Below are 56,879 nucleotides of genomic sequence, written 5' to 3' on the forward strand. Positions count from 1 at the left end.
CCYCCCCCCCCCTAGATATACCTTCTTTAACAAACGAAAAGCCCCCTATCCAAGGATAGAGGGCTCACAGCTTATGCCTGTTTCATTTTCTCTTTATACTGATCGTACTCATCCTGCACGGATTGAGGCGGCTCTTTGCCGATCAGACTGACAATAATAATAGACAGGAAGGAGAACACAAACCCAGGGGCAAGCTCGTAAAGGTCGAAGATTCCACCTTCCAGGCTGCTCCAGACGATGACCGTGACGGCACCGACGAGAATCCCCGCTACCGCACCGTTACGCGTCATCCGCTTCCAGAACAAGGCAAGCAGAATCAACGGACCGAATGCAGCACCGAAACCTGCCCATGCATAACTGACCAGCTCAAGCACTTTACTATCGCGGTCATATCCAAGCAGGACAGCGATGAACGCAATTCCGATAACGGAAATGCGGCCGACGATCATCTCTTCTTTCTGGCTCGCTTCTTTACGGAAGATCGCTTTATAGAAGTCCTGTGCCAGGGCACTGGAAGATACAAGCAGCTGGGAATCGACCGTACTCATAATGGCAGACAGAATCGCTGCCAGCAGGAACCCGGCGACCCATGGGTTAAACAATACCTGCGAGAACATGATGAAGACCGTTTCCGAATTGGCAAGCGGTGCATCAGCGAAATAAGCGATACCGGCAAAACCGACAAATATCGCGCCGAACAGGGAAATGATCATCCAACCCATACCAATCATCCGCGCTTTCGGGATGTCTTTCGTTGAACGGATTCCCATGAATCGTACGACGATATGTGGCTGTCCAAAGTAACCGAGTCCCCAGGCAAGCAGCGACACGACACTGATGACCGTCACGCCGGAATAGACGTCAAGATAAGACGTATCCATATTTCCAATTGCCTGGACGGTTTCATTCCAGCCGCCGAGTTCTTGAATGGCAACAATCGGTATGATAATCAACGCAAGGAACATCAAGATTCCCTGGATAAAGTCGGTCCAGCTCGCGGCAAGGAACCCGCCGAACAGCGTATAGGAAAGAATAACAGCGGCACCTACCCATAAAGCAAGTCGGTAGTTCATACCGAAGGAGTTCTCAAGCAGCACCGCACCTCCTACGAGACTGGAAGATGTATAGAAAGTAAAGAAGATCAAGATGATGATCGCAGATAATACACGAAGCACTTTCGTATGATCGTGGAAACGGTTCTCAAAGAAATCCGGAACCGTGATGGAATCCTTCGCGACTTCGGTGTAGACACGGAACGGCTTGGCAACGAACTGCCAGTTCATGAACGCTCCGGTAGCAAGACCGATCGCAAGCCAGATCGAGTTCATTCCGGTGAGGTACATCGCACCAGGAAGTCCGAGCATCAGCCATCCACTCATGTCCGAGGATCCGGCACTCAGGGCGGCGACACCAGGGGTCAGTCTTCTTCCCCCAAGCACGTAGTCAGACAGATCGCTCGTCAACCGGGCGGCGACGTAACCGACGATCTGCATCCCTACGAGGTATACAATAATTGCGATTAAGGTTTGAATGTTTATGTCCATTGGTGATTCACTTCTCTCCCTTTTCTGTAAAGAATGTAATGATGCATATGATAATTAACAACGGCATTGGAATAAGCAGCCAACACCATGTGGCAAGAGTTAAATCAAACTCCACAAATTACCCTCCTCGATGTTTACAACCTTATTTCAAAAACACATGTGGAGTAGTATAACATAAACGCGTATTCTGACAAAAACCGCACCATTTCGACGAAAAGAGGATGAAAGCGACACGATTCCCATCCGCCCCTTCCCCATCCGTCTCCATCCCATACCGCACCTTTGATAAAGCCCTTTCATGGGAAAAGTTCCGTCATTCACCCATTTTCTTTTAAACTGGTTAATTAGAACGCAATTCACATACACAAAAAAGATTAAAAAGACTTATATAAAAGTATATTTCTTACATAAATCAATAATTGAACAGAACAAAATGGATGATAATGATAATATAAAGATTCTAAAGAACTAATAAAAATCCTTAAAAAGGAAAAGAACACCCGTAAAAAAGCGTGCTTCCCTTATCGGAAGCACGCTTTTTTCAATTATAACGACAGTTTCACTTTTCTGATCTGCCCGTTTTCTTTGCTCGCCACTTCGAAGCTGTGCGGACCGTGCTGAAGAATCGTACCTTCTCCGGCATCGACATCGTTTTTCAGAATCCATCCCGAAATCGTGTCGACATCTCCGTTCTCTAGCTCCAGTTCAAAGTAGTGGTTCACGTCTACGATCGACACTTTCCCATCGATCAGAAAGCTCCCGTCTTCTTCCTTGACGATCTCTTCCTCTTCTTCATCGAATTCATCCCGGATGTCTCCTACGATTTCTTCAATGATATCTTCGACCGTAACGATTCCCGACGTGCCACCATACTCATCTGTAAGCAGGACGAGCTGCGTCTTTTCCTGCTGCATCCGCACAAGCAGTTCACGAATCGGTATATTCTCAAACACGCTCGTCACCGGACGGATGAACCCCTCCAGCGAATCGACAGCGTCTTGACGAAAGAGCTCTTTAATATGAAGCACACCGATCACATGGTCTTTATCCCCCTGAATGACGGGGTACCTCGTGTATCTCTCTTCTTTGATGAAGGAGAGGGATTCCTCTAAAGGATCTTCCACATCCACAACGGCGACGTCCGTCCGGGGGACCATGATTTCTTTGGCCAGGCGGTCATCGAAGTCGAATATGCGCTCGACATATTGGAATTCCGACTGGTTGATTTCCCCTTTTTCATAGCTTTCAGACAGGATGTGGCGCAGTTCTTCTTCCGAATGCACGTCATCCGACTCTTTCGCAGTCTTATATCCGAACAGACGGATCAGCATATTAGCTGATCCATTCAAAAGCCAGATCAGCGGGTACATAATTTTACTGTAAATAATCAATGGAGGCGAAAGCATCAGTGTAATGGATTCTGCCTTTTGGATCGCCATCGTTTTCGGCGCTAATTCTCCTAATACCACATGTAAGAACGTGATAATGAAAAACGCGATAGCAAAGCTGATCGTATGAGATAAACCAGATGGTAAGTCAAGGCCGCTGAACAGCGGATGAAGCAGGACTTCCAGCGTCGGTTCGCCGAGCCACCCCAGTCCAAGTGCCGTGATCGTGATTCCCAATTGACACGCAGACAAGTAATAGTCGAGGTTCCCTGCCACTTTCAGAGCCGCTTTCGCCCGCTTGTTCCCTTCGTCTGCCCGTGCTTCCAACCTACTCTTCCTTACCTTTACAATCGCAAATTCGCTTGCAACAAAGAACGCTGTCAATAGAATCAACAGAGCCACTGCTGCAAGCTTCATCGACGTTTCCATAACCTATCCCCTTTATTCATAATATGTGTATCCTTCCTTGATCCATTTGTCCACAAGACGCTGTTCTCCATCCTCGATAGGCTTTCTCCTCCCTGATACAGATCCGCCGGGGAACGGCTTTATTGGAATACAAAAAAGACCTTTACCGTTTATAACCAGGGTAAAGGTCTCTACATGTATGAGATTCCGACCTTTACCTTAAATGGCAAAGGTCTCGCAAACAACGGTACGTTGCCAGTTTAGCCGGCGATCATTTCCATGACCACGTATTGTCGACATCACTGTAAGCTACTCCCCTTTGGAGGATGACACGATCCTGTTCCCACAGGTATGACCTGTGGTAAGTGAGACTATCATACCCTATTCACTGCGGAACGTCAATCGGGTCTTTTCCCCGCTATAGTCTATGCTGCGGCGACAGGCGTGATGCACCTTTTTCTTCCGGATTCATACGTTACTACAACAACGATAATGAGGTGAGAGGTATGACAGGAAACGCGGATCCCACTTCTTCTGAAGCCGACTATTTCTTTGATGTCAATACAAGTCCTCTGTTTACAAAAGACGCTCATAACAAAATCAACATCTTAGGTCAGAAGCAGCTGAATACGCTGGAAGGTTCGTCCCTGCTGGATATATTCCTGACAAAAGGGAACGTCGTAGAGCCGCATTACCATCAAAATGCAGCAGAGCTGGTCTACTGCATTTCCGGGGCAGCCACTGTTTCTCTTCTTCAACCGTTTACGAAAGAACTGCTGCATTTCCCTATTACCCCGGGGCAGGTCGCAAACGTCCCTCAGGATGGTGGCATTATGAAGTCGCAACGGCCGATGACACCCACCTGCTCGCCATATTCGATGCACCGAATCCGGAAGTGATTCTCGGCTCTGATATCTTGAAATTTACCCCGTCGGAGGTCATGGCGCACACGTACTGCATGGACGAACAGAAATGGAAGGAAGTAACGGCACCGATCCAGCCGAGCACCTATATCGGTCCTTATTCCAACTGCATCCGGAGAACCGGTGCACAATGGAGGTACCCGCAGCAGGCCGCTTATATCCACCCCGTCTACTATTATCCTCCCTATATGTACTAAAAACACCTACCTCCGCCGGTAATAGAAGAAGGTAATCAGAATATAAATAAACACGGCGATGAAAATAAACACCACGCCGGAGACGATTTTTTCTATTTCATAGAAATCAAGGTTTCCAGCGAAATGAAGCAGCCAGGATCCAAGGGCGGCACCGCCGATCCAATAATGAAACGATTCATCCTTCATTCGGTCCACCTCCTTCTCTATCTACGAAGGAGGGGACGTGTTTGTTTCACGAAAACGCAGCCGTCTGCCTGCCTTTCTCCTCAGTTTGTGGACATTCTAATTTGTTTCAGTTTTTTATTATGTTCCTCCAAGCGCTCATTGTGAGAAGAAACCATCGCACGCGGATCGGCATCGGGGGCAACATGCTGTTTCGCCTGATTGACCGCGTTCGCTGCATCCTGGAATGCACCGGCAATCAAGTGCAGCTTGCCTTCATGGTGAAGGATGTCCCCTGCTGCATACAAACCCGGTATGGAAGAAGAGCTTTGAGCGTTTCCCTTCACATAGAAATTGTCCACACGTGCGAGCGGTAGCGGGCTGCTGTCAAGCAGAGAGGCATCCCGGTTAAAACCGTGACTTACGACCACTTCATCCACAGGAATAGAAGTGATACCGGCATCCACATGCTCCAGGACGACCGATTCGATCCGGTCTCCGCTCTCGTTAGCCGCAAGCGCATGGATGGACGACTGTTCATGAAGGTGCACGCCCTGTTCTACGAGTAAATCGATGCTTGCTTCATGGCCTTTCAGTTCTTCCTTCCGATAAACAAGGTGTACGTCCGCATGCAGCCCGGCCATTTCATTCGCCCAGTCAATGGACGAGTGGCTGCCGCCGGATATAAGAACCCGCTTCTCCTTGAAGCGCTGTAACGACGGAACGGTATAGTGAAGATTGCTGACTTCGAACGCTTCCGCCCCCTCCATCTCCAACTTCTTCGGCTCTATAATTCCGCCGCCGACCGCAAGAATGACCGTCTTCGACCAATGCTCTGAACCATCCTCCGTCTCAACAAGGAACACCTCATCCACCTTCTTCACGGATGTCACCTTCACCCCGAGAACAAGGTCCGGGTCGAACGTCGTGCCCTGTGCAATCAGCTGGTCGATCAGCTGCTGACCGGGGAGCGGCGGAAGACCGCCCACGTCCCACACCATTTTCTCCGGATACACGTGAACCTTCCCTCCAAGGTAAGGGTGGCTTTCGATGATCTTCGTCTTCATATTCCTCAATCCGCTGTAGAAGGCAGAAAAAAGCCCCGCCGGCCCTCCGCCGATTATCGTTACATCATGCATATGTCCCGCTCCCTTATCTTTTGTTTCTTTAATCATAACTGAAAATGATTATCATTTTCAAGAGTAGATCTACTATCCCGTCAATCCATTCTCTAAAAATACGGACATTCGCACGGACCTTTATCGGTATAGAAGGATAAACGGAGTCCCATACATTTTTATCGAATTTCCCTATTCTGTTCTTCCACACCTCACCGAGACCAAGAGGATCGACCCTCTGCTCCTGCATCTCCTTTATCAACCGCTCCCCGTTTGCTTCGAAAAAGGATGTAAAAGCTTCCTCAAGATTCTTCGTTGGAAAATTTCCCTCTTGTAACGAAGTGTTTTCTCCTATGATTCCTCTTATATCAATAGAAATTGTATATTCCGGCTGATCAAACGTACCACCGATATCATAATCGACCTTCGACCCGATGTTCTCCATGACCACGCGGGCACCTTGGTACTCCATTGCCTGCAGACCGTCATTAAAGCTCTGACTGAGCATCTTCAAGATAAATGCATCTTGGAATGGAATCGAGTACACCATCTTATCGCCTCTAAAAAGAGCATAACCACTCAGTTCCATCTTCCCGTCGAGCCTGCGGAACAGGGGGAGGGAAGGATCCATTCCTTCGGAGTAGTAAGCATACAGGAACTTCTGGAGGTTTTGGGTCGGGATATACTTCGTCGTATTCTGCCGAATAAGGCTTTTGATATATTCCCCTGTCGTTTGTGTCTCACTGTAGGTGCCTTTGATGAGCTCTTCTGCTGTTCCATCGACGATACCGACGTAAACATCCCTCCCTATGTTGGGATCGCGTTGCAGAACATCCACAAAGGAATTCAACCCTTCTTCAGCCAGCCTATTTCCATAGAATATCATGGACACTTTTCCCATCCGCAAAGGAAATGGAGATTTATTTTCAATATTCCTTTGGACTTCTTTCACACTTTTACCGGTTGCACCTAAAAGCAGTTCTTCTTCCCCGCCTGCTTCATCCTGCTTGAATTGAGGAATGATGGTCGTTCCACTGATTACGCCTTCCTCGACGAAATCGTAGGCGACGACATTCACAAGCGCAGTGTCCTCGATACTCGTATGAGGGACACATCCACAAAGAAGCAGGAGCACAAAGTATAAGACGCTTTTAGCTTTCATGCTCATTACCACCTTTCCTCCTGCACATGGTCCAGATAAAAAGAACAGGAACATAAACAAAAAAACAGAAGCCGATTTCTCCTGTAAATGTGTTGAGCCGATTGATGGAGGCGCGGTCATCCACCAGGATGGCAGCTGTTAAGAGGATGGTACAGTAAAGCCATAGAACATGCCTTTCTCTGACAGAAAATACCCGCTTTGGTATGCTGCTTGCAGCCCAAAGCGCGAGGCAGATATTTGGGATGACGACAAACACCCAGAGCGCGATGCCGATATATTCAAACCTGGCCACGAAACCGACATCAATGATTTTCCACAACGTAACCGTCCCCCAGGTAGTGTGTTTCAACTGTTCTTCATTAAAATAGCTGAAAGCGACGATTGCTGTAACTAAATAAATCAAGGTCGTGTAGAACACTCCGAAATGCGCCCATTTCTTGGATTCCGACTTCTTTTTAATAAAGGGATAATAGACAAAGAGCAGGCCGATACCGAGGAAACTGAGCAGAGTAAACTTTGTGGAAGCTAACAGTTCCACCCACGTATGATCGATGGAGGGATACACATTCTCGACGTTTCCGTACCGGATAGGGATGATTTTAAAAAGGAGCAGAGGAAGACCGATCCACACCCCCATAAATGCCGCTCCGGTAATGACCCGTAATCCACCTTCGATGTAATAATAGATAATCAGGAGAAAGACCGCTGCAAACAGCCATACAGGAAGTTTCGGAAACACCCACGTCTGAACAACTTCGATAAAGGTCCGAAGTACCGTGAAGCTCAGCAGCAGACAGTAGAGGCTGAACAGAATACTTAAGAAGCCGCCGACATATTTTCCGAAAGCCTCCGAGTGGACGGTGACAATGTCCCCGCCTGTTTTATGCAATATACGATAAATCATCCAAAGGAGAAGATGAAGACCGGCCCCGCCGATAATGATCGAGATCCAGGCGTCATATCCTGCTTCTGAAGCAATATATTTCTCAAAACCAAGGATTCCAACACCCACCTGCATTGAATGAATTAAGAAGAAAACCATTGACGAACTGATCAACAGGTTTTCAGGAATCGATGATACCTGTTTACTCATCAATATCCTTCCTTTCCGCCGCCCTTGTCTGATTAAATCTTTTAGAATCCTCAGCCCTTGTTTGAACCGGCCGTTTTGATTGTTTATAAAACGGCAGTCGAATAAAAGCATCCTTTAAATCACGGAACCTTAATGGATAGATTGGGGCAAGAAATGGACGCCCAATGGACGTCAAGCGAATCAAATGACCGACGAAGAACACCATCACCAGAGAAATACCGATTAATCCCCACATTTGTGCCCCTATCAAAAATGGAAAACGGATCAGGCGAATCGTATTGCTGATTTGATAGATAGGGGTGGTGAAGGAAGCGAGCGCAGATAGGGCGACTACAATAAGGAGAACATTGCTCGTCAACCCTGCATCAACGGCTGCTGTCCCAATGACAATACCTCCAACAATACCGATGGTCTGCCCCACTTTCGTAGGCAGTCTGGCCCCCGCCTCCCTGAGAAGTTCAATGGCCAGTTCCAAAATGACGACTTCCAATATCGGTGGAAAAGGAATATCTGCCCGGGAGGAGATGATGGTCGGGATCAGGTCGTCCGGGATCATTTCATGATGATAGGTCAGCACAGCTACATAAACAGGACTGCTCAAAATAGAGAACAACACAGCGAAAAGCCGGATTAGCCGCAGTGCAGACGCTACCGGCCATGGAGAAAGATAATCATCACTTGCCGAGAAAAATTCAACTACAGTTGTCGGACACGTCAACGCGTGAGGAGCCCCGTCTACCAGAATTGCTATTTTACCTTCAGCAAGAGATCCGGTGACACGATCTGGTCGTTCTGTGTCCAATATTTGCGGAAAGGGAGAGTTGGAATTGTCCGATAACATTTGACTGATATAGGAGCTGTCGTTAATTTCGTCAAACTCAATATCCTCCAACCGCTGTAAAACTGTATGGACATTTTCTTTACTTGCTATACCATCAATGTACAGGACGGCAACCCTTGTCTTTGTCAGTTTTCCGACCTTCTTTTCCTCCATCCTTAATTGCGGAAGCGGCAGCCGCTTTCTAACAAGGTGCAGATTCGTATCCAGTGATTCCACAAAAGCTTCTTTGGGACCTACCACACTAAATTCCACTTCCGGAACACCGACCGGCCTCGCTTGAGTGGAAGGAGCAGGAATAAGAAGACAGCTCTTCCATCCCCCTTTCCAAACGACTAGAACATGACCTGTCATCACTTTTTCTTTAATAACCTTTACTTCCCCTGTCAATGTGAGATCTTCGACAGGGACTGCTTCCTTTAAATCTTCCAGAGATCTGTAAGAACGTTTCTTTATTGACGGCAAAATAGATTCTTGGAGCTTTTTTTCGTCGATCAGTGTTTTTAAAAAGTACAGAACCGCTTTATTCTTCCCGTTGATTTCATATGTTTGAAAGTCCTTGGATTGATCCAATTCTCTCAGGAAATCATCAACGGAAGTCGTCGTCCCTTCTCGGTTACGTTTATTTTCCATGTGTATCTCCTTAAATTGAGAGGCTTCCAATTATTGTTCGGGGAAAAGCATGAATTTATTCCCCGCTGGGGAAAGTAAGGAAAGAAACAAGAAGGGAGTGTCTAAAATGTTGTTTGCTTATATGGTGCCGATCATCCTCATCATTTGTTTCTTCAGTGCTGTTTTTATAGGGTTCCATATAATTGCCGTTGCTTTGCTTTACTTATTCATATCTATTACTTTCCTCCTGCCTTTTCTTCTTCTGTACACATACGCGGACGAATAAAAAAGAGAGGGGAATTCTATCTCCCCCCTCTTCGGATCTTTAAAGTTTTTTCTTATACCAGCTGTCCATCGCCCCGTGTCCGGAACCGGCCAGCGCCTCTTCCAATAAGGAAAAGCCGAACTTCCGGTACAGACGGTTGGCAGCCTCCAGTTTCTCTACTGTCTCTAAATAACAGTACTCGTAATGGCGGGCCGCATAATCCAGAGCCGTCTCCATCAGTGCTTTAGCCGTCCCCCGCCCCTGCGCCTCCGGCTTCACATACAGCTTCTGCAGTTCACAGACTCCTTCTTCCTCAGCAAACGGTGCGATTCCGACACCGCCCAACACTTCCCCTGAATCACCCAGCGCCACCCAATACTCAGCAAACGGTGTCCTCTCGTAAAAATGGGACAGGTGAGGAAGCTCAGGGTCATAATAAGCAGTGCCGGGGATATCCAACCCAAACGATTCCAGGGACTGCTTAATAATCCGCTCCATCTCCCGGTCGTGCTTTTCCTTCATTCTAACAATCTGCATCGCTTTTCCCTTTCCTTCATTTCTATTTATATGAGAGGTATCTCCCTCCAGAAGCACCTCACACTGCCCGTCTTCCAGTCGGACGACGGTTACGCTCGTCCCATGGATGAACGGCGGATCCCATAAAGAAGCGAGCGGTTTCCCGTTCAGTATCAGCATCATGCATTTAATGACGACTGCATGTGCGACGATCAGCACGTTTTGATTCGAATGATATGCCAGCGAATCCAGGAAGGCGGCAATTCGTGATCGGAATGCCTCAAACGTTTCTCCACCGTGAGGAAGATAACGATGTGGTGCGTTCCAGAACATGTCGAAGCTTTCCGGAAAGTCCGTTTTGATTTCTTCCTGCGTCCGTCCTTCCCATTCTCCAAGGTGAATTTCCTTCAGCTTTTCCTCCAGATAGACGGGGATTTCCCGCTCTCCCCGGATCAACTCGGTCGTCTGCTGCGCCCGTCCACTCGGACTGGAATATACGGCGGCAAATTCGGTACTCCGGAGCCTGTCTCCAAGCGATGCGGCATCCTTTTCCCCTTGTTCCGTCAGGGGTGAATTCTGCCATCCCTGCATTCGTTTTTCCCTGTTCCACACGGTCTCCCCGTGCCTGGTTATGTATATCGTGACCACTGTAAATCCTCCCTTTTTTCAAACATACATCTTAGATATTATTCGATGCTGCACCGTCCTTTTCCTTTTCCAAGCCACTTCCCACTCTCCAACAATAAAAAAACGATTACCCGGGCTCGGATAATCGTTTCTTCCTCTAGTTACCGATATAAACACTGTCACACGTGTTCGGCTGCGGCTCATAGTAGCAGTGGTTCTTGAACTGGCCCGCGAACGGCTGGTCGTACCACGTCGGTGGACACGGCGCATACGGATTGAAATACCAAAGAGCATACTTCGCCGGATGTTCCCGCCAGTAATCCAGGTTTCTTTTCGCTAACCTTTTTTCGATGGAACGGGCACGGTTGTAGAACAGATTCCCTTTTTGGACCGCTTCGAAAGAGTAGTTGTTGCCCTGCACTTGGAATATCACCTGACGGATCGTCCGCACATCCCGGAAGTCAAGGCAGTCCGCCTTGGCCCGGTTGACAATGACGTTTCCGACGTACAGCATGCCCTGCTTCCCTTCCCCTTCCGCCTCGGCCCGCATCATCCTCGCCATCAAAGCGACATCTGCATCTGTATATTTCACTCTCGGCATATTCTCACCCCACGAATATTCTATGACAGAAGCAGGCATTCATGCCACGTTTTTCCCGAAGATCAGGCACGGGCGGCAAGCGTCTCTGTGAAGCGTTGGATTTCCGCCTTGAATTTCTCCTGCTCCTCAAGGAATGGATAATGATTGCTTTGTTCGAAAACGATCAGAGAGGCATCCGGAATGAGCTGCTCCATTTCTACGGAGTATTCAAGCGGACACTGCACGTCAAACTTCCCACAAAGAATTAAAACGGGCGTCGTGATCCAGGGGAGCTTCCTCGTCACATCAAATAAAGGGAATTCACGGTTGAAGAAATTCAGCCGTTCTGAAGCGATCCGCTTATGTATCGGTTTATCGAAGAGAGCCGGATACGCATCCGGATCGACGAGGGAGAGCTTCGTCCGTTCCATTGTCCTTTCCTTCCGTTCCGCTTCCGACAGCGTATCGAGCTTCAACGTTTCGATCAGCTGCTGCATCTTCTCAAACTGCGGGTGGGAGGGGTTGTAAATACACGCCGGAGAAAGCGTAGCGTAGTCTCTGGCTGCAGAGCCTGTAATAACAGCCCCGTTCAATTTTTCCGAGAAGAAAATACCATAAAGGACACCAAGCATCCCGCCGATGGAATGGCCGGCAAATGCCCACTTCTCATAGTCCAGCGCTTCCCGGACCGCTTCCAAATCAAACACCGTCTCAAGCATGCCGAGTTGATAAGGCTCTTCCGCTTCAACCGAACCCCCTGCCCCGCGCAGGTTAATAAGATGAACGGTATGGGTTTCCGTGAACGTATCCGCGAAATAATCTCCCGTTTCATTGAATTCGGAATAATGATGGGTCACACATAAAGGCGCTCCTTTTCCTTTCGTAAACACTTCGAAAGCTCCTCTTTTCGTAGCCACTACCTCTCTCTTCCACATTTCCTTTCAGCCCCCTTCTATAATTCTGCCTCTCATCTTCCCCGTATCGATATCCGTCCCCCGCACCCATTCCTCCCATTGTACATCCAGCACTTCGTGTGACCGGGCAATCGTCGTCAGGATTCTTTTTGTCTCGTAATGGTAAGAAAAGGTATGCAGCGTTCCGAGCATTTCTCTATAATGATGGAAGAATTGGGGAGAATCCGGATTCCGAAAATGATCGAACGCTGCCTTCTGATCCGGCAGGACAAGCTGTTCCATGTCCTGCTTTCTTTTCTGTGAAACGTGGACATTCTTTCGGTTTCTATCCATTAAAGGAGTACTATCGAAATGATTCGAACAGCCAAGGACATCATCCGAGCGATGAACGACTACCCTGCCAGGAGATGCTTCCACAATCACGCGGGCTCCCGTGGCGTCCCCGACCGAAAAGTTGTAACAGGCAGCATGTGGAACCTCTTTCAATACATCGACCGCTTCCTCTGCGTTCCGGCACTGATCCAGCACCATTCGAACGGCAAGCCATGGGGCAACGCCCTTCCTGTAGCTGTGATGACTGACGAAATGCAGTCCGATGACCACCCCGGCTTCATTGACGCCGTCATGCCTTCCCAACTGCTGCAGCGTATAGCCGGCAGATGCAAGGACATCTTTCGTCTGCTGAAGGAGAAAAACACCTTCGTATTGAGCGGGAGTAAAATCATAATTCCGCACATAATAGCCAGGTGTCAACAAAGAAGAACAGCCCATGCCCTCCGCTTTCGGGACGTCATATCCGCTGAACAAGGCGGCCGCTTCCGCATAAGAAATACCCACGCCGGCTGCCATGCCCTCAAGCTCTTCAAGGAGGACCGGATCGAAATGACGGAAGATGGCTCGACATTCCTCCATGTCAATCGATTCCTTTGTCATCGCTTTTATATTGTCGAGCATCGGATGGTCCCGCCAGTATCTCCCCAGCTCTTCCCCGGCTAGAAATGCGTCTTTCCGCACCTGTAAAACATCTACATAAAATTCAGTCATGCCTTTCCTCCTCTAAGGAAACCACTGGTTCCTCCCTTCTAGTGTAATCCTTTCGACCTCCCTCCGTCCTGTCCCTTCGTGCGTGATGAGGACAGGTCGGAAGAAACGTCCGCCATCAGAAAAAAGCCCCCCGTTCCCGAGACGCTTTTTCCACCCTCTATTTCTTCAAGAGTCCGTGTGGATCAAGGACGAATTTCTTCGCCGCACCGTCATCGAACGCTTCATATCCTTGAGGTGCTTCGTCCAGACCGATCACGGTCGCATTCACCGCCTTGGCAATCTGCGCCTTCCCTTTCAAAATCGACATCATCAATCCTCTGTGATAGCGCATGACAGGCGTCTGACCAGTAACGAAGGTCTGTGCTTTCGCCCAACCGAGGCCGAAATCAAGCTTCAGCGTCCCACGGCGGGCATCCTCATCAGAGGAGCCCGGGTCTTCCGTGACGTAGAGTCCGGGAATACCGAGGCCACCGCCGGCCTTCGCTGCCTTCATCGCCGAATTCAGCACCGCGGCAGGAGCTTCCTCATGATTATGCCCGTGCGCTTCGAAGCCGACACAGTCGACAGCGGCATCCACCTCCGGAGCACCGAGGATCTGATCAATCTGTTCGGATAGATCATCATGCTTGGCAACATTAATCGTTTCGCAGCCGAAACTTCTCGCCTGCTCCAGTCTTTCTTCTATTAAATCCCCGACAATGACGGTCGATGCCCCGAGAAGCTGGGCAGAATGGGCTGCGGCCAGACCGACCGGGCCGGCACCTGCAATATAAACCGTCGAACCCATCTGTACCCCGGCCGTATAAGCACCATGAAAACCGGTCGGGAAAATATCAGAGAGCATCGTCAAATCCAGCATCTTCTCCATCGCTTCGTCTTTATCCGGGAACTTCAATACTTGGAAATCTGCATAGGGGACCATGACATATTCCGCCTGACCGCCGACCCATCCGCCCATATCGACATACCCGTAGGCCGACCCCGGCCGATCGGGGTTCACATTCAGACAAATATGCGTTTTCCCTTCGATACAGTTGCGGCAGCGCCCGCAGGCTATATTAAATGGAACGGAGACGAGATCCCCTTTCTTCACAAATTCGACGTCCCTTCCCGTTTCCATCACTTCTCCGGTTATTTCATGGCCGAGCACCAGTCCTTCCGGGGCCGTCGTCCGTCCACGGACCATATGCTGATCGCTCCCGCAAATATTTGTCGAGACCACTTTTAATATAACGCCGTGCTCACACTTCCTGCCGACATTCTTTGGATTCACTCCCGGACCATCCCGCAATACCAATTCTGGAAAATCAATTTCCTTTACCGTCACGCCACCGTTTCCTGTATAGGCGACCGCACGATTTCCACCCATTAGGATTCCTCCCTTATTTGTTAAATGACACCCTTGACTTCTCCGCCAAGCTCCACCTACCAAAAAAAGACAGCATGCTGGTACTTTCCCCGATCCGCAATAATGTAAACGATTTCCTTTTATGTAAGTATAAACAAAAGGCATTTCAGCTGCTGGGCGCTGGGAGTGGATAAAGGGAACAGCAGAGCCCGCGGAAAGCCGGAGCCCGCTCCTCAACAGAAAAACCACTTTTCCATCAAAGAAAAAACGCCTCCTGAAAAATCAGGAGGCGTTCCAATCAGGCACCTGCCCAGACGTCCTTGGCAAAGCGGCCTTCTTTCTCAAGTTGATTCAGCCATTCGACGGCTGTCTGCTCATCCGTATCATGGATATGTTGATAACTTCTTTGAAGCATTGCGGTCACATCCGGTGCCATCCTGCTTCCGTCTCCACAGATGTAGAGATGCGCACCATTGTCAAGCAGGTCTACCAGCTTCGCTGCATCCTCTTCCATTATATGCTGGACGTAGCATTTCTCTGCACCGACTCTCGAGAAGACGGTGTGAAGAGTGACGATTCCTTCCGCTTCCGCTGCCTGCAATTCCTCTTCATAAAGATAATCCTCTTCCGGATGACGACACCCGAAGTACAGGTGCGCTTCTCCAAGCGTTTCACCTGCCTGTTTCTGAAGGCTGCGTTTCTGCAGAAAACCGCGGAAAGGAGCGACCCCAGTCCCCGGACCGACCATAATGATCGGCGTCTCCAGACTCTCCGGCAGGTGGAAAGCCGTTTCCGGTGTACGGATGAAACAGGCGATCCGGTCTCCCGGCTTCCGGTCGGCAAGGTAATTGGAGCTTACTCCTTTGTAAATTCCTGTCCCGCTCCACGCTTCATCTTCGACGACGGACACGGTAATACTCGTTTCCCTGTCGTTTTTAGCCGGGGAGCTGGAAATGGAATAGTAACGGACTTTTAGTGCCGGCAAAAGCGCAAGGAACTGGTCAAATTCCATCATACTGGAAGGATAAATCTCCAACAGCTCCAGCATCGTCCGGCGTTTTTTCAGCACTTCGCTCTTATACGTTTCGTCTTCCAACAGTTCCTCAAGCTCCACTTTATGCGGTGGACAAGGGTTGCAGGCAGCAAGGGCACGAATCTGAGCTCTCGTTGCCGGTTCCTGCAGTTCGACGTGGGAAGCAAGCAGGTCCCCAAGCTTGATCGGCTGTCCGGATGGAAGGTGCTTCGCCTTCCCGGAACCCTCTTCAAGCAGGACGTAATCCTCCGCTTTCACATCAAAGCGGGTGCAGACACGAGCGAGGAGCTCTTCCCCATTTTCCGGAAGCACACCAAGGTGATCACCTTCCTGGTAAGTCACTCCATCAGGAAGCTTGATATCAAGATGACGGGTGCTCCGGCTGCCTGATTTCTGCAGTTCGCGGTTCGCTGCTACTTCACTTGTAAAGGCATCGTAGGCACGGGCTACCGGTGTGTAGGACGTTCCACTGACGAACTTCAGAGCAATCGAGCTTGTGGAATCCTCTCCTGCTTCCACTTCCAATTCGAAATGAGCAGCCAAACCGTCCCACAGCTTCTCCTGCCATTTCTCGAGGTCACCGTCAAAATCATCGCCGGCATCCCCTTCCCCGCGTGGAACGATCCGTTCTGCACCTTTCGCTTCCATATAACGATCGATTTCCTGTGGAACCTTCTGGTAAGTCGTCGCCCAGTTGCGGTCTCCACATCCAAACACCGTGTAGGAAACGCCGTTCAACGCGCCTTCTTCTGCGGTTGAAATCCATTCCATGAACTGAACAGCATTGTCCGGAGGGTGACCGTTATAAGAAGCAGAAACGAAAATAACCGCTCCTTCTTCGGGCAGGTCCCCGGTGCGGCTGTCGAGCGGGGCCGCATCCGTTGCAAACCCCAGGGAAGATGCTTTTTCAGCAAGCTCACGGGCGACTCCTTCCGCCGTCCCCATATTGGATGCATATAAGAACAGAAGCGGCGTCCCGTGTCCGTCATTCGTAATGGCAGGTGTATCATGTGCTTTTGTTTCCTGCCCTTTCGCCTCCGGGTTATAGAAGGCCGTTTTCTCCACACGCGGGCGTACCTTCATCGTCAGCCCTTCCGGCTTCAGTGTCAGCGTTTCTTTCACATCCAGCTCGTAGTTCGTATGGTCAATCAGCTCGAACTGCTGAAGGACCATACCGAGGACGATCGTCGCCTCATGCATGGCAAACTGCTGTCCGATACACGCACGCTGACCGTTACCGAACGGTTTGAATGCATGGTGAGGAATTTTGGAAGGATCCTCAAACCGCTCCGGACAGAACGCTTCGACATCCTCTCCCCACACGGCTGTATCTCTGTGCAATTCCGGAGTCAAAAGCGTGAACACTTCTCCTTTTTGAGCGGAATATTTACCTGCCAGTGTCGTATCTTCCTTCGCATAGACGGTGAACGCCGGCGCAGTCGGCCATAGTCTCAGTGTTTCATTGAGGATCATGCGGGCATATTTCAACTGTTTCACCTGCTTATAATCCGGAACGTCATCGCCGAGCACGGCATCCACTTCTTCATAGGCTTTCTGAAGCTTATCGGGATTCTTCATAAGGAAGTAAAGCGCAAAGGAAAGCAGACCGCTCGTCGTTTCGTGTCCGGCAATGAGGAAGGTGAGCATTTGATAACGGATATTCTCATCACTCAGTCCTTCGCACGTCTCAGGATCTTCCCCTTCCAGCATATGGGATAGCAAATCGTTTTCCCCGTTATCTCCATTCCGTTTCCGCTCCGCTATCAGCTCATCGGCAAGCTTGAACATATCATCGATATCCGCCTCGAACTGTTTCTTCGTCTTAAGCATCAGTTTATCCTGGATTGGGAGCCGCTGTGTCTGGCTCATGGATTCATCAAGAGCACGCACCATTTTCTCGACGAACGGGTGCATATCCTCTCTGTAAAAACTGTTGAAACGGAAATTAAATCCGCACAGACCGATCGTATCCAGGGTCAGGCGCGTCATATCTTCCGGGACATCAATTTCTTCGCTCGCATTCAATCGTTCCCACTTCTGAACGAGCTGGGTAGCGAGGTCGAGCATCTTGTCATGGTACCCTTTCATCGCCTGCTGACTGAAGCTCGGCAGAAGAATCTGATGGGCTTTCTTCCAGTTCGGCTCGCTTGTTTCACTCGTAAACAGTCCGTCTCCTCCGAAGGCCCGTACTTTCTGGAGTGCAGGACCAACACTTTTATCGAAGCGTTTCTCATCGCAGATCTCCGCTGCGAGTTCCGCACTGGATACGAATGTACTCGTCCGTCCAGGGAACTCAAATTGATAGATCGGACCGAGTTCCTTCGCCATCTTCATAAACGTCTGGACAGGCTTTTCTTTATCCAGGGCCGGTAAGTTTCCTAATGGTCCATATGTTTTCGGTCTTGGCAGTTGATTGTATTGAGTCATGAACCGTCACCTCTTTCAATAATTGCGGAATGAACGTTCATTCCGTTTGTGGGTTAAGGAAGCTCCGCCCCATCAGGAATGATGGCGCACAGCGTCCCAACAGCTGTCTTCTACTCCACAGAGAAGCGCTTCATCCACTTTCAGATCACCAGAGCGGATCAGCTGCTGCAATTCGAGAAAACTGCCGAAAATAATGGCAATCAAGGCCATTGTCGGCAAATCGCGTATTTCTTTCGCTTTCTTCCCTTCCTCCACGAAGTCGCGGAGGATGCTCCACAATTCCGTAAACGCTTCTTCACTTCGTTCATCCAAAAAATAAGCAGCATTATGTGTTTTCAGGAAGTATAAAGCATGGTCATGCTCGTTCGTAAACCGGACCATCCGCTGGAACAGATGATGGAACTGTTCCCGGATACTTTTGTCAGCCGGATACCCTTCTTTAAGCATCGTAATGAACACATGCACATACTGTTGAAACAGCGTATTAACGAGGACTTCCTTATTATCAAAATACCGATAGATCGTCCCTGCCCCTACGTTCGCATCCTTCGCAATCATCGGAATCGTCGTGGCATCATAGCCGCGCTCGGCGAACAGGGTCAAGGCGCTGTCCAGAATGTCGTCTCGTTTCGTAGTTGCTGTCTTCATGGTGATTCTCTCCTCCAAAAAGCGGAATGATCATTCATTCCTAAATAAATTTTAGTACATTTTACCACTTGCTTCAATAAATCAAAGGACTTATGAAAAAGGACCTGAACAGCTGTTCAGAAATCTTTACAATCAAAACAGTTCAATTTTCAGATGGTCTGTTATATAATATTAACATTATCCACTTACAAGGAGGGGCGAGGATGAATAAACAGCTTAAGATATTGACAGCCATGTTGATCCTGGTCGCGTCGATGGTCATGGTCCATCATGTGCACAGCCCGAGTATGCAGGTGGATATCCAGAAGAATGTCGTCTTGGATAACGGAGAGTCCTCCGGGGACCTATCCCTGAACAAAGACGCCATTGCGGTCACATCTATTACCATTCTGGCCGCCACACTTCTTCTTGTTTACACTGCGGCGTATCAGTCGCAGACACGAAGACGGGTGTTCCTTACCCCGATATTCTATCAATCTAATTATGTGAGCGAAACTCCTTTGACCCATTGAACGATAATGATCAAAGGAGGAGAAAAACGATGCTATGGTTTCGTATGATTATGATTGGAATGTTCTCACTTACTGCAGGTTCTCTATTTATCTACCAAAGTGCGGAGATCTTCCACGCATTCACTGACTTTTTCCATAAAGAGAAGTAACCAAAAACCTTCCGGCCTCTTGGCCGGAAGGTTTTTTTATTTGTTTTTTAAAGTAATTCTCAGATCTTCTTTCGTTGTTCCTTACTTATTACAGCAATCCAAACAGGCAGCGGCTAGAGATCGAACCTATATTGTTTACAGAGCGTACTCTTCCACCTTCAGATCTGTGATGGTGCCTTGATGGAAGAACAAGCGCCAGCGCCCCTCCATCAGCTTCCATATGGAACTACGAAGGGTATTGCGTTCCCTTGTCTTCTCCTTAAGGTAGTAGGTGGTCAGCACCGTATCATCGGCGAGCGATTGGATTTCAAAATGATAGAGCTCCATCTCCCCCTGGACCACGCCTTTCAGACATGCTTCTCTATCGTATTTCTTTCCTGAGCTTCCGATTTCCCAAAAATCTTCCGCAAGGATCTCCCCTAACTTTTCCGGCGATTCTCTTACATCTGTTCTTAAATGACTCTCTTCCAACTGCTTAAAGTGTGATTTCGTATCGATGACCATGCTTCTCTGCCTCCCAAACTATCTTTTATATATCTTTACCTTATTCCACTAATTTACATTTCATTCTATCATTTCTTGTGTCCTTACGAGGTTTCCTGCTATACTTTTCCTATATTTTTCATACTTTTCTTTCCTCTTCAAGCCGAGATTTCAACCATCATATACATAAGAAGGGAATGTCCGCAATGACTACAATCGGATTCATCGGAACAGGCGTCATGGGTAAAAGCATGGCCCGTCATTTGAAAAAAGCAGGCTATGATATCCATCTTTACACAAGAACAAAAGCGAAGGCAGAAGAACTCTTGAAGGAAGGGATGGTCTGGGAGGATAGTGTTGCAGAGCTTGCCCGCCGCTCGGACATCATCCTCACGATTGTCGGCTATCCGACAGATGTTGAGGAAGTCTATTTCGGAAAAAACGGCATCTTAGAGCATGCAACAGAAGGTACCTACGTCATCGATATGACCACTTCTTCTCCTGCCCTTGCTTCAAAAATCGCGGATAAGGCGAAGGCTGCAGGCATCCACGCTCTCGATGCTCCCGTATCCGGAGGGGATATCGGCGCGAGAAACGGGACGCTTACCATCATGGTTGGTGGAGAACAAGCCGATTATGACGCCGTCCGTCCAGTGTTGGAAGTGATGGGAGCAAATATCGTCCTCCAAGGTCCGGCCGGTGCCGGTCAGCACACGAAAATGGCTAATCAGATCGCTATTGCAGCAGGCATGCTGGGCGTTACAGAGGCCATTCTATATGCCGAAGAAGCGGGGCTTGACCCGAAGCGTGTCCTGAAGAGCATCGAAGCAGGAGCGGCGGGGAGCTGGTCCTTGTCCAATCTTGCACCGCGTATGATCAATGAGGACTTCGCACCGGGCTTTTATGTGAAGCATTTTATCAAAGACATGGCGATCGCTATCGAATCCGCCGAGGCCATGGACATTCCTGTTCCAGGTTTGAAACTCGCCAAGGAACTGTACGACCGCTTCCAGGAGGCCGGGGGCGAAGACAAAGGAACCCAGGCCATCTACGACTATTACCGAATGATGCAGTCCTGACCTTTATCATGAAAAAAAGCCTTCATCCACTGGGGATGAAGGCTTTTTTCAAACTGTTGCAAAACTCAAACAGAAATCCATATTTATAACGTAAGTACACCGGTTCCCTTTTAAACTCCATTTCATCTTACTTATAACGAAACGAATGAGAGAAGGAAAATTTCCGCAAAGGGCGGAAGGGAATGGGCAGACGCCAACGGGATTAGCGGAACAGGTGAGACACCGGAAGAGCAACGCGATGAGGAGGCTCACCGGCCGCCCCGTGGAAAGCGTCCCATTCCCCGTAGCCCTACTCTCCTCCAAGAATCAATTCTCTCATTTTATATCTTCAATCGGTTCGTCAAAGAGGTCGGTGAACTTGGCCACATTCTCATAGCTGAATTCGAAGGCCATCTTCACTTCGCCGAATCCCGGCTGGTAGAAATACCCCTGGACCTCGTAGCTGTTCTTGTTTTCCCTTACTTTGATCAGATGGAAGTAACGCTGGATGTATTGTGCCATCTCTTCCAGCTTTCTATTACGCACTTTAATCCATTGTTCTTTCAATTCATCTGTAGGAAAATCCGATTCTTTTAACATAGCTACACTCCTCTGAGAAAAATCCCATACTCGTATTCTCTTTATAGTCAATATGATATAAGAGCTCCGGTTTATTTTCAACTGGAATCCCGTCTATTTATCTAATTATTTCGAAAAAAACTTATTCAGGATACGTCTTCTGAAGAAAAGCGACGGACTGCCTGATCAGCTTCTTCAAAACAAGGGTGTCCACATCGGCGAGTTTATTAATATACACACATGCTTTTCCGGTCTTATGTTTCCCTAAGTCCGCAAGCCGTGCAGAGCGATCCGGATCTCCGGTCGCAAAATACAGGCTGATGTTCGCTTTGCGCGGGGAGAAGCCAACAAGGGGTGCATCGCCTTCATGTCCCGTTGGATATTTATAATGATAGGTCCCAAAACCGATGATGCTCGCCCCCCACATACGGGCTTCATAACCCGTCGTCTCCTCAAAGATCTTTACAAGCTCCCTGGCGTCTTCGCGCTTCCTCGGCTGCTCGACGGAATCAATGAAACTGTCGACATCCATCTCTGTCGGCTTTGTTTTTTGTTCATAAGCCATCGACCATCCCCTCCTTTTAAAAACATTTCTCCTTTGGAGAGGCATTCTCCTGCTTTTCTTTCCCAAATGGACTTGCCCCCAACCTAATGGAATATTATGCTTGTAAGTAGAGAATCAGTAGTTTTATAAGAAAGGTTGAGCTTTTTTTGAGTATCCGTTGGACAAGAAGCCGTGTTTTCGCTATGTTCACCGCTGTTACTGTTATTGGGATCGGCGGTTTGATCGGGTGGGACATCCGGGCCTCTCATATGGAAGTGGAAGGGCTCGTTAATGCCTGCTACGATGCCGGTGGTCTTCCTCGTATAGAGAAGTCCGGTCTAAGCGTGACATTTTTTGAATGTGAATAAGAACACGAAAAAACCCGGGACGGTTCCATTCCCGGGTTTCACTGTATCTTCCTTACAGGTATTTGAATTTCCGAGAGATACTCCTCCGGGTTTTTCGTCACATAATCATCGATGATCACCCGTTCGATCGCCTCCCCGTTCACTTCATAGCCTTCCTCATTTAAATAATGGAAGATTGTCTCATAATGGTCCTTGACCGTCACACGTTTCTCTTTGCAGTAAAGACAGACATACTCTTGGTCTGGAAGGACGGCGGCATGAGGTCCATCTGCCATTTCTTCCGAGAGAAGAAGAAGCGATTGGTGGGCATAGGTGTCCTCTGCCTTGATTTCTTCGACGTCCGCAGTCAGAGCGACACCACCGATGAAGATGGATGCACGCTTCCCACACTTGTTCTCAAGCGATCGCAGCGCAAGTTCCAACTCTTCCTTTGTACGTATGCACTCCCGCCACTCCAGAATGTGGCGCTCGGGAATTCTTTTAATAATCGGTACATTCCATGTCTGCAGCTGCTTTGCCCACTGCAGTTCCTCCTTACGGTTACGCGCCCGGCGCCTCACTTTCTGAAGAGCCTTGATCTGTCGGTCCGCTTCCTCTTCCTGCCGTTTCAACAGATGATAAAAGAAGTCGACATCTCTCCTATCAAATACATCCTTGATTTCTTTCAACGGGATGCCAAGCTCTCTTAAATAATGAATCGTATTTAAATGCTCGAATTGATCTATGGAATAATAGCGGTACCCTGTCCGCTTATCCACTTCATGCGGTTTAAAAAGGTCGATCTCATCATAATAACGGAGAGTCTTGACGGGAAGGTTATGCAGCTTCGACATTTGACCAATGGTGAATTTCCGTTTCATCCCTTCCCTCCTTATCTCATTTTTTATATTTATTATAATAGAAGGAAAGAAGCAGAGGAATGATCCCCCGCTTCCGAATCCCCCTTATTTCGAGACGGCACTGTCGATCTCATCCACCATCATCTGAACGGAAGTCAATCCACCGCCGGATAAATACCAAATGTCAGGGTCCAAATAAACGATTTGATCTTCCTTGAATGCCGTTGTTTCTTTGACAAGGTCATTCTCGATCGTCTGTTTGGCTGCAGCTTCGCCGTTCACTACAGCATCTCTGTCGACGACGAACAAATAGTCAGGATTGTTCTCGGCAATATATTCATAGGAAACATTCTGCCCATGTGTCGAAACATCCAGGTCTTCATCCACCGCAGGGACGCCGAATACATCATGGATGATCCCAAATCGGGAGCCCGGTCCATACGCACTTACTTTTCCGCCGTTGGATAGTGTGATTAATCCTTTCCCATCTATATCGGCTGTCTTCTCTTGGAGGGCCTTCATATTCTCCTCGACATCTAGCAACTGTTTTTCTGCTTCTTTTTCTTTATCGAAGATCTTACCAATCATTTCTACATTTCCTTTGAATGATTCCATGTAATTCTCCGCGTCCAGCTGCACATAGATGGTCGGAGCAATATCTTTAAAGTCTTCATATAGATCAGCCTGACGTCCGGATATGATGATCAAATCAGGGTCCATATCATAAATCGCTTCAAAGTCAGGTTCTTTTAATCCCCCGGCATTCTTATAGTCGGACGATTCGAATTTGGATAAGTAAGAAGGGATGTTCATCTGAGGAAGCCCTGTCACTTCCACACCCAGAGAGTCCAGCGTGTCTAATGTACCGAAGTCAAAAACGACGACATGTTCAGGATTCTTTTCGAGCGTCGTTTCTCCAAGCTCGTGTTCAATCGTAACCTCTTCCTTCTTCCCCTCTTCATCTGCGGAAGCTTTCTCTTCCGCTTCTCCACTGTTTCCGCATGCAGCCAACAATAAAACAAGGGTAAGCATAGACAACAAACTTATTAATGATTTTTTCATATTCTCCACCTCTTCTTATGCGAAATAGACGCATATTTTATTTTGATTGATGTTTTGTACAGGAATGTCCATGTCATAGACATCACTCAGACACTCTCGGCAGATCATATCTTCGGCAGGTCCCTGGTTCCGTACTTTACCGTCCTTCAGTGCGACGATGTAGTCGGAGTAGACGCTTGCGAAGTTGATATCGTGGATGACGACAATGACGGTCTTGCCAAGCTCGTCGACAAGCCGGCGGAGTACCTTCATAATCTGGACTGAGTGTTTCATATCCAGATTATTCAACGGTTCATCAAGCAGAATATACTCCGTATCCTGCGCAATGACCATTGCAATGAAAGCCCGCTGTTTCTGACCGCCACTAAGCTGGTCAATGAACTGATCCTGAATATCCTCGAGTTCCATATAGTCGATGGCTTGGTCTACTTTCTGCCAATCCTTCTTCTTCAATCGTCCTTTCGAATAAGGGAACCTGCCGAAAGAAACAAGCTCCCTGACTGTGAGTCTGACAGTGAGGTGGTTGGACTGACGAAGGATGGCGAGCTTTTTGGAAAGCTCCTGTGAATCCCACGCCTCTACTTCCCTGCCTTCGATCATAATCGAACCGGTATCACTTGAGAGAAGCCGGCTCATCATGGAAAGGACGGTGCTTTTTCCGGCTCCGTTCGGCCCGATCAACGAGGTGATTTTACCTTTTGGAATATCAATTGAGACATCGTCCACCACTTTTTTGTTTTCGTATGTTTTCGACACAGATAATACATTCATCGTAATCGATTCTCCTTTAACAAAAGTCGGATGAAGTATAAGCCTCCGACGAAGTTGATGATGACACTGATCGTCGTCGAAAATGTGAAGACGTGCTCCACCATCCATTGACCGGCGACGAGGGCGATGATCGAGATCAGTACAGAAGCCGCCATTAAATCCCTGTGCCGGTAAGTCGGAATGAAATGATAGGCGATATTGACAACAAGCAGGCCGAGGAACGTAATTGGACCGACAAGAGCAGTCGCGACAGCAATGAATACGGCAATGATTCCGAGAAGCTGCTTGATTACTGCATCATAAGGCACCCCAAGGTTGACGGCATGATCCCTTCCAAGGGACAGAACGTCTAAATATTTCATGAATCTCCATAAATAAAGGAACGCAAGGACCAGCAGGATCACACTGATTACCAGCAGCTCTGTCTGGACATTGTTGAAGCTCGCGAACATCTTGTCCTGGATCAAAAGGAATTCGTTCGGATCGATCAGCACCTGCATGAAAGAGGACAGGCTCGAGAAGAACGTCCCTAGAATGATACCGACAAGGAGGAGGAAATAGATCGGTCGTCCCTCCCCTTTGAACAACAGTTTATACAAGATCAGCGCGAAGCCGATCATCAGAACGATCGACAGCCCGAAGTTGACGTAGTTGTTCCAGAAAGTCAGATTCGCTGAGCCGAACAAAAAGATCAGTGCCGTCTGCAGCAGCATATACAAGGAATCGAGACCGATCATACTCGGTGTGAGGATCCGGTTGTTCGTAATCGTTTGGAACACGAGTGTTGCGATGGCGATTGCCGCTCCCGTCAGGATGATCGCCGACACCTTCATGAGCCGCCTCGGCAGGACATATTCGACATGCCGCAAATCTGTGAACAGGAACAAAGCGATGAACAGAACAGCTGCCGTGGTTAATAAAATGAATTTGTACTTATGCCGCATACGCTTTTCTCCTAAACAATAAATAGAGGAACAGACCGCTTCCGATGACTCCGACCGTCACGCCGATCGGGATTTCATACGGATAAATAATGATTCTTCCAATAATGTCACAGGCGAGGACAAATAATGCACCAAGCAGCGCCGTATGGCTGATACTGTTCTTTAAGTGGTCCCCCCTGTAGATTGAGACGATGTTCGGGACGATTAAGCCAAGAAAAGGAATCGATCCCACCGTCAGGACAACGACCGAAGTCATCAGTGCGACGATGAACAAACCTATGTAGACGACCTGCTTATGGTTCATCCCGAGATTCTTCGAGAAATCTTCGCCCATTCCCGCGATCGTGAATCGATGCGCAAAGAGGTATGCGAGAATGACAAGCGGGATACTGAGATAAAGCAGCTCATAGTCCCCCTTCAAAATCATTGAGAAATCGCCCTGGAGCCATGATCCGATGCTCTGGATCAAATCATACTGATAGGCGAAGAATGTCGTGATCGAACCGATGACATTCCCAAGCATGATCCCGACAAGCGGAATGAGGATTGCGTCCTTCAGCTTGATTCCATCGAGAATCTTCATAAACAACATCGTCCCCGCCAATGCGAAGAGAAACGCAATCAACGTCTGGATTAACGGGCTCGCTGATGAGAACAAAAGAAGCGCCACAACGATTCCGAGCCGTGCGGAATCGATCGTTCCGGCAGTCGTCGGGGATACGAACTTGTTCCTGCTCAGCTGCTGCATAATCAATCCGCCGATCGCCATGCTCATGCCGGCGATAAGGATACTGACGAGCCGCGGGAATCTGCTCACCCAGAATACCTTCCACTGCGATTCATCCCATGTATGTACTTGGAGCATCGGCAGATCCGAAACACCGATGACGAGCGATAACCAAGACAGTACCGCTAAAAGAATGAATAAATACCTACGCTTCATACGATCGACTCTTCCTGTTTTTAATTGATAACGATTATCATTATCTATTACAAATAATACTATAAAGTCTCCAGTAGGTGGAAGGTCAATAGCATATGGCCAAAAAGTCAATTTAGTTTAATTAATGGAGCAGAGGGAATAATCCTAGCATCTCATTAAAAAGGAGTTTTGCTGCGACATGTCCCACTATATTGAAGTAGATCACCAGGTAGAGTTATATGTAGAGGATATCGGAGAAGGACAGCCGATCGTATTTCTGCACGGCTGGCCGCTCAACCATAAAATGTTTGAATACCAAATGAACGAACTGCCGAAGCAGGGCTATCGTTTCATCGGCATCGACATGCGCGGCTTCGGCAAATCGGATAAACCGGCTTCCGGCTACGATTATGATACGCTCGCTCATGATGTGAAGACGGTCACCCAATACTTGCAGCTGAAGGACTTCTATCTCGTTGGATTTTCCATGGGTGGACCGATCGCTGTCCGTTATGCAACAAAATATGCCGGAGAGGAATTAGCCCATCTCATTCTTGCCGGCGCGGCTGCCCCGAGCTTTACGAAACGTGACGGATACCCGTACGGCATGGAAACGGAGGAAGTAGATGAATTGATAGAAGCGATCAAGAATGACCGCCCTGCCGCCTTGAAAGACTTCGGCTCCGGTTTCTACCATTCCGAGTTGTCGGTATCATTTGAAGAATGGTTCCTCGGTCTTGGGTTGGAGGCATCCGCGCACGGAACGATCGCCTGCGCCGAATCACTGCGGGATGAAGACCTGCGCGACGAGCTCGGACAGATAAACGTCCCCACCCTCCTCATCCATGGGAAGAAGGATGAAATCTGCGACTTCGCTTTTTCAGAAGTGATGGACCAGAATATTCCGGACAGCACACTCGTCCCTTTTGAAAACAGCGGCCATGGGATGGTTTACGATGAAAAAGAAAAGTTCAATCAGCTTCTGATTGATCTCCTGAAATAAGAAAACACAAAGAGCCCGGATCTCTGACTGCAGAGACCGGGCTCTTTTACTGTGATTAAAAGGAACAGAGGCAGGGGAAACTATCCACTGCCTCGATCGGTCATCTCAGGCGATGACCATCCTTTTCGGATTAGCCAGCTCACGGATCAAAGGCAGACGCGAAAGATCCACGTTTCCACCACTGATAACGACACCGCAATGTTCATTGTCCAACGAACCGCATGTACGAAGCAGACCGGCAAGAGCCGTTGCGCCTGCACCTTCCACCAGCGTCTTCTCTCTTTCAAGAAGCAGCAGCATCGCTTCGGCAATTTCGTGTTCTTCCACCGTGATTACTTGATCCACGTATTTCTGGATGCACGTATAGGTCAATTTCCCATGCTCCTTCACCGCGATACCATCAGCAATCGTCTGAACAGATGTCAGCTTCTCCGGACCTTTCTTATAAAGAGCGTTATACGTCGAAGGCGCTTTGGCAGCCTGGACACCCACGATACGGATCTCCGGCTTCAGCTGCTTGGCTGCAAAGGCGATACCACTGATCAGCCCGCCGCCGCCGACAGGCACGAAAATCCGATCCAAATCGGGCTGCTGCTGAAGCATTTCGACAGCCACCGTCGCCTGTCCTGCCATAACTTCGTAATCATCGAACGGGTGAAGGAATGTCGCTCCCGTCCGCTCCTGTTCGATCAGAGCGGCCTGATAGGCTTCCTGGAACGACTCGCCTGTCAGGACGACGCGTGCTCCATATCCTTCCGTCGCTTCCACCTTTGCTTTCGGTGTATGCTCGGGCATGAAGATAACGGCCCTTATCCCGCGTTTTGCCGCCGCATAAGCGACACCCTGTGCGTGATTGCCGGCGGATGCCGCAATCACGCCGCAGGACGCTTCTTCCTCCGTCAAACAAGCCACCTTATACGACGCACCTCTTATTTTGAAAGCTCCTGTCTTCTGCTGATTCTCCATCTTCAAATAGACCGTCTGACCGGTTCTCGCATTGAAGGTCGATGATGTTTGAAGTGGTGTACGATGCACCACCTCCTGTAATTGTTCCTGTGCATCCATCACTTTAGCCAGCGTTAAGAAATCCCCAACGTCTTCACTCCTTTTGGTTTGTTTTCGTACTGGTCGATCTTATCCTCATACGTCAGCGTCACAGCAATTTCGTCCCAACCATTCAAAAGCATCTCTTTATGGTAGGCCTGGATATCAAAGGATACCTCTAAATCGCCGTCATCGATGACTTGATTCTCAAGATCGACCTTGAGCTCGTACTTTCCTTTTTCCGCCTTTTCCATCAGCTGATCCACAACCGGCTTCGGCATCTGAATCGGAAGAATTCCGTTCTTGAAGCAGTTGTTGTAAAAGATATCGGCGAAACTCGGCGCAAGGACGACTTTGAAACCGAAGTCCTGAATGGCCCAGGGAGCGTGTTCCCTGGACGACCCACAGCCGAAGTTTTCCCCTCCGACGAGAATGGAGACCCCGTCGTATTTCGGATCGTTCAAAGAAAAGTCTTCGCGTGGCGTCCCATCGTCATGGAAACGCCAGTTATAAAATAGGAATTGACCGAAGCCCTGCCGTTCGATCCGCTTCAGAAACTGTTTCGGTATGATTTGGTCAGTATCTACGTTCTCCCTGTTTAAAGGAAAGACAAGTCCTGTATGCTGTTTAATCGGTTCCATCTGCTCAACCTCCTACGGCACTGGCATATTTTCTGACGTCGACGAAATGTCCTTCAAGAGCCGCGGCTGCCGCCATTTCCGGACTGACCAGGTGAGTTCTCGCTCCGTTACCCTGACGCCCTTCAAAGTTACGGTTCGAAGTGGATGCACAACGCTCACCCGGCGGGACGATATCGTCGTTCATCGCCAGACACATGCTGCATCCGGCATCGCGCCATTCAAAGCCGGCCGTCAGGAAGATCGTATCAAGGCCTTCTTGCTCTGCCGCCTCCTTGACCGATTTCGATCCAGGTACTACGAGTGCACGAACTCCTTCGTGGACTTTGCCGCCACGGATGATTTCTGCTGCTCTTCTTAGGTCACTTAATCGGGAGTTAGTACAGGATCCGATAAACACATGCTGGACCGGAATCGATTCAATGGCCTGGTTCGGTTCCAGACCCATGTAATCGATCGCACGCTCGATGCCGTCGCGGTCATCCGTCACTTTCTCCGGATCCGGAACGCTTCCACCGACAGGTACACATTGTGACGGGTTTGTGCCCCATGTTACCTGTGGTTCGATTTCATCGGCATGAATCGTCAGCGTCTGGTCGTAAGTCGCACCCTCATCAGAAGCAAGGGACAGCCACTGCTCTGCCGCTTCCTCGAAGTCTTCTCCAGCCGGTACGTAACGCTTACCCCGCAGGTAATCGATCGTCGTTGCATCCGGGCTGATCAAACCTGCCCGGGCACCAGCTTCAATCGACATGTTGCAGACGGTCATCCGCTCTTCCATCGTCAAATTGCGAACGGCTTCGCCGGTATATTCGATGACATGACCAGTACCAAAACGAACGCCGTATTTTCCGATGATGGCGAGAATCAAGTCCTTCGCTGTTACCCCGGTTCCAAGTCTTCCTTCCACCTTCACCTGAAGTGTTTTCGGACTGGCCTGCCAGAGAGACTGGGTTGCAAGGACGTGCTCCACCTCACTGGTACCGATACCGAAAGCAAGGGCTCCGAAAGCCCCGTGTGTTGATGTATGGCTGTCTCCACAGACGATCGTTTTCCCGGGCTGTGTCAATCCAAGTTCCGGGCCGATGACGTGGACGATCCCTTGATCCGGATGATGGATGTCCGCCAGGCGGACACCGAATTCCTTACAGTTCGCTTCAAGAGTCTCCATCTGTTTCTTCGATACCGCATCTTTGATGACATTACGATGGACCGTTGGAACGTTGTGGTCCATCGTCGCAAAAGTACGATCCGGGCGGCGCACCTTTCTCCCGCTCATACGCAGCCCTTCGAACGCCTGGGGAGAGGTCACCTCATGAATCAAATGCAAGTCGATATAGAGGAGGCTCGGTTTCCCTTCTTCTTCGTGGACGACATGCTGATTCCAAATTTTTTCAATGATTGTTTTTGGTTGACTCATTCCGTTCCGCTCCCTTCTTCCTGTTTATACATAACAGCGCATAATATTTTCCGTCGTATCACTGGCACGGATTTGATCGACGACTTTGGCAGCCAATTCACTGCCGCTCACCTGCTTTCCTTTAAACAAATGGATATCCTGTGTATGATACCCCTCTCCAAGCACTTCCTGAACGGCTGTCTCCACCTGCTCCGCCTCTTCCTCCATACCGAAGGAGTGCTTCAGCATCATGGCGACGGACAAAATACTTGCCAGCGGATTCGCTTTATCCTGGCCGGCGATATCAGGCGCGGAGCCGTGGACAGGCTCGTAAAGGCCGACCCCTTTTTCATTGAGGCTTGCGGATGGAAGCATGCCGAGGGAACCAGTCAATACGGAAGCTTCGTCACTCAGGATATCTCCGAACATGTTCTCTGTCACAAGGACGTCGAAGTATGCCGGATTGGTCACAAGCTTCATTGCTGCCGCATCGACGAGCATATGCTCGACCGTCACGTCCGGATATTCCGCTTTCTTCTCCTCCACGACTTCGCGCCACATGCGGCTCGACTCGAGGACGTTCGCTTTATCCACAGAAGTGACGCGCTTCTTCCGCACGCGGGCACTTTGGAAAGCCTGATCTACAATTCGTTCGATTTCCCTGCGTTCATAGGCAAGGGTATCGACCACTTCTTTCCCGTCGTTGCGGCGCTCGCTCGGCTGGCCGAAGTAAAGGCCTCCCGTCAGTTCCCGGACAATCAGAAGATCGCTTTCTTTCACCACTTCTTCTTTCAACGGCGATGCATGGAGCAACTGTTGGAACGCTTTGACCGGGCGTAGATTCGCAAACAGCCCAAGCTGCTTACGGATGCCGAGCAGGCCTTTCTCCGGCCGCAGATGTCCAGGGAGCTTATCCCATTTCGGACCCCCGACGGCGCCTAAGAACACAGCGTCCGCTTTTTTTGCCGCCTTAACGGTATCATCCGGCAGCGGCGTTCCATGTTGATCGATTGCTGTACCTCCGATGTCATGACTTTCAAATGTGAAGGAATGCTGGTATCGGTCTGCGATGGCTTCCAGTACGTTTTTTGCCGCCTTCGTCACTTCAGGACCGATGCCGTCTCCCGGTAGTAGCACGATATGTTTCTCCATGTCCATCCCCCTTTGTTCATACTTGGATTTGTTCATAATCAGCAGAACGTTTCCGCTGGTAAAGTGTTCGGTTCACTGCGTTCAAGAAAGCATGAGCAGATGCTTCCAGCACATCCTGCGCCGAGCCGCGTCCGGATGCCGTCACCCCGTCGACGGATACTTGGACGTGGACCTCTGCAAGAGCATCCCGACCTCTTCCGACAGAGCTGAGCTGGTAGTCCTCGAGATGTACGTCCGCTTCGATCAGATCGTCGAGCGTATTATAAATCGCTTCGACACTTCCTTCTCCCGTGTTTGCCTTCTCCACTTCCTTACCTTCCGGCGTCGTCAGGAGAACCGTAGCAGTCGGACGATTGATGCTTCCATATTGGACTTGGAATGCCTTCAGTTCGTATTTCGGCTGGTCCGCATGCTCTGTCTGCGTATCGATCAGAATCGCAAACAAATCCGCATCCGTGACCTCTTTCTTCTTGCCTGTCAACGTCTTGAACGATTCGAACGCTTCCTGTAGCTTCGTTTCATTCAACTCAAAGCCGAGCTCTTCTGCCTTTTGTTTAAAAGCGTGGCGGCCGGAGTGTTTACCAAGCACCATGTTTGTTGCTTCCACACCGACCATTTCCGGTGTAATAATTTCATAAGTGGAGGACTCCTTCAGCATACCGTCCTGGTGGATGCCGGACTCATGCGCGAAGGCGTTACGTCCAACAACCGCCTTGTTCCCGGGAACCATCATTCCTGTCAAACGGCTGACAAGTTCACTCGTACGCTTGATCTCCTTCAATACAAGACCTGTCTCCAAATCAAAACGATCTTTCCTGATCTGAAGAGCGACGGCGATTTCTTCCAGAGCGGCGTTGCCGGCCCGTTCCCCGATTCCGTTGATCGTCCCTTCAATTTGGCGGGCTCCGTTTTCGATGGCTGCCAGAGAATTACTGACGGCCATACCAAGGTCGTCATGGTTGTGCGTGGACAAGACTGCTTGACTTATATTCGGAACGTTTTCCTGTACGTAGCGGAACAGGCTGCCGATTTCATCCGGTGTCGTATAACCGACCGTATCCGGAAGGTTGATGACGCTCGCCCCGGCATCGATCACTTTCTCGATGATATGGACGAGGAAATCACGATCGGACCGTAAAGCATCCTCCGCGGAGAACTGGACATGCGGAAATCTCTCCTTCGCATAAGCGACCATTTCCACCGCTTTCTCGACGACTTCATCCGGCGTCTTTTTCAACTTGTGTGTCATATGAATCGGGGATGTCGCGATGAAAACGTGAAGACGGGGTTCCGCGCCTCCTTTTAAGGCTTCCCACGCGATATCAATATCCTTTTTATTCGCTCTTGCAAGTCCGGTGACCGAACAACCGCGGATCGTATCAGCAATCTCTTTGACTGAATCAAAGTCCGCCTGGGAGGAAGCAGGGAAACCTGCTTCCATGATATCCACACCCAGACGTTCCAACTGCTTGGCGATTTCCAGCTTCTCCAAACGGTTCAAGTTGACACCCGGGGACTGTTCTCCATCCCTAAGCGTCGTATCGAAAACCTTAACGCGAGCCATGTGCGACCACATCCTTTTCTTTAGATTGTGACTTCTTAACGAAAGGCATTAACGCACGGAGCTCTCTACCCACCTTCTCGATTTGATGATTGTTTTCACGGTTTTCGATAGCTGTGAATTCCGGACGGTTGACCTGATTCTCTAGGATCCAGCCTTTTGCAAATTTACCAGTCTGGATATCCGTCAATACTTCTTTCATGCGGGCTTTCGTCGTTTCATCAACAACGCGTGGTCCGGAAACGAAATCGCCCCACTGAGCTGTATCGGAGATGGAATAGCGCATGCCTTCCAGTCCGCCTTCGTACATAAGATCAACGATAAGCTTCAGCTCATGCAGACACTCGAAGTAGGCAACTTCCGGCTGGTAACCGGCTTCTGTCAACGTTTCAAATCCTGCTTTCACAAGGCTTGTAAGTCCCCCGCACAGCACAGCCTGTTCCCCGAACAAATCTGTTTCCGTTTCTTCCTGGAACGATGTTTCCAATACGCCGGCACGACCGCCGCCGATTCCTTTAGCATAGGCAAGAGCAATTTCTTTCGCTTCTCCACTCACGTCCTGCTCGACTCCGATCAAAGCAGGTACTCCGGCACCTTCTTCAAATGTACGGCGGACAAGGTGACCCGGGCCCTTAGGAGCGACTAAGAAAACGTCAACGTCGGAAGGCGGTACGATTTGGTTGAAGTGGACGTTGAAACCGTGGGCGAAAGCAAGGGCTGCTCCGGCTTTCAAATTCGGTTTGATGTGCTCTTCATACACTTTCGGCTGATATTCGTCCGGAAGCAGGATCATGACAAGGTCTGCTCCTTCCACCGCATCAGCGACAGGCTTCACATCGACTCCATCTTCCACAGCCTGATCCCAAGACTTTCCTTTACGGAGACCGACGACAACGTCAAAACCGCTGTCTTTCAAGTTACGTGCGTGGGCATGACCTTGAGATCCGTAGCCGATGACAGCTACCTTCTTATTTTTTAGTACCTCATCATTGATATCGTTGTGATAGTAAACATGTGCCATTATTCATTCATCCCTTCTCGTTTTATTATTTTAGTAGTGAATAAGATTTTATTTCCGTCACCTGCGGCTGATGGCCGCGAGTGAAAGCGGTAAGTCCAGTTCTTGCTAATTCCTTGATGCCGTATGGGCGGAGGAGGTCGATCAGTGCATCGACTTTATCCGATTTACCGGTCACCTGAACGGTGATGCTTTCTTTGCTGACATCGATGATCGAAGCCCGGAATGGTTCGATGATCCCTTGAATTTCACTGCGGATCTGCGGATTGCTGATCACCTTCACCATCGCAAGCTCACGGGCGACGATGGCTTTGTCTGTAATGTCTGATACTTTCAGAACATCGATCTGCTTATGAAGCTGTTTGGTGAGCTGCTCCAGCTTCCGCTCATCCTCTACTTCGACGACGAAGGTCATCTTGGATACGCCTTCTGTTTCCGTCCGCCCGACGGAAATGCTTTCAATATTGAACTGCCTTTTGGCAAGCAGCCCGGTCACCCGGTTCAATACACCACTTCGGTTATGGACGGTGGCTGTGACAATCCGCTTCATCGTTTCACCCCAATCATTTCGTGTAGTCCTTTGCCTGGTGCGATCATCGGATAGACGTTCTCCTTCTGCAGAACGCGGCAGTCGATGACGGCAGGCTGGTCGTCTTTCAGTATTCTTGGAAGAACTTCCTCGAGCTGACTCTGCGTCTCAATTTTGTACCCGGGGATCTGATAGCTTTCTGCAAGCTTAACGAAATCCGGCTGGGTATCGATGATAGATTCCGAGTAACGCTCTTCGTAAAATTTCTCCTGCCACTGTCTCACCATACCGAGCGCCTGGTTGTTGACGATCAGCACTTTGACAGGCAGCCTGCGCTCCTGCAGGACGGATAGTTCCTGAAGCGTCATCTGGAATCCTCCGTCACCGACAACAGCGATACAGGTTGATTCCCGATCGGCCAGCTGAGCTCCGATGGCTGCCGGGAAACCGAATCCCATCGTTCCGAGTCCTCCGGATGTTACCCAGCGATTCGGTTTATCGAACGCGTAATACTGCGCCGCCCACATTTGGTGTTGGCCGACATCCGTCGTCACCACTGCATTTCCTTCCGTGTATTCGTAGACTTTCTGAAGCAGCCATTGAGGAACGATATCTTCTTCCGGAAGGTCGTGCCATAACGGAAAGTCCGTTTTATTTCGAGTGATACCATCCATCCAGCCTTCATGATGAAGGCCTTCCACCGGTTTATCATTCAGAGATTCAAGCGCTGCCTTGGCGTCCGATACGATCGGAATGTGCGTCGGGATGTTCTTTCCGATTTCCGCCGGATCGATATCGATATGGGCGACGGTCGCATGCGGGGCAAAGTGCTTGAGATTACCGGTTAAACGGTCATCGAAGCGGGAACCTATATTAATAAGAAGGTCGCATTCGTACAAAGCCATGTTCGCTGCATACGTTCCATGCATGCCCGCCATCCCCATCGACAGATCATCACTGCCGGGATAACTTCCGAGCCCGAGGAGCGTTGTCGTCACAGGAAGCTGATAATTTCTGACGAATTTGATCAATTCCTCCGATGCCTGTGCATGAATGACGCCGGAACCTGCAAGCACGACCGGCTTCTCTGCCTTAACCAGCGCCTCGTGCAGCTTGTTGATCTGCAGCGGGTTCGGTTTGACCGTCGGCTGGTATCCCGGAAGATGGAAATCATTATCGATCTTCTTATGGTGAACCGTCGAGCTGATGTCCTTCGGGATATCGACAACAACAGGGCCCGGACGGCCGGTCGTCGCGATATGGAATGCTTCTTTCACCACTCGCGGAAGCTCTTCAATTTCCTGAATTTGATAATTGTGCTTCGTAATCGGCGTCGTGATCCCCATGATGTCCGATTCCTGGAAGGCATCGGTACCGATGACCCCTTTCGCTACCTGCCCTGTGAAAATGACGAGAGGAATGGAATCCATCATGGCATCGGCTATTCCCGTCACGAGGTTCGTCGCTCCCGGTCCGGACGTGCCGATGACGACTCCCGCCCGTCCAGAAACACGTGCATACCCTTCCGCTGCGTGGATTGCGCCCTGCTCGTGCCTGGGGAGCACGTGATCGAAGCTCCCCTCGGCGCGGTAGATGGCATCGTAAATCGGTAAGACTGCTCCACCTGGATATCCGAATAATGTATCAACGCCTTCCTCCACCAAAGCTTCGACGAGCAAATCAGCACCTGTTTTCGTCATGGTCTGCTCCTCCACGCTTGCTTGTGCCTTCATTTACATCCCTCCTGCATTTATGCTTAAAAGCTTATGCTTCTTCCAATTTATTTCGATAGTCGAATAAAAAAGAGACCTTCCCCCTCCTCAGATTCCGACACCACGGCAAGTGATATCAGAAAGTGAGGGGTGAAAAGGTCTCTATGTTTTCCACGGTACCACCCTCATTTATGAAGCCCGAAAGCTCCACCTCATGGAATCCGGGTATGGATTCCTTTTGATAACAGGTGCGGTGAAACACCTGGTCCTGCCTACTGAGATTCTGTTCAGCATGGACACTCAAGGACGATGTCAGAATAAGTTGTATTTCCGGGCTTCCAGCAACCCCGGCTCTCTGGGAATACAAATTCTTATTCCTTTATTCCTATCGACGTATTCGTCATCATTCAATTGTCAACGAACGTTAGCTTACGTGCGCTTTATCACTGCTGTACACTTTGTATCCATCTGTCGTCGTTACTTTCCTGAACTCCGAAAGCAGGTGATTGGTGACTACGCCTGGAGAACCATCGCCGATTTTCCTTTGATCGACTTCCACCACGGCGATGACTTCTGCTGCAGTTCCAGTCAGGAATACTTCATCAGCCACATACACATCGTGTCTTGTGAACGGTTGCTCTTTGATCTCATAGCCCTTCTCCTCGGCAAGATCCATGATCGCGTTGCGGGTGATCCCTTCGAGCGCTCCCAAATACGTAGGAGGTGTGAGGATTTTGCCGTTTTTGACGATAAAGATATTGTCTGCGGATCCTTCGGTAACATATCCTTGATCGTTAAGCATCAGAGCTTCATCCACACCCATTTGGTTCGCTTCCATCTTAACGAGGATATTATTCAAATAGTTCAATGATTTCACTTGCGGCGGAAGGACGTCCGGTCGGTTTCTCCGACTGGCGACCGACGCGAGCCTTACCCCGCGTTCATATAGTTCTTTCGGGAACAAAGCGAGTGCTTCAGCAATGACAACCAATCGGGGATTGGAACAGCTCCGCGGGTCTAAGCCCAGGTTGCCGGATCCTCTGGAGAGGACGACACGGATGTAAGCTGTTTCCAGTTCATTGCGGCGGACCGTCTCCGCGATAATCTCCGCCAGTTCCTCCTTTTCATATGGGACATCAAGCAGGATCGATTTAGCTGAATCGTAGAGTCGATTCAGGTGGTCATCGAGTTTGAAAATGTTGCCTTCATAGACTCGAATACCTTCGAACACCCCATCTCCATATAAGAAACCGTGATCGTAGACGGAAACGACGGCCTCTTCCTTTTTCACATACTGGCCGCTTAAATAAATCCACTGGCTGCTCATTCTCAGCACTCCTTTCTTTTATAGTTTAATGTTTGAAATCGTAAAAGATTCACTTTGAAAATATGGACCCTAAAAGGTCATTCCTGTTTACCTTTATAAGGGTCCCATTCGGGTCTTTCCACATGAACCAACCGGCCGATCGAAGATAATCGATGTGGTTGATTGAGGACTACTTTAAACCGATTTCGAAAGAAGGTCAACAGGTTTTGAGTAAATTTTCTGAACAGTTCCATTATTCCGATTATGCTAAAAGCGCTTTCATTGTTGCTGTGACTGTCCATGATCGTTCCAACACAGGCTTTCTTTTTTTCTTTTTTATCTTCTTTTCCCAAGGACAGCCCAGGCTGGAGACGTAAAAACCCAACTGGAAATACCCTTCCAAATATACAGGGCATAGAAGGGGTTGTCCCTGTTCTTCCGGCTACTTTTTCTATAAATAGTCATTCGCCCTTCCACATACGCCCCCTGCGACATATTTTGTCACATAGGAAAAGAAAAGGTGGTGAAAGTTATGGGCTGGTATGGCGGCTGTGGATACGGCGGTTACGGTTATGGCGGAGGTAGCACTTTCGTATTGATCGTTGTATTGTTCATCCTTTTGATCATTGTTGGAGCGTCTTTCTATAAGTGCTGATGCGGATGAACAGAACTACCTCTACCCGTTTTAAGTGGTTCTGTTCTAAGTAGAAGCATCTTTCCATTGCATAAAAAAATGGAGCCAGAAGTATTCACCACCTTCTGGTTCTCCATCAAAATTAAATGTATTTACGCGTTTCGATTTCTTTCCGATACATAACCGCACGCAGTCGTTCCTGGTCCTTGGCCGAGATCAGCGTGAACTTCGCCCAGTAGATATTTGTCCCTGTAGTCAGGTCTTCCTGCTTCTTCATGAGTTTAGCCTTTACATCAAAAGATTCTCCATTAAGCGTAAAAACGGTTTGAATAAAAATCCCTTCCTGAATAGGAAGACTGATGGGACTTGTAAACGTTAAACTCGATGTTGTGATATTACTGACGGCCCCACGAAAATACTTGTCGACGAGATTGTTATACTTTACATTATCAATTTGGGAAATCGTCACCTGGCAGTCTGTTTTTGTCACATCAACATTGTAGGAGTTCGGATCGACCGTGACCTTTTTCGCCTCTTTGATCTGTTTCTCCCAATTTTTCTTCTCCTTATTCAATGAATCGATGATGCCGTCTTTCTTTTTGAACTTATGGACGAATACCATGAGGCTGATTAAGAGACCGGCATTCAACAAGACGGCGTACAGGACGACATAAATCATCCGATTACCTCCCTTAAAATAAACCAGAGCAACAACAGAGCCGTTTGGTGCGCTTAAAGACCTTCGACGTTTTTATATTTAATGATAAGGTCCACCCGGTTTTCCACACCGAGCTTATTATAGATGCTTTTCGTGTGGCTTTTTACTGTATTGGCTGATATGTATAGTATTTTGGCGATTTCTATGTTCGTCACACCTTTGAGCAGGAGGGTGAAGATTTTGTGTTCGCTGTAGGTCAGCGTATTGGAGATGGCGCAAGGTTCCGCCGGAAGCTGGGACTGAAGATCCCGAAGCAGTATTTTTACTTTTTGCCTTTCCAGTTGGTCAAGCGTGTTGTCATTTTTCCATGCGTATTCCAAGCTGTTCGATAGCGTTCTCATTTCCTCTTCCGTCATCACGAACGACTGGATTTTCTTCATGACTACCCCCGCTTTCTTCAGTTTTTCCTCTTAATTACAATGTATCATTCGGACTAATACTTTCCCACTACTCCTCAAGGGTAAAAAACCACCCGTTAGTAGTAATTTTTGGATAAAAATACAATATTAATATTATTTTTATAGTGATTTACTTAGAATCAAATAACATATCAAACGATTATAAACTATATGTTTACGGGGATTATATCATTGTTTGGTTCAAGGAGATGATTATTTTTGTATATTATATTGAAATAACGACAATACTATCATGGCGACGGAGCCACCATGTATGTCATCACTGCACACCTCCGGCGCAGACGAAAAACAGCCGTGGATCCTTTTCCACGGCTGTTTCTTTACGTTTTCCACGCTGTTTCTCTTTTATATTCCAAGTTGATGAATGTTTGTTCAAGCTCCGGGAGCGTCATTTCTTCCGTCCGTTTGCCTAAAGGGTCTTCCGTGTACCCGTAATACTTCAAGCGGTCGATCAGCACGTACCTCTTTCCACCTGTACCATGGGATAAATATGGGAGAAGCATTCGTATCAACTCCTAGAATGTATGGGATATAGAAATTAATTCTACACCTTTATCGAATATTCCTCTTATTCACGACTATTTCCTTCCATTTATTTCTTCCCGTTTCCATCCATGTGCGAAAATAAGTGTTTTCTCCTCAAAGAAAAAGGATAAGGATGGATATAATGGAAAGGAGAGTGGGTCATTGGTGAAACATCAACGGTTAGTAAGATACTACGTTCCGAATCAGCTGGAAAGCGAGGGGAAATCTTTCCGGACGAGGACATTGGAAACAGAGGAATATGAACATCTTCTAAGAAACCGCCTGAAAGAGGAAGTCGATGCTTACCATCAAACAGAAGAAAACCGCCATGCTTTGACTGCGCTGGCGGATATCCTAGAGGTTGTCCATGCGTTATCCTATACACACGGCGCCTCCATTGAAGAGCTGGAGCACATCAGACAGCATCGTCGAAAAGTGATGGGCGGATTTCTCACAAAGACCTTACTCATCGATGCCGGCGAATGAATCAATCGATCGGGTCCGCTGCTTTTCCGTAGCGGATGACATCATAAATCGCCATTCCGTCACTCGGTTTCCCGTCTCCGGTCCGATAAGGAAAGAGGGAAAAGAAAATAAAGTACACAGAGAAATAGGTGAACTGATAGAAAAATAGATCGACAGGCAGCACTCCGCTAATGATGCAGGCATTCAAAATCAGGATGATGATCAGGTTGAAGCTGCTGCCTGCCAAATAAATAGCAACGTGCGCCCATTTTTTGTTATAGCGCAGCTTCTCATATTGGCACCATCCCTCCATGAAGTACATCCTCCGCACTTCCAGCGGCCCTAAACAGAACCACTTTTTCCCGGTACCAATGCAGAAACTGATCTTTCCTCCAAACAGCCTTGCAACCAACACGTGCCCTGCCTGGTGAATCAGCGTAACCAAAGGCAGTATCAAAAAGAAATTTATAATGAACATCGGAACATCATTCCATGTAAACATCGGTCTTCCTCCCTGCTAAAGCTAGATGTAACAGGAAGGTTCCCCTTTTTTCCGGGGACAAACCACATCTCGGAAAACTGAATCGATGGTCACAGCTTTTGGTAACTTCTCCAATAATCCGGCCTATTGTCGCAATAGTTCCAACACTTACTTGCGGGTTGTGCACCGGTATCAAATCGATTATGATGGGAATAGTGATTTTTTTACAGAGGAGCGTATTTATGAAACGATCCATATACGGATTGACATTTGAACAACTGACGGACTGGATTACGGAACATGGCGAGAAGAAGTTTCGCTCAAAGCAAGTATGGGACTGGCTGTACCAGAAGCGTGTGACCGAATTCTCCCAAATGAAGAACGTCAACCAATCCCTCATTGATCTGCTTGATGAACACTTTACGATTGAAACGCTGACAGAGGAAATCATGCAGGAATCGAAGGATGGAACGGTTAAGTTCTTGTTTAAACTGGCAGACGGCAATGTTATTGAGACGGTATTGATGCGATTTAATTACGGGTTATCCGTTTGTGTGACCACACAGGTCGGCTGCAACATCGGCTGTTCCTTCTGCGCGAGTGGAATTCTAAGTAAAAACCGTGACCTCTCCAGTGGAGAAATCGTGGAGCAGATCATGCAGGTCCAACAATATTTGGACAAGAAGGGCAAAGACGAGCGCGTAAGCCACATCGTCGTCATGGGAATCGGCGAACCGTTCGATAACTACGATAACTTGATCGACTTCCTGAAAGTCGTTAATGACAAGAAGGGATTATGTATCGGTGCGCGTCATATCACGGTATCGACAAGCGGCATTGCACCGAAGATCTATGATTTCGCTGATGAAGGCATCCAGATCAACCTGGCGCTTTCCATCCATGCTCCAAATAACGAGCTGCGTACGAAAATTATGAAGATCAATAAGGCTTATCCTCTGGAGAAGCTGATGCCTGCGATTGATTACTATTTGGAAAAGACGAACCGCAGAATTACCTTCGAGTACATTTTGTTGAAAGACGTCAACGATCACAAGAAAGAAGCAGAACAGTTGGCAGCACTGCTGAGGGACAAGCGTCACCTCTCCTACGTCAACCTGATTCCTTACAATCCGGTGGCCGACCATCCGTATGACCGGAGCGAGAAGGATGCCATCCTTACGTTCTACCAAACACTGATGGACCGCGGCATCAACTGTGGTGTTCGAACCGAGCACGGCACCGACATCGACGCTGCCTGCGGACAGCTGCGAAGTAAACAGATTGAAAAAGAAAAAGCACGCAAAAAGAAAAATACACCAACAAACTAAAAGCACGAGGCCCCGGCCTCGTGCTTTATTAGATTTCTTCTCCTATACCTCTTTCAAACGGGGGTTGTGTGTGCTCATAGATGACATACTGCTTTCGGCGGCTGTACCAGTGTTGAAGAGCGGCGGCATCCCTTCTCCGCAGGTCCTTCATATTCACCGTCTTCCCATGTTTCGACCGATTTCTGATCTGAATCGTTGCTGTGCCGGCGGCCCGCTGCCACGGCCAGCTTGTTGAACAGACCTCCGTAATCCTGCCGGCTTTCGTCAAATACGTCCGGTTTTGGAAAACGCCGCTCCGGATTTCGATCACATCCTCCTCCCACCCCACGTTTACAGGATAATGATGAAGGAAAGTCCAGAATAAAATTACGCAGAGACCGAACGGTCCCGCAGCGTATAAAGGTAAATCTATCGAGAAAAGTACCCAGGATAAGAAAATCAACAGTACCCCGACAATGAAACAGAAAGCCGCAGTCATCCTCATCACAGGCTTTCTCATCTTCGGTTTCACCGCATATTCGGGAAGTAGATGAAAGAGCATTCCCCTCGCCTGCCGTTCCGGTAAGTACGGAAAAAGGGAAGCACGGTCTTCCTCCTCCTCTTCCCCTGTATTTGCAAGAATGAACGTCACTTTCATTGTTCGAGTCATTCGCTTCCATAACCCCTGCCGGATAATGACAGCCTGAACGGAAGCTTTGGAAAAAGAAATCGTCTTCTCTTCCACGCTTCCTCTTGTTATGTAAAGATGCCTTTCATCTGACGCGATTCTATAATTTCCATACTTTTTATACGTGCGGAAGATTCCGAACACCGCCGACCCAATCATACAGCCGATAATGAACGCAGATACTTGAAACGGTGTAAGATCCTCATGTATCCAGTTCCATACATCCATCCAGTTCATATCAAAAAACTTCGAAAAAAGCGAAAGAAGAAAGGGGATAAAAAAAACGAAGCTTAAGGAAGTGAAAGACGCCATCATCACATCTTTCTTCCCTGCCTGGAAATGTACAACCCTGCCCGGATTTGCTGCTTTCCACTCTTCTGCGGCCGGAGGATGATCCTTGACGGCAGACGTATTCTCCTCCTCTTTTCGCTCCACGTTCCATCCGTATTGAAACAGAGCTTCCAATCGGTCCGCTTCCTTGAGCGTCAGGGAGCGGAAAACCCATTCTGATTCCCCTTCCTGTGACGATCTTAATTGAAGCATCGTCCTCCCGAAAAGCTGATACAGAAATGGAGATTTTCTCTCCACCCCGGTGATGCTGTCGTATGGGAGCGTCTCCATATTTCTTCTAACCAACCCCCTCTGCCACTCTATATACCCTTCTCCCAACGAAAACTTTGTCCCCCACCAGCGGAAGAAAAGATACAATGGGCTTACGGTGATTCCACCTATGTAGACATACCTCGCATACTCGAAAAACCATCCCACGCTGTCTCCCTTAATCCAAAACAGGAGGACATAGAAAAACAGACCATTTACAAGGAAGTGCAAAAAATCAAACACGAAAACCGTTGGATGCTCCCGCTGTGCTTTAATAGTCACCCGCCTCCTTCACGCTTCCGAACCGCGCCGCTTTCTCCTTCAGTTCTTCCGCATGTGCCCTGCTGAGGTAAGGAATGTCATGAACGGAAGTGAGCGTCCGTACCTTGACTGTCCACAAATCGTCCTTCTTCTGAAGCAGCCCTTGATCCATCTGAACATATACGATTTTACTCATTGGGATTTGACACAGCTTCTGCCTGAGACCTGCCCTTTCGCATATGCAGAAATTCCTCATTCCAACCATATTCCCAATTTCTGTACAATAACCGGGTATGATAGATGGACATCGGCAGGGAAAGAAAGACAAAGAGGAGGATACTCCAAAGCATCCATCCGATCCAGTCCGCCCAACCATACACATGATCCACATACAGCAGCACAGCAAGGATACCGAGCACGGCAAAGGTTGCCAGCGCTTCTGTTAGGACGGCTAATTTAACCGCTTTTTCCGAGACTCTGTTTTCTGTTTTCATCCCTTCCACTCTCCCCCTTCCTTTATTCTTCCTGATTTCAATTTAATGGAATTATTTAAATAAAGCAATATATTTTTATCGATAAACAATAAATAATTGTTGATTTAAATAAATTTTGGTATAGTTACTAGAGCTCTACTACACGTTGAAAGGGGATTTCCCAAACTATGAACCCGTTATATAAAATAGGTCGGTAGCTGCTTTGGTGCTTTTTTATTTGGTGTGTCTGCTCAGTATCTTCATGCTTGCCTCCAATATCGGCTACATATGGTACCCAAACAGCGCCTTCACCGCTTCACTCGGCGCCTTCGATCCGCTTTATACTTATTTCGAACTGCACTTCGACACCACACCCGTTGTCTATACGGAACCTTCTTTCCGCTGGCTGTCTTTTGCATCAGAAGCGACGATGACGGTCTTTGCCCTTTTATTTTTATGGTTCCTTCACCAGTTGTTGAAAAACATTCATCATGCCGGATTATTCACGGAGTCAAACGTTACGGTATTGTTCCGCTTCGGCCTTACCGTTTCCATTCTTGGAACAGCATTTGGATATATGGATTCCCGGCTTTCTTCTGCAGCCATTACGGCGCTTGATGTCCGGAACGGCTCAATCGAATTCACCAGCCTCTATCACTTGGATATGCTTTTCGGGGGCATCGTGCTTTTGATCATCGCCTCCGCATTGAAGACAGCCGTCCGCGCAGTCGAAGAGAATAAGAAAACGATATAAGGCGGTTTACTATGATACGAATTCAATTGGATGTCATGATGGCAAAAAGAAAAATGTCGCTGAACGAACTCTCGAAAAAGGTCGGGATCACTCCCGCCAACCTGTCAATCTTGAAAAATGAAAAAGCGAAAGCTGTCCGCTTCACGACGCTTGACGCGCTGTGTAAGGCACTCGACTGCCAGCCCGGTGACCTGCTGGAATACGTAGAGGAATAGTTTCTCAAAAACAAAACCCTTCATTCTACAAACCTCTACAAAAATAGCGATAGCTTCATAGACATGCATCCGCTATAATCCTCTTAGTATTATAAATTTTTTCCAGTAGAGGAGAACATGAAACGAATGAAAAAGACTTTCAGCATCGCGTCATCCATTTTGATCGCAGCCACCGTCCTTGCTACCCCTGCCGCAGCATTTGAAAAAGAAACGCCGGAAATGTGGAAGGCATATCAGGAAAGTAAGGAGCACAAAGTGCAGCTCGCAGCCGAAGAAGACTGGTCCATCACCTATGAAGAAGAGCCGAATGACACATTCGAGCAGGCTCAATCCCTCGAGATCGACAGCTTCATTATCGGCACGTTGACCGATTCCGACAAAGACATGTATAAGATCGAAGTCATCGGCGACCGCCCGGTGGAGTTATCTACCGGTGTATTTTCGACCTTGGAAGATGGAACGGAAATGGAGCTGAACGGCGTCCTTTATGATGCCGATGGAAACAGAATCGAAGCGGAGTTCGAGGATATAGATGAGTATGGATTCGGCGCTTTCTACACGGTCCACCCCGGCACCTATTATATCGAGGCTTCCGACCTGGCAAATCTGGATAACGGGGAAGAATACGGCGTGACTGCTTATGTGTATGTACCGCAGGCAGAAATCGAACGTATTTCCGGAGCCGATCGTTACAAAACAGCAGCTAAGATCGCTATTCGTAAAACCGGTGGCTATCCGGCGGCAGATGTCGTCCTTGCTACAGGCACAGATTATCCTGATGCCCTCGCGGGTGCACCGCTGGCATCCTGGATGGATGCCCCGATTCTTCTGACAAAGAAAGGAAAGCTGCCACAAGTGACGGAATACGCACTGGAAACGCTGGATACGGAACGGGTGACCATACTCGGAGGTACTGGTGCTGTATCCAAAGATGTGGAGAACTATTTGAAGAAGAATCTTGGTCTGGAAGTAGAACGGGTAAGCGGAACGGACCGGTTTGAAACAGCAGCCGCCATCGCCGAGCTGCTTCCGCCTTCCGACGCTGCCATCGTTACCTACGGACGTAACTTCCCGGACGCCTTATCTGCTGCTCCGGTTGCAGCAACTTACGGCCTGCCGATCCTTTTGACAGAAAAAAATTCCCTGCCGAAAGCGACAGAAAAACAGCTGAAGCAGTATGAGCATAGTTTCGCAGTCGGCGGCAGGGGAGCCATCAGCGCAGGCGTATTTAAGAAGCTTCCGGATGCGCAACGGATTGCTGGGTCCGACCGTTATGAAACATCCGTTGCAGTTGCAGAGACGTTCGAGATGGATAACCAATTCGTCCAGATCGCAACAGGCGCAGATTTCGCAGATGCCCTCACAGGATCTGTCTATACGTTTGGCGAGCCGGTGCTGCTGACACCGAAAAAGCAGCTCGCCCCGAGCGTAAAATCCTATTTTGAAGCAAATGAGACAACTTTCTTCCGGATTTTCGGAGGAACCGGAGCAGTCAGTGAAAAAATCGAAGACGAAATCCGCTCCCTTTTCGAATAAATAAAACAAGAGATCATCCATTCCGGCTGATCTCTTTCTATTGGTTGAAGCGTCAGGATATAGGATCGGACGCGTTTTCCTTCCCTGCTTTTATTACCTTACTGCGCTGCCACGTCCGGATCATACTCGGTACTCCTGCGGCCATACTTACAACAAAACTCCACATAGCGTACATCCAGTTCCCTGTAAGTAACGAAACAATAAGGAAGAACAACAGCTGACCGACCAATGCAAACCAGGAAGCGATCCAGGCAAAAGTCATATTTTCTTTCACAGACAGACCTTCTTTCTGCTTAAATTTTCTCCGTAGGCACTGTTAATGCGTGCTGTATAAAAGTAAAAGCCTCTTCTGCGGATGAGAACCGAAAAGCATAGCCATATGTAATCGGCCCCGCCCCTCCATTATCACGGACCGGGAACTGCTTGAAGGACGTGTTATGATTCATGCCCGCGGAAGCTCTCTCCAATTCCTTGTCCGCTTCGACAGTCAACGGATCCAGAACGACGGTTATCGTTTTGTTCGGTAATAGGTAGAGAAACTTCCCACTCGGTCCATGTTCCAGTTCCGTTGATTTCTTGGTAACATTCGTCACACGGTAACCCGCGTCGATCAATCGCTTAATAATATTCCCCATCGATTCAAGCCCCTTCCAACTACTATCATTCTATGTAATAACAAACCTGCATCCGATTGCCGTCAGGATCCCAGAAGTCGAAAAAGCGATTGTCCTTATCTGTTTGAACCGCACTTGTTTTCACTCCACGCTGCTTCAACGCGTCATGGACCTGTTCTGCATTCTCAACAAAGAAGATAGGATAACTTCCTCCACTCTCCGGAACTCCTTCTTCCAGCGTAATTGGCACCCCTCCGGCCTCCGGAGCCAAGACACGGTATCCGTTCCCTCGGAAAACTTCTTTAAGATCAAGAGATTTCTCGTACCAGCAACCTGCCCGTTCGATATCTTTCACCATCAGACATACTGTATCCAATCGTTTCAACACCATCGAGATGCCTTCTTATTCAGGACGAAGCGAGCGTTCCCTGCTCTGTTACCCGCTCTCCTCTTTTGTATAAATCGTGCAGCTCCAATGCTCCGTATTCGCCTTCCTTTTTCCGGACCAGCCGTCCCGGCGCAGTTCCCTTGCAATCAACCGGTTGAAAATACCGTGTCCTACAAGCACCGTATCTCCATGCTCTGCTGCTGCCTCACTCAGGACTTCCGCAGCTTTGTGTGCCCTCGCACGGGCGTAATCAATCGATTCGCAATTGTTCGTATATCCGAATCTCCAGAGGATTCTCAAGGCGACAAGCCACCACTTCGGAGGCTGCCGCCACGTCGGACCCTCGATTTCCGGGAGATCCACTTCATCAAAAAGCGGATCTTGAATAATCGTTCCCCGGGCCTTCAAATGCTTTGCCGATTCAATGGCACGTGCCCGGTGACTGGTGAAGAGGCATGCAGAACCGGATACTTTCCTTACGAGAAAGAAGTCATATTCCTTCTCCGCGACTACTCCAGCTGCATCATAACCTTTAACCCAATCGTTGAACTCCTCCCCGGTGATGGGTTCATTGTTTACCCATGCCGATTTCCCATGTCGAATCAAAGCTATTTCCATCTCCAACCTCCTCCCATGAGATGAGACCCTTATTCCCGGCCTTCATATCTGGAAGCTGTAACCATTATGTATGAAGAAAGAGAGCATATCATCCGAGGGATATGCTCTCTACTTCCTATTCGTCCCTTTTGAACAGTTCCTTATAACTAGTGCCGAGCGTCAAGGCTCCCAAAAGCCCGAAGGCTCCGGCAATCAGCCATACGACACTCTCTGTCGGTGTGTCCGATTGCAGAAGACCGGCCAGTAACCCGAATAAGACGATGACAGCCAACGTTATTTTCTTTTTCAAAAAGAACCCTCCTGTAAGTTTCGCTACTACATGTACGAATTCCTTCCGGTAAACGTTCCCTATCAATTCCACTTCTTCAGCGCATGCCACAAACCTTTCAGCTTCCGCTCAATCGGACGGTCCTTTCCTTCCTGCTGCTTCTGCCATTCATTGTAACTTGCAACCGCAATCAGGACAAGTCCCGCCATCAGCAGGTACACCCACCATGGAACGTTTCCCCAGTATGGTTTGGTTTGATAAAGGACGTTGAAAATAAGAACGCCCATACCGACGAAGAAATACGATTTGATTTTGAACTGCATACCGGCGACCATCGACAGAAGGGAAAGACCTCCGATGATCCATGCATCCCAGATCGTATGGCTCTTTATCGCGTCAACAACGAGATAAGCAGCGACAAGGAGGACTGCGGCGAATTGGATTTTGTTCATCACACCAGGTGCATCCGACCACAGCTTTTTCCTCATGAGAGCGAGTACGACAAGAAGCGGAAGCACTTGAAGCTCTGCCATGAATATGTCCGGAATGGAAGTCTCGTATGCCAGAAGAATAAGCAGGTAGGATGCATATAAACTACCGGCTCCGGCCGTATAAGAAATTCTGTCTGCATTCCGTCCCATCCATTTGGATGCATTGACCCACAGCCATGCCGTCAAAGCAAGAAGCGGAAGGATCCGAATCCATACCGAATCATCACCGAACGACAAACCGTTCAGGAAAAGCAGGTACACAAGCGCAGAGAAAGAATACGCGTCCACCTCATAATTAGAACCGATGAGCATGCGGTGGAATTTCTTCCCTGCAGCAAGAAGCAGAGCTACACATCCAAGGACGACAACAATCTTGATCCCACGATCCCACGCCTGGTTCTCCAGGAGATCGACCAAAATCAAAAGCGGCGCAAATCGGACGATGCTCCAATTTCTCCGGTGCAGGAAATAAAGGATAGAAACCGCATAGGCGAGCGGGAGGAGAAATTCCCAAGGCGCCCACGCCTGTCGGAAGACAGTAAAGTACAGGAGACCGAGGATGGAAAACGGAATCCAATACCATTCCAAGCGGTTTTTCCAAACCAAGGGAAGGACTGCCCAAGCACCAAGAAACAGCGCACTTGCCACCATGAAGATATACCCGCTGAACACATCCTCATACAGAGAATAGTAGCTTCCCAGTGTGAAGAGAAACAGGAAGACTACACTCATCCCGAAGTACAGCATCAGCTTGATTTCCCACTCCCTCTCTGCCTTCCACGCACTGAAAAGATAGACAGCGGCCGGAACGACAAGCAGGATGGGATGGACCGCCGGTTCGGGTGTGACCTGATCAAACAGACAGGCGAGGATAACAAGCGGATGGACGGCGTGTCCGGTCCAATAGAAGTTTGGCTGCATCCCTTCCCACTTCGTGCGTCCAAACTCTCCAAGAGCGACCATCACTACAGGGGCGAATGCAGTAAAGATAAGTAAAGACGCAAAGCTCTCTAATGAGAGCGGTTCGGCTAATGAAAAGTAAAAGAATAAAGTGACGATGGATACCGCAATCCAAAGCGATGACTGACCGGTGGAACAGATGAGCCAGTACAGCATAGCCGTGCCGCCAAGTAAAATCAGCGGAGCGATGAACATCCGGTCCACGTCGGCCGTACCGAGAAAAATTATACCGAAGATATACGCACCTTGACCGATGTTAAAGCTGGACTTCGACAGGCCGTTCTCACCGATCCGCTTCCAGAAAAGATGCAGCAGGCAAAGGATTACACCGGTCAAAGCCAGGTGGAACGGGACGCCGAATGTATCGGCATAGCCGGGCACCCACTCGATCACCTTTAAATACAAGGCACCAGAGGCCGCAAGCCAGGAGGCCGGCTGGATCCATACGACAGCTTTTTCTACAGATTCTGCCGACTGTTTCCACTTCACCACATAGGCAAGACAACCGACAACAAACAGCTGGAACGCGCTGTATCCGTATAGAAGTTCATAAAAGCTGTAGCAGATGGTTCCTGCCATAAGGACTGCCGATACCACGAGACTGCTTTCCTTCACCGATTGGAGCCAAGGCTGTTTCGTCCAGAGTCCGACATAGAGGAGGGTGACAACAGCCGTCAGGAACAGCTCCAGGAACAGTGGGAAGACCGCGATCTGCTCCCATACCTGCCACAAGCCGACATAGAAGAATACCGGCGCCATGTAGCTGAATAATGGATAACGAAGCAGATTGGCCAGCACAAGGTAGTTGCCTGCCACGACTAAATAAGCGGCGGCAAACATCCAGGAACTTTCGCCTTCTCTGAGTAAAACACTCTCGTAGCTGATATATAAGAAGGCACAGAACGAGACGACGGCACTTGTATAACGGAACACCTTCTGAATAAAGTCGTGATTCCGGAAAGCATAGGCGAAGCCGAGATAAACTCCTCCAGCGACGGCGTAAACGACCCCGTCCACAGCCTGAAGCGGTGTATGGTCGACGAGTTGATAAACGGCATACACGAACATGACGGAGAAGACGAACTGATATTCCTTCGTACGGTACACGAATACCATCGCCATATAAATACAGGCGGTAAGCAGAAGGTTAAAGCTGTACAGCACCTCATTTTCTAAAAAGAATAAAAGCAGCATCGTCGAAAGGATCAAATTCAACTGAGCATATAAAGGCAGTTCTTTCGTAAACAGACGCCACTTGTCAAACGTGCCGTATTTCGTATAAATCACCAGCAGCCCTGCATTGAATACCATTAGAAACGTATAGAAAACGTCTATCGACAGCGGCAGAGCACCCAGTGCAAAACCGACCGTCAACGAAAGAAAGACAAGCGATATCCAGACATACAGACGTGATTGATGATCGAACGCATGCTTTACGTATAAAGGAAGCGGCAGAAAGGCACCTAAAAATCCGAGCAGGTATCTCCCTTCCCCGGCCAAAGAGAGGAAGCTCCCGAACAGCTCGAAATACCCGATGGCGACGACAGCGATCGGAATCAACAGACTTCCGAGCGTCAAAAAGGCGAAGGCCGTCTTTTGGATCTTCAAGAACCGCTGCGTTCCATAACTGAGACTGTAGAAGAACAAAGAAACGAACGCGATGGAAAACACCTTCATCCCTGCCCCCATCTGGTCCCACTGGCTTGTCGCAACGATCAACCCGGTAATGAGAAGGAGCGCGACACCAAGAATGAGTGACCACGTGATATTCCGCTCGCGGACCTCTTCCTTTGATTGCCTTACAGGTTCCGGCTTTTTAACAGCAGGAGAGGGCTTCTCCTGCACCGGTACAGGGGGATCGACACGCACGTCCTCCTTATTCTCACGTTCCACTCTTCTGTCGTGCAGGTACTTTACACTCGCATCCATGACCGTACGATACGTTTCTTCGGATAAGTAATCCTCCCTCCGAAGATGAGCCAATCTCTCTTTAAACACATCATGCTGTGTATCTTCTGATGAATGATTCATAGCATCCTCCCCTCTCCCTCTATCTTACGAACCGGACGCTCCGGCTTATGCAGACGTGTGGATCTGCCTTTATGGATGACCGATCGTTATGTAATTCAAATAATAGTTGACTGCCATCAACAAAAAGAAGCTGAAGAGCATGACGGTATTGACGATCATCAGCCAATACTTCTCAATAAACGCGGCAAAGAGAATACCGATTGGTCCGAACAGGAAGGTAGCCATCCAAAGCGGGCTGTCCGACCGGAAAAACAGATTCGGAATCCAGACGATGATACAGATCAAAAAGCATACCAGTGAGGAAATGTAATAGATTCTTTTTCTTTCCATCGCACCAAAAACCCCCAACTAATCTATGATGTAACATACACGAAATGGAAATTCTATCTTATCGTACCACAGCTTGGAATTCTATGACGAAATTTGTATAAAATAAGGTGCTTCCCGGCTGTTCTTCTACATAAAAAAAGTCCGGTCCTATACTAAGAACCAGACTAACAGGCTGTGGAGAGACATCATTTTCCAGGGCTTGATGCGGGAAACAGGCGCTTCAAACCAAAAAAAGTAAATGAGACGGTCAGCGGATAATGAAATCCCCCGACTTCGTATCTACTGTTAAAGCAGGCGCCTTACCGCTTCCACGCATCCCTTTCAAGCGGTGCTCTTCCTTCTCTTCATAAACGAGGTCATCCAGACGAACGGTGCCGTCCCCGGAATGAGATGCGAATTGGACCTCAAGATTTTTCGGTTCCTTTCCTTGGTAATCCCAAGCCACATCCCCACTGTGGGTCTTTATGTCTGCCGTTCCATGAATCGAAGGCTCCTTCACGATCACATCGCCGGAATGCGTGGATAAACCCAGCTCTTTCCCTGACAGTTCTTCGAAACGGAAGGATCCGCTTTGGGATTTCCAGTCACCCGAACCTACCTCATTTTGCTCCAACGACACATCCCCGCTCTCTGTTTTCCAGTGCAGGGTGGAAAACTCGCTGTCTACCATTTGAAAATCACCGGAAGCGGTATCTACGTCCGCCTCCTTCCCCTTCAGAGACTCTATCCGGATATCGCCGGACTCGCTTTTAATCGTGACAGATGCAAACAGTTCTTCAGGAATCGCGATCTCCACTTCCGGTCCTTTTGATTGAAGACCGAACGAGAGATTGACAGACGGTCCGGAGTCAAGCTGCTGAAGTGTCCACGTCCTTTTCCCTTCCTTTACAGCGTACATCTCTTTATTCCGTTTATTAGCAGGGCCCTTATACACCAACGTCAGTTCCTCTCCCTCTGCAGGAACGAGATGAACATCCATCGATGTCACGTCCATCTTAAGATTCTTCAGCTCTGATATGTCGTACTTCTCTGTTGCCTGTAACTTCTTCCGCATCAATCACGAATAAAGAGACGATGCTCCCGATCCCACTTACGACGAACACACTGACTAATACGATCCACCACTTCTTCATGCTCATTCTCCTTTAATGAGATGCCTATTGTATTTCAGATACGTCAAACTTCCTTTATACAGCCATTTACCTAAATGCCACAAACCGATCATCAGCATGATGCCGCCGCTGCCCATCGTCATCGCCATGAAAAAGTCGGCAAAGATATTAGAATACGTCCGGGTGATGAGCATGAACAGGAAGGCAAACGGCGTCAATGCCAGTGCTGCTGCCGTAGCGACCAAGCCGACATAAATCCCGAGAATGCCTAGTGCCGGACCGAGTACGATGACAAGGTTAAAAAGGCTCAAACTGAGACTTGCCAGAATGGCACGGAAGATATTCGGAAAGGTGCGATGCTTCTCCGCCTTCTCTATCAATGTACTGGCGATATATTCCTTCGCTACCTGCTTCGGGTGCCCCAGTTCACGGATTACCTCCTCCTCTTCCCTGCCTTCCTTCATCCCGACGCGGATGTGTTCCTCGTAATCAAATAAGATTTCCTTTCGTTCCTCTTCCGGGAGACCGCGCAGCTCCCGTGCCAATCGATCCATGAATACGGCCTTCTTCATTCCTTCATCCTCCTTTTATCCATCAACCCATTGACGGCTTCCGCTAAACGCGTCCATTCCTCCATGAGCGTTTCCATCCTCTGTGTTCCTTCTTCGGTCAACTGGTAGTATTTCCTCGCCGGCCCCTCCCTCGACGGAGCCATATACGTGTCCAAGTACGCCTCTTTCGTCAACCTCCGGAGCAGGGGATACAACGAGCCCTCCCCGATCTCCATATGTTCGGATATATTTTGAGCGAGCTCGTAGCCGTACTGATCTTTCTCTGCAATCAAGATCAACACACACAGCTCAAGCGCCCCTTTCTTGAATTGTATATTCAGTCTGACACCAACTTTCCATTTGTTGGTATAAGAATATCACTCAGTAGTGAACATTGCAAGGTACTGGATGAAAAAAATGAAAGTCCTGAGACTTTCCATGGACCCGCTAAGCCTTGGTTTCTTTTTTCTCCAAAAAATACTTGATCCCTGCCACCGTCCCGATACCGAGCAGGGCGTAATGCAGTCCTGTCACTGTGGACTGCGGAGTAATGCCGTTCTGCCAGAAAGAAAATGCAACCCCGAGCACGATAGCAAGAATCGGAATGAACCGGTTCGGTACCCTGTCCGTCTGCCGGATGGCATAAAGGACGAGCGCAAGGCCTGCATACGGTGTGAACCCTGTCATGAAGTCCATCATCATCCTCATTTCTTTATTAAGACATATACTTATACGTATTCACAGCCAATCCTTTCAAGTACGCCAACGACAAAAAGCGTCCTGCTTCCATCAGCAGGACGCTCTTCTTATATCTGTTGAATTCCCTCTACAAGTGTTTCAATCAGGAAATTCAAGTCTTCTTCTTCGATGACAAGCGGTGGAGCAAGCGTCAGAACATTATTGAACCCGGCAACGGTCATGCCGTTCTTGCCAATGATGATCCCCTTCTCCTTGCAGTAACCGATGACTTTATTCACCTTGCTTATGTCGAGCGGATCCTTCGATGCCTTATCCCGGACAAGCTCGATCCCTACAAGAAGCCCCTTCCCTCTCACATCTCCGACATGCGGGTGGGACTGGAGACGGTCGGATAATTCATTTCTTAAAAGGGACCCCAACTGTTTCGAACGATCGAAAAGATTCTCCTGTTCCATAATTTCAATGTTTTTCAGCGCGACGGCGCAGGCGGCAGGATGACCACCGAACGTATTGATATGACGGAAGAAATCATACGCATCCTCCCCCGAGAACGCCTCGTAGATATCCCGGCGGACAGCTGTGGCAGACAAAGGCTGATAGGCACTCGTAATTCCTTTCGCCATCGTAATGATATCCGGTTTCACACCATAATTCATGAAGCCGAACGGTTCGCCCGTGCGTCCGAAACCGCAGATAACTTCATCGACGATCAGAAGCGCCCCGTGCTTCTCGCATACCGCTTTCACTTCTTTTAAATATGATTCCGGCGGTGTAATGATTCCACCTCCGGTGATGATCGGTTCCATGATGACGCCGGCGATGGATTCGCTCATTTCCCATGTCATCACTTGATCGATTTCCTTCGCTCCCCATCGGTCTGATTCATCGTGGTTATTCCGGTACGTATCCGGCGGAGCGACATGGAGGAATCCCGGGGCGAGCGGTTCGTACTTAAACTTTCTTTGGGCCTGACCTGTTGCAGAAAGGGCAGCGGCGGAATTGCCGTGGTAAGCCCTGTAGCGGGAAATGAATTTAGAACGATAGGTATCCCCTTTTTGCTGATGATACTGCCGGGCAATCTTGAAACCCGCTTCATTCGCCTCCGAGCCGCTGTTGGAGAAGAAGATAACGTACTCATCTCCGAGCATTTGATTAAGCTTTTCCCCCAGCTTGATGGCGGATTCATGACTCTGGCTCATCGGCATATAGGACAGCTGTTTGATTTGATCATAAGCCGCCCGGGCAAGCTCCTCCCGTCCGTAGCCGATATTCACACACCAAAGGCCGGACATCGCATCCAG

At 48.7% G+C, this 56,879-nt stretch carries 62 protein-coding genes and 1 pseudogene (1 of these 63 running past the window's edge); 12 read left to right on the plus strand and 51 right to left on the minus strand.

Annotated features, from left to right (window positions below; translation table 11 throughout):
* Positions 1-71: 71 nt before the first annotated feature.
* Together putP and D479_RS09885 are read right to left on the minus strand one after the other, a co-directional pair.
* Complete coding sequence (putP, locus tag D479_RS09880; RefSeq protein ID WP_008636458.1) at positions 72-1,544, minus strand: sodium/proline symporter PutP; 1,473 nt, start codon at positions 1,542-1,544, stop codon at positions 72-74.
* A 545-nt stretch (positions 1,545-2,089) separates the two neighbouring features.
* Positions 2,090-3,361 carry a hemolysin family protein gene (locus D479_RS09885; RefSeq protein ID WP_008636460.1) on the minus strand — a complete coding sequence of 424 codons (1,272 nt, stop codon included), beginning with the start codon at positions 3,359-3,361 and terminating at the stop codon, positions 2,090-2,092.
* 485 nt (positions 3,362-3,846) lie between these two features.
* Here D479_RS09885 and D479_RS09890 point away from each other — a divergent pair.
* Positions 3,847-4,460: pseudogene (locus D479_RS09890) on the plus strand (cupin domain-containing protein).
* Between the two features lie 6 nt (positions 4,461-4,466).
* Here the strand turns inward: D479_RS09890 and D479_RS09895 are convergent.
* The 5 genes from D479_RS09895 to D479_RS09915 form a co-directional block, all read right to left on the minus strand.
* Positions 4,467-4,646 (minus strand): hypothetical protein, encoded by a 180-nt coding sequence (locus D479_RS09895; protein ID WP_008636463.1) that lies wholly within the window; start codon positions 4,644-4,646, stop codon positions 4,467-4,469.
* A gap of 80 nt (positions 4,647-4,726) precedes the next feature.
* Positions 4,727-5,761 carry an NAD(P)/FAD-dependent oxidoreductase gene (locus D479_RS09900; protein WP_008636465.1) on the minus strand — a complete coding sequence of 345 codons (1,035 nt, stop codon included), beginning with the start codon at positions 5,759-5,761 and terminating at the stop codon, positions 4,727-4,729.
* 28 nt (positions 5,762-5,789) lie between these two features.
* Positions 5,790-6,902: a Ger(x)C family spore germination protein gene (locus D479_RS09905; protein ID WP_193743879.1), complete on the minus strand. Its 1,113-nt coding sequence runs from the start codon at positions 6,900-6,902 to the stop codon at positions 5,790-5,792.
* Positions 6,892-7,995 (minus strand): GerAB/ArcD/ProY family transporter, encoded by a 1,104-nt coding sequence (locus D479_RS09910; protein ID WP_008636467.1) that lies wholly within the window; start codon positions 7,993-7,995, stop codon positions 6,892-6,894. The genes D479_RS09905 and D479_RS09910 overlap by 11 nt, the downstream gene beginning before the upstream one ends.
* Positions 7,988-9,466 (minus strand): spore germination protein, encoded by a 1,479-nt coding sequence (locus D479_RS09915; RefSeq protein ID WP_008636468.1) that lies wholly within the window; start codon positions 9,464-9,466, stop codon positions 7,988-7,990. The genes D479_RS09910 and D479_RS09915 overlap by 8 nt, the downstream gene beginning before the upstream one ends.
* A gap of 106 nt (positions 9,467-9,572) precedes the next feature.
* On the opposite strand from D479_RS09915, the gene D479_RS20725 reads away from it, so the two are divergent.
* Complete coding sequence (locus D479_RS20725) at positions 9,573-9,731, plus strand: hypothetical protein (protein ID WP_193743880.1); 159 nt, start codon at positions 9,573-9,575, stop codon at positions 9,729-9,731.
* 39 nt (positions 9,732-9,770) lie between these two features.
* Here D479_RS20725 and D479_RS21295 read toward each other — a convergent pair whose 3' ends face one another.
* The 7 genes from D479_RS21295 to D479_RS09950 form a co-directional block, all read right to left on the minus strand.
* Positions 9,771-10,874: a bifunctional histidine phosphatase family protein/GNAT family N-acetyltransferase gene (locus tag D479_RS21295; protein WP_008636469.1), complete on the minus strand. Its 1,104-nt coding sequence runs from the start codon at positions 10,872-10,874 to the stop codon at positions 9,771-9,773.
* 136 nt (positions 10,875-11,010) lie between these two features.
* On the minus strand, positions 11,011-11,454 hold the full coding sequence (locus D479_RS09925; RefSeq protein ID WP_008636470.1) for a cell wall hydrolase: 444 nt from the start codon (positions 11,452-11,454) through the stop codon (positions 11,011-11,013).
* A gap of 62 nt (positions 11,455-11,516) precedes the next feature.
* Positions 11,517-12,368 carry an alpha/beta hydrolase gene (locus D479_RS09930; RefSeq protein WP_008636471.1) on the minus strand — a complete coding sequence of 284 codons (852 nt, stop codon included), beginning with the start codon at positions 12,366-12,368 and terminating at the stop codon, positions 11,517-11,519.
* A 6-nt stretch (positions 12,369-12,374) separates the two neighbouring features.
* Positions 12,375-13,391, minus strand: a complete 1,017-nt coding sequence (locus D479_RS09935) for a C45 family peptidase (RefSeq protein ID WP_008636473.1) — start codon at positions 13,389-13,391, stop codon at positions 12,375-12,377.
* 157 nt (positions 13,392-13,548) lie between these two features.
* Positions 13,549-14,760 carry a formaldehyde dehydrogenase, glutathione-independent gene (fdhA, locus tag D479_RS09940; RefSeq protein ID WP_008636474.1) on the minus strand — a complete coding sequence of 404 codons (1,212 nt, stop codon included), beginning with the start codon at positions 14,758-14,760 and terminating at the stop codon, positions 13,549-13,551.
* A 277-nt stretch (positions 14,761-15,037) separates the two neighbouring features.
* Positions 15,038-18,199, minus strand: coding sequence for a cytochrome P450 (locus D479_RS09945; RefSeq protein WP_008636475.1), 3,162 nt, complete (start codon positions 18,197-18,199; stop codon positions 15,038-15,040).
* Between the two features lie 72 nt (positions 18,200-18,271).
* A complete protein-coding gene (locus D479_RS09950) occupies positions 18,272-18,847 on the minus strand; it encodes a TetR/AcrR family transcriptional regulator (protein WP_008636476.1) in 576 nt (191 codons plus the stop codon).
* Positions 18,848-19,050: 203 nt separating this feature from the next.
* Between D479_RS09950 and D479_RS09955 the strand changes: the two genes are divergently transcribed.
* A complete protein-coding gene (locus D479_RS09955) occupies positions 19,051-19,359 on the plus strand; it encodes a hypothetical protein (protein WP_008636477.1) in 309 nt (102 codons plus the stop codon).
* Positions 19,360-19,643: 284 nt separating this feature from the next.
* Here D479_RS09955 and D479_RS09960 read toward each other — a convergent pair whose 3' ends face one another.
* Positions 19,644-20,012 carry a DUF4440 domain-containing protein gene (locus tag D479_RS09960; RefSeq protein WP_008636478.1) on the minus strand — a complete coding sequence of 123 codons (369 nt, stop codon included), beginning with the start codon at positions 20,010-20,012 and terminating at the stop codon, positions 19,644-19,646.
* 185 nt (positions 20,013-20,197) lie between these two features.
* Between D479_RS09960 and D479_RS09965 the strand changes: the two genes are divergently transcribed.
* Complete coding sequence (locus D479_RS09965; protein ID WP_008636479.1) at positions 20,198-21,070, plus strand: NAD(P)-dependent oxidoreductase; 873 nt, start codon at positions 20,198-20,200, stop codon at positions 21,068-21,070.
* Between the two features lie 315 nt (positions 21,071-21,385).
* Here the strand turns inward: D479_RS09965 and D479_RS09970 are convergent, their stop codons facing one another.
* A complete protein-coding gene (locus D479_RS09970) occupies positions 21,386-21,649 on the minus strand; it encodes a hypothetical protein (protein WP_008636480.1) in 264 nt (87 codons plus the stop codon).
* Between the two features lie 121 nt (positions 21,650-21,770).
* A complete protein-coding gene (locus tag D479_RS09975) occupies positions 21,771-22,193 on the minus strand; it encodes a DUF1801 domain-containing protein (RefSeq protein WP_008636481.1) in 423 nt (140 codons plus the stop codon).
* A gap of 146 nt (positions 22,194-22,339) precedes the next feature.
* Between D479_RS09975 and D479_RS09980 the strand changes: the two genes are divergently transcribed.
* Positions 22,340-22,540 (plus strand): hypothetical protein, encoded by a 201-nt coding sequence (locus tag D479_RS09980; RefSeq protein ID WP_008636482.1) that lies wholly within the window; start codon positions 22,340-22,342, stop codon positions 22,538-22,540.
* Between the two features lie 38 nt (positions 22,541-22,578).
* Here D479_RS09980 and D479_RS09985 read toward each other — a convergent pair whose 3' ends face one another.
* The 5 genes from D479_RS09985 to D479_RS10005 form a co-directional block, all read right to left on the minus strand.
* Complete coding sequence (locus D479_RS09985) at positions 22,579-23,400, minus strand: MerR family transcriptional regulator (protein ID WP_008636483.1); 822 nt, start codon at positions 23,398-23,400, stop codon at positions 22,579-22,581.
* A gap of 84 nt (positions 23,401-23,484) precedes the next feature.
* The gene (locus tag D479_RS09990; RefSeq protein WP_008636485.1) at positions 23,485-24,441 is read right to left on the minus strand and encodes a siderophore ABC transporter substrate-binding protein; all 957 of its coding nucleotides are present in this window, start codon (positions 24,439-24,441) and stop codon (positions 23,485-23,487) included.
* Between the two features lie 15 nt (positions 24,442-24,456).
* Positions 24,457-25,212 carry an ABC transporter ATP-binding protein gene (locus tag D479_RS09995; RefSeq protein ID WP_008636486.1) on the minus strand — a complete coding sequence of 252 codons (756 nt, stop codon included), beginning with the start codon at positions 25,210-25,212 and terminating at the stop codon, positions 24,457-24,459.
* Positions 25,209-26,156: an iron chelate uptake ABC transporter family permease subunit gene (locus D479_RS10000; protein WP_008636487.1), complete on the minus strand. Its 948-nt coding sequence runs from the start codon at positions 26,154-26,156 to the stop codon at positions 25,209-25,211. The genes D479_RS09995 and D479_RS10000 overlap by 4 nt, the downstream gene beginning before the upstream one ends.
* Positions 26,146-27,099: an ABC transporter permease gene (locus tag D479_RS10005; RefSeq protein ID WP_008636488.1), complete on the minus strand. Its 954-nt coding sequence runs from the start codon at positions 27,097-27,099 to the stop codon at positions 26,146-26,148. Before D479_RS10005 ends, D479_RS10000 begins: the two co-directional genes overlap by 11 nt.
* Positions 27,100-27,277: 178 nt before the next feature.
* Between D479_RS10005 and D479_RS10010 the strand changes: the two genes are divergently transcribed.
* The gene (locus D479_RS10010; RefSeq protein WP_008636489.1) at positions 27,278-28,081 is read left to right on the plus strand and encodes an alpha/beta hydrolase; all 804 of its coding nucleotides are present in this window, start codon (positions 27,278-27,280) and stop codon (positions 28,079-28,081) included.
* Positions 28,082-28,186: 105 nt separating this feature from the next.
* Here the strand turns inward: D479_RS10010 and ilvA are convergent, their stop codons facing one another.
* From ilvA to ilvE, 9 genes are all read right to left on the minus strand, one after another.
* Positions 28,187-29,146, minus strand: coding sequence for a threonine ammonia-lyase (gene ilvA / locus D479_RS10015; RefSeq protein WP_035388525.1), 960 nt, complete (start codon positions 29,144-29,146; stop codon positions 28,187-28,189).
* Positions 29,147-29,160: 14 nt separating this feature from the next.
* Positions 29,161-29,766, minus strand: coding sequence for a 3-isopropylmalate dehydratase small subunit (gene leuD / locus D479_RS10020; protein ID WP_008636491.1), 606 nt, complete (start codon positions 29,764-29,766; stop codon positions 29,161-29,163).
* A 4-nt stretch (positions 29,767-29,770) separates the two neighbouring features.
* A complete protein-coding gene (gene leuC, locus D479_RS10025; protein ID WP_008636492.1) occupies positions 29,771-31,183 on the minus strand; it encodes a 3-isopropylmalate dehydratase large subunit in 1,413 nt (470 codons plus the stop codon).
* Positions 31,184-31,207: 24 nt separating this feature from the next.
* Positions 31,208-32,314, minus strand: a complete 1,107-nt coding sequence (gene leuB / locus D479_RS10030; RefSeq protein ID WP_008636494.1) for a 3-isopropylmalate dehydrogenase — start codon at positions 32,312-32,314, stop codon at positions 31,208-31,210.
* A gap of 16 nt (positions 32,315-32,330) precedes the next feature.
* Positions 32,331-33,878 (minus strand): 2-isopropylmalate synthase, encoded by a 1,548-nt coding sequence (locus D479_RS10035; protein ID WP_008636497.1) that lies wholly within the window; start codon positions 33,876-33,878, stop codon positions 32,331-32,333.
* Positions 33,865-34,896, minus strand: a complete 1,032-nt coding sequence (gene ilvC, locus D479_RS10040; protein ID WP_008636499.1) for a ketol-acid reductoisomerase — start codon at positions 34,894-34,896, stop codon at positions 33,865-33,867. The genes D479_RS10035 and ilvC overlap by 14 nt, the downstream gene beginning before the upstream one ends.
* A gap of 25 nt (positions 34,897-34,921) precedes the next feature.
* Positions 34,922-35,443, minus strand: coding sequence for an acetolactate synthase small subunit (ilvN, locus tag D479_RS10045; RefSeq protein ID WP_008636501.1), 522 nt, complete (start codon positions 35,441-35,443; stop codon positions 34,922-34,924).
* Positions 35,440-37,155, minus strand: coding sequence for a biosynthetic-type acetolactate synthase large subunit (gene ilvB / locus D479_RS10050; RefSeq protein ID WP_008636503.1), 1,716 nt, complete (start codon positions 37,153-37,155; stop codon positions 35,440-35,442). Before ilvB ends, ilvN begins: the two co-directional genes overlap by 4 nt.
* 403 nt (positions 37,156-37,558) lie before the next feature.
* Positions 37,559-38,461, minus strand: a complete 903-nt coding sequence (gene ilvE, locus D479_RS10060; protein WP_008636505.1) for a branched-chain-amino-acid transaminase — start codon at positions 38,459-38,461, stop codon at positions 37,559-37,561.
* Between the two features lie 511 nt (positions 38,462-38,972).
* Between ilvE and D479_RS20220 the strand changes: the two genes are divergently transcribed.
* Entirely contained in the window at positions 38,973-39,095 is a 123-nt protein-coding gene (locus tag D479_RS20220; protein ID WP_008636509.1) for a YjcZ family sporulation protein, read from the plus strand.
* 121 nt (positions 39,096-39,216) lie between these two features.
* Here D479_RS20220 and D479_RS10075 read toward each other — a convergent pair whose 3' ends face one another.
* The 3 genes from D479_RS10075 to D479_RS10085 form a co-directional block, all read right to left on the minus strand.
* Positions 39,217-39,753, minus strand: a complete 537-nt coding sequence (locus D479_RS10075) for a hypothetical protein (protein WP_008636512.1) — start codon at positions 39,751-39,753, stop codon at positions 39,217-39,219.
* Between the two features lie 53 nt (positions 39,754-39,806).
* Entirely contained in the window at positions 39,807-40,172 is a 366-nt protein-coding gene (locus D479_RS19910) for a LuxR C-terminal-related transcriptional regulator (RefSeq protein ID WP_008636514.1), read from the minus strand.
* A 359-nt stretch (positions 40,173-40,531) separates the two neighbouring features.
* Positions 40,532-40,714 carry a hypothetical protein gene (locus tag D479_RS10085; protein WP_008636515.1) on the minus strand — a complete coding sequence of 61 codons (183 nt, stop codon included), beginning with the start codon at positions 40,712-40,714 and terminating at the stop codon, positions 40,532-40,534.
* Between the two features lie 184 nt (positions 40,715-40,898).
* Here D479_RS10085 and D479_RS10090 point away from each other — a divergent pair, with 184 nt between their 5' ends.
* The gene (locus D479_RS10090) at positions 40,899-41,222 is read left to right on the plus strand and encodes a nucleoside triphosphate pyrophosphohydrolase (RefSeq protein ID WP_008636516.1); all 324 of its coding nucleotides are present in this window, start codon (positions 40,899-40,901) and stop codon (positions 41,220-41,222) included.
* A 1-nt stretch (position 41,223) separates the two neighbouring features.
* On the opposite strand, the gene D479_RS10095 is transcribed toward D479_RS10090, so the two are convergent.
* The gene (locus D479_RS10095; RefSeq protein ID WP_008636517.1) at positions 41,224-41,703 is read right to left on the minus strand and encodes a site-2 protease family protein; all 480 of its coding nucleotides are present in this window, start codon (positions 41,701-41,703) and stop codon (positions 41,224-41,226) included.
* Positions 41,704-41,924: 221 nt separating this feature from the next.
* Here D479_RS10095 and rlmN point away from each other — a divergent pair, with 221 nt between their 5' ends.
* The gene (rlmN, locus tag D479_RS10100; protein WP_008636518.1) at positions 41,925-43,010 is read left to right on the plus strand and encodes a 23S rRNA (adenine(2503)-C(2))-methyltransferase RlmN; all 1,086 of its coding nucleotides are present in this window, start codon (positions 41,925-41,927) and stop codon (positions 43,008-43,010) included.
* A 28-nt stretch (positions 43,011-43,038) separates the two neighbouring features.
* Here the strand turns inward: rlmN and D479_RS10105 are convergent, their stop codons facing one another.
* From D479_RS10105 to D479_RS20735, 3 genes are read right to left on the minus strand one after another with little or no spacing between them, the layout of a single operon-like run.
* On the minus strand, positions 43,039-44,559 hold the full coding sequence (locus D479_RS10105) for a PH domain-containing protein (RefSeq protein ID WP_008636519.1): 1,521 nt from the start codon (positions 44,557-44,559) through the stop codon (positions 43,039-43,041).
* Complete coding sequence (locus D479_RS20730; protein ID WP_008636520.1) at positions 44,549-44,734, minus strand: PH domain-containing protein; 186 nt, start codon at positions 44,732-44,734, stop codon at positions 44,549-44,551. The genes D479_RS10105 and D479_RS20730 overlap by 11 nt, the downstream gene beginning before the upstream one ends.
* Positions 44,727-45,032, minus strand: coding sequence for a hypothetical protein (locus tag D479_RS20735; protein ID WP_193743881.1), 306 nt, complete (start codon positions 45,030-45,032; stop codon positions 44,727-44,729). Before D479_RS20735 ends, D479_RS20730 begins: the two co-directional genes overlap by 8 nt.
* Positions 45,033-45,237: 205 nt before the next feature.
* On the opposite strand from D479_RS20735, the gene D479_RS10120 reads away from it, so the two are divergent.
* The 3 genes from D479_RS10120 to D479_RS19915 all read left to right on the plus strand — a co-directional run bounded on the left by D479_RS10120 (position 45,238) and on the right by D479_RS19915 (position 47,516).
* A complete protein-coding gene (locus D479_RS10120; protein WP_008636522.1) occupies positions 45,238-45,765 on the plus strand; it encodes a DUF2975 domain-containing protein in 528 nt (175 codons plus the stop codon).
* An 11-nt stretch (positions 45,766-45,776) separates the two neighbouring features.
* Positions 45,777-45,980, plus strand: coding sequence for a helix-turn-helix transcriptional regulator (locus D479_RS10125; protein ID WP_008636523.1), 204 nt, complete (start codon positions 45,777-45,779; stop codon positions 45,978-45,980).
* A 117-nt stretch (positions 45,981-46,097) separates the two neighbouring features.
* Positions 46,098-47,516: a cell wall-binding repeat-containing protein gene (locus D479_RS19915; RefSeq protein WP_081594808.1), complete on the plus strand. Its 1,419-nt coding sequence runs from the start codon at positions 46,098-46,100 to the stop codon at positions 47,514-47,516.
* 52 nt (positions 47,517-47,568) lie between these two features.
* Here D479_RS19915 and D479_RS10135 read toward each other — a convergent pair whose 3' ends face one another.
* The 13 genes from D479_RS10135 to D479_RS10190 form a co-directional block, all read right to left on the minus strand.
* Positions 47,569-47,790: a hypothetical protein gene (locus D479_RS10135; RefSeq protein ID WP_008636543.1), complete on the minus strand. Its 222-nt coding sequence runs from the start codon at positions 47,788-47,790 to the stop codon at positions 47,569-47,571.
* 19 nt (positions 47,791-47,809) lie between these two features.
* The gene (locus D479_RS10140) at positions 47,810-48,151 is read right to left on the minus strand and encodes a hypothetical protein (RefSeq protein WP_008636544.1); all 342 of its coding nucleotides are present in this window, start codon (positions 48,149-48,151) and stop codon (positions 47,810-47,812) included.
* 25 nt (positions 48,152-48,176) lie between these two features.
* Complete coding sequence (locus D479_RS10145; RefSeq protein WP_008636545.1) at positions 48,177-48,521, minus strand: VOC family protein; 345 nt, start codon at positions 48,519-48,521, stop codon at positions 48,177-48,179.
* Between the two features lie 45 nt (positions 48,522-48,566).
* A complete protein-coding gene (locus tag D479_RS10150) occupies positions 48,567-49,136 on the minus strand; it encodes a histidine phosphatase family protein (RefSeq protein ID WP_008636546.1) in 570 nt (189 codons plus the stop codon).
* Positions 49,137-49,251: 115 nt separating this feature from the next.
* On the minus strand, positions 49,252-49,425 hold the full coding sequence (locus D479_RS20740; RefSeq protein WP_161484891.1) for a hypothetical protein: 174 nt from the start codon (positions 49,423-49,425) through the stop codon (positions 49,252-49,254).
* 62 nt (positions 49,426-49,487) lie between these two features.
* Entirely contained in the window at positions 49,488-52,886 is a 3,399-nt protein-coding gene (locus D479_RS10160; RefSeq protein WP_008636548.1) for a hypothetical protein, read from the minus strand.
* Between the two features lie 69 nt (positions 52,887-52,955).
* Complete coding sequence (locus D479_RS10165) at positions 52,956-53,216, minus strand: hypothetical protein (RefSeq protein ID WP_008636549.1); 261 nt, start codon at positions 53,214-53,216, stop codon at positions 52,956-52,958.
* A gap of 247 nt (positions 53,217-53,463) precedes the next feature.
* Entirely contained in the window at positions 53,464-54,210 is a 747-nt protein-coding gene (locus D479_RS10170) for a DUF4097 family beta strand repeat-containing protein (RefSeq protein ID WP_008636550.1), read from the minus strand.
* A 1-nt stretch (position 54,211) separates the two neighbouring features.
* The gene (locus D479_RS20745; RefSeq protein WP_193743882.1) at positions 54,212-54,349 is read right to left on the minus strand and encodes a hypothetical protein; all 138 of its coding nucleotides are present in this window, start codon (positions 54,347-54,349) and stop codon (positions 54,212-54,214) included.
* A 2-nt stretch (positions 54,350-54,351) separates the two neighbouring features.
* On the minus strand, positions 54,352-54,900 hold the full coding sequence (locus D479_RS10175) for a DUF1700 domain-containing protein (RefSeq protein ID WP_008636551.1): 549 nt from the start codon (positions 54,898-54,900) through the stop codon (positions 54,352-54,354).
* A complete protein-coding gene (locus D479_RS10180; RefSeq protein WP_026578393.1) occupies positions 54,897-55,220 on the minus strand; it encodes a PadR family transcriptional regulator in 324 nt (107 codons plus the stop codon). Before D479_RS10180 ends, D479_RS10175 begins: the two co-directional genes overlap by 4 nt.
* A gap of 106 nt (positions 55,221-55,326) precedes the next feature.
* Positions 55,327-55,575, minus strand: a complete 249-nt coding sequence (locus D479_RS10185) for a phage holin family protein (protein WP_008636553.1) — start codon at positions 55,573-55,575, stop codon at positions 55,327-55,329.
* A gap of 110 nt (positions 55,576-55,685) precedes the next feature.
* Positions 55,686-56,879: the 3' portion of an aspartate aminotransferase family protein gene (locus D479_RS10190; RefSeq protein WP_008636554.1), read on the minus strand. 147 nt of this gene lie beyond the right edge of the window; 1,194 of the gene's 1,341 nt are visible here — the last part of the coding sequence; its start codon lies beyond the right edge, outside the window; it ends in the stop codon at positions 55,686-55,688.

It is taken from the genome of Halobacillus sp. BAB-2008 (genome assembly GCF_000328325.1).
GTDB lineage: Bacteria > Bacillota > Bacilli > Bacillales > Halobacillaceae > Halobacillus.

Excerpts from the sequence above, each read along its gene's own strand:
- putP (WP_008636458.1), bottom strand. The coding sequence starts at position 1,544 with ATGGACATAAACATTCAAACCTTAATCGCAATTATTGTATACCTCGTA.
- D479_RS09895 (WP_008636463.1), bottom strand. The coding sequence starts at position 4,646 with ATGAAGGATGAATCGTTTCATTATTGGATCGGCGGTGCCGCCCTTGGA.
- D479_RS10145 (WP_008636545.1), bottom strand. The coding sequence starts at position 48,521 with ATGGTGTTGAAACGATTGGATACAGTATGTCTGATGGTGAAAGATATC.
- D479_RS09915 (WP_008636468.1), bottom strand. The coding sequence starts at position 9,466 with ATGGAAAATAAACGTAACCGAGAAGGGACGACGACTTCCGTTGATGAT.
- D479_RS09975 (WP_008636481.1), bottom strand. The coding sequence starts at position 22,193 with ATGGCTTATGAACAAAAAACAAAGCCGACAGAGATGGATGTCGACAGT.
- D479_RS10165 (WP_008636549.1), bottom strand. The coding sequence starts at position 53,216 with ATGGAAAGAAAAAGAATCTATTACATTTCCTCACTGGTATGCTTTTTG.
- D479_RS19915 (WP_081594808.1), top strand. The coding sequence starts at position 46,098 with ATGAAACGAATGAAAAAGACTTTCAGCATCGCGTCATCCATTTTGATC.
- D479_RS10035 (WP_008636497.1), bottom strand. The coding sequence starts at position 33,878 with ATGGCTCGCGTTAAGGTTTTCGATACGACGCTTAGGGATGGAGAACAG.
- D479_RS10160 (WP_008636548.1), bottom strand. The coding sequence starts at position 52,886 with ATGAATCATTCATCAGAAGATACACAGCATGATGTGTTTAAAGAGAGA.
- D479_RS09970 (WP_008636480.1), bottom strand. The coding sequence starts at position 21,649 with ATGTTAAAAGAATCGGATTTTCCTACAGATGAATTGAAAGAACAATGG.
- D479_RS09930 (WP_008636471.1), bottom strand. The coding sequence starts at position 12,368 with ATGTGGAAGAGAGAGGTAGTGGCTACGAAAAGAGGAGCTTTCGAAGTG.
- D479_RS10170 (WP_008636550.1), bottom strand. The coding sequence starts at position 54,210 with ATGGACGTGACATCGATGGATGTTCATCTCGTTCCTGCAGAGGGAGAG.
- D479_RS09885 (WP_008636460.1), bottom strand. The coding sequence starts at position 3,361 with ATGGAAACGTCGATGAAGCTTGCAGCAGTGGCTCTGTTGATTCTATTG.
- D479_RS20745 (WP_193743882.1), bottom strand. The coding sequence starts at position 54,349 with ATGAAGAAGTGGTGGATCGTATTAGTCAGTGTGTTCGTCGTAAGTGGG.
- D479_RS10000 (WP_008636487.1), bottom strand. The coding sequence starts at position 26,156 with ATGCGGCATAAGTACAAATTCATTTTATTAACCACGGCAGCTGTTCTG.
- D479_RS09960 (WP_008636478.1), bottom strand. The coding sequence starts at position 20,012 with ATGGTCATCGATACGAAATCACACTTTAAGCAGTTGGAAGAGAGTCAT.
- D479_RS10175 (WP_008636551.1), bottom strand. The coding sequence starts at position 54,900 with ATGAAGAAGGCCGTATTCATGGATCGATTGGCACGGGAGCTGCGCGGT.
- D479_RS20730 (WP_008636520.1), bottom strand. The coding sequence starts at position 44,734 with ATGAGTAAAATCGTATATGTTCAGATGGATCAAGGGCTGCTTCAGAAG.
- D479_RS09950 (WP_008636476.1), bottom strand. The coding sequence starts at position 18,847 with ATGAAGACAGCAACTACGAAACGAGACGACATTCTGGACAGCGCCTTG.
- leuD (WP_008636491.1), bottom strand. The coding sequence starts at position 29,766 with ATGGAACCGATTAAACAGCATACAGGACTTGTCTTTCCTTTAAACAGG.
- D479_RS09935 (WP_008636473.1), bottom strand. The coding sequence starts at position 13,391 with ATGACTGAATTTTATGTAGATGTTTTACAGGTGCGGAAAGACGCATTT.
- D479_RS10010 (WP_008636489.1), top strand. The coding sequence starts at position 27,278 with ATGTCCCACTATATTGAAGTAGATCACCAGGTAGAGTTATATGTAGAG.
- D479_RS10150 (WP_008636546.1), bottom strand. The coding sequence starts at position 49,136 with ATGGAAATAGCTTTGATTCGACATGGGAAATCGGCATGGGTAAACAAT.
- D479_RS20735 (WP_193743881.1), bottom strand. The coding sequence starts at position 45,032 with ATGAAAACAGAAAACAGAGTCTCGGAAAAAGCGGTTAAATTAGCCGTC.
- D479_RS09985 (WP_008636483.1), bottom strand. The coding sequence starts at position 23,400 with ATGAAACGGAAATTCACCATTGGTCAAATGTCGAAGCTGCATAACCTT.
- ilvE (WP_008636505.1), bottom strand. The coding sequence starts at position 38,461 with ATGAGCAGCCAGTGGATTTATTTAAGCGGCCAGTATGTGAAAAAGGAA.
- D479_RS10085 (WP_008636515.1), bottom strand. The coding sequence starts at position 40,714 with ATGCTTCTCCCATATTTATCCCATGGTACAGGTGGAAAGAGGTACGTG.
- ilvC (WP_008636499.1), bottom strand. The coding sequence starts at position 34,896 with ATGGCACATGTTTACTATCACAACGATATCAATGATGAGGTACTAAAA.
- ilvN (WP_008636501.1), bottom strand. The coding sequence starts at position 35,443 with ATGAAGCGGATTGTCACAGCCACCGTCCATAACCGAAGTGGTGTATTG.
- fdhA (WP_008636474.1), bottom strand. The coding sequence starts at position 14,760 with ATGGGTGGAAATCGTGCGGTCGCCTATACAGGAAACGGTGGCGTGACG.
- D479_RS10140 (WP_008636544.1), bottom strand. The coding sequence starts at position 48,151 with ATGGGGAATATTATTAAGCGATTGATCGACGCGGGTTACCGTGTGACG.
- D479_RS09955 (WP_008636477.1), top strand. The coding sequence starts at position 19,051 with ATGAATAAACAGCTTAAGATATTGACAGCCATGTTGATCCTGGTCGCG.
- D479_RS10075 (WP_008636512.1), bottom strand. The coding sequence starts at position 39,753 with ATGATTTATGTCGTCCTGTACGCCGTCTTGTTGAATGCCGGTCTCTTA.
- D479_RS09965 (WP_008636479.1), top strand. The coding sequence starts at position 20,198 with ATGACTACAATCGGATTCATCGGAACAGGCGTCATGGGTAAAAGCATG.
- ilvA (WP_035388525.1), bottom strand. The coding sequence starts at position 29,146 with ATGGATGCACAGGAACAATTACAGGAGGTGGTGCATCGTACACCACTT.
- ilvB (WP_008636503.1), bottom strand. The coding sequence starts at position 37,155 with ATGAAGGCACAAGCAAGCGTGGAGGAGCAGACCATGACGAAAACAGGT.
- D479_RS10005 (WP_008636488.1), bottom strand. The coding sequence starts at position 27,099 with ATGAAGCGTAGGTATTTATTCATTCTTTTAGCGGTACTGTCTTGGTTA.
- D479_RS09905 (WP_193743879.1), bottom strand. The coding sequence starts at position 6,902 with ATGAAAGCTAAAAGCGTCTTATACTTTGTGCTCCTGCTTCTTTGTGGA.
- D479_RS10185 (WP_008636553.1), bottom strand. The coding sequence starts at position 55,575 with ATGGACTTCATGACAGGGTTCACACCGTATGCAGGCCTTGCGCTCGTC.
- D479_RS09990 (WP_008636485.1), bottom strand. The coding sequence starts at position 24,441 with ATGAAAAAATCATTAATAAGTTTGTTGTCTATGCTTACCCTTGTTTTA.
- D479_RS20220 (WP_008636509.1), top strand. The coding sequence starts at position 38,973 with ATGGGCTGGTATGGCGGCTGTGGATACGGCGGTTACGGTTATGGCGGA.
- D479_RS19910 (WP_008636514.1), bottom strand. The coding sequence starts at position 40,172 with ATGAAGAAAATCCAGTCGTTCGTGATGACGGAAGAGGAAATGAGAACG.
- D479_RS09910 (WP_008636467.1), bottom strand. The coding sequence starts at position 7,995 with ATGAGTAAACAGGTATCATCGATTCCTGAAAACCTGTTGATCAGTTCG.
- D479_RS09925 (WP_008636470.1), bottom strand. The coding sequence starts at position 11,454 with ATGCCGAGAGTGAAATATACAGATGCAGATGTCGCTTTGATGGCGAGG.
- D479_RS09945 (WP_008636475.1), bottom strand. The coding sequence starts at position 18,199 with ATGACTCAATACAATCAACTGCCAAGACCGAAAACATATGGACCATTA.
- D479_RS10095 (WP_008636517.1), bottom strand. The coding sequence starts at position 41,703 with ATGTTTACATGGAATGATGTTCCGATGTTCATTATAAATTTCTTTTTG.
- D479_RS09995 (WP_008636486.1), bottom strand. The coding sequence starts at position 25,212 with ATGAATGTATTATCTGTGTCGAAAACATACGAAAACAAAAAAGTGGTG.
- D479_RS09900 (WP_008636465.1), bottom strand. The coding sequence starts at position 5,761 with ATGCATGATGTAACGATAATCGGCGGAGGGCCGGCGGGGCTTTTTTCT.
- leuB (WP_008636494.1), bottom strand. The coding sequence starts at position 32,314 with ATGGAGAAACATATCGTGCTACTACCGGGAGACGGCATCGGTCCTGAA.
- D479_RS20725 (WP_193743880.1), top strand. The coding sequence starts at position 9,573 with ATGTTGTTTGCTTATATGGTGCCGATCATCCTCATCATTTGTTTCTTC.
- D479_RS10125 (WP_008636523.1), top strand. The coding sequence starts at position 45,777 with ATGATACGAATTCAATTGGATGTCATGATGGCAAAAAGAAAAATGTCG.
- rlmN (WP_008636518.1), top strand. The coding sequence starts at position 41,925 with ATGAAACGATCCATATACGGATTGACATTTGAACAACTGACGGACTGG.
- leuC (WP_008636492.1), bottom strand. The coding sequence starts at position 31,183 with ATGAGTCAACCAAAAACAATCATTGAAAAAATTTGGAATCAGCATGTC.